Raw genomic sequence first — 57,671 nt, 5'->3', positions numbered from 1 at the left:
ATAAAAGGTTCGCCAGTGGATCGCATCTAATTTCTGTCAAAACAGCGCTAAAATGCAAGTGGTTGGAGCACTTTCACTCGATAGCTTGAGTTTGCGCAAAAAATAAAGGCACCTGAGTCGGTGCCTTGAACTGTTCAACACGTTTTGCAGCTTACGCGGCGCTGTTCAACTTAGCTTTACGCTTTTTTTTATCATGAGTAAGAACTTCACTGAAGTCATGACTAAAGTGGTCAACTTGAATGGCTTTGTAGCGCAATTGGTCTGCCGCAACAATTGTGTCGACTTCTTCTTGAGTCAATACATCCGCCTCAAGTGCTTGGGCTAATCGGTCTGCAAGTAGACCTTTACGAGCGATTTTACCCTCTTTTGCTGCGCGTATTAGTTTTCGCTCTAGGGTCTTAACGCTATACATCGCAAGGAAAGCGTTTTCCATCAGGCCAACACTGTCATCATCACCTTTACCGACATAACAGAGATGAGTTAAGCGATCACGATGCGCACCTGGCGTCATTAAGCTATCCGCCAGTTTGACCGTTAGATCATCACTCGGTTTGGTGTAACGATTACCAAGAGGGAAGATCAACACCTTCAACAAGCGACCTACCGCTTTTTGTGGGTAATTGTTAAACGCCTGCTCTAGTGATTGCGCCGCATTATATAAGCAGTATTGAACCGCGTAATGAACGTAATCTAAGTCTTGTTGCTGACGCCCTTCATCTTCGTATTTCTTAAGCGCTGCAGATGACATGTATAAGTAAGCCAACACATCACCTAAGCGTGCCGAGATCATCTCTTTACGTTTAAGATCGCCACCGAGCGTTGCCATTGCGATATCAGCGCTAACCGCCAAAGAACGGCTTAGTCGGGTCATCTCTTTATAGTAATGTTGAGTAGGACCGCTCATCTCCGCTTTAATAAAACGCGAGCCAGTTAGCGCTGCACCAAACGCGCCAAACGTATTGCCCATCGCATGTTTGATGTGCTTAAAGAGCAGTTCATCGAACTCTTTCGCTCCTTGTTTTTCATCTGGATTGGCCGCCGCTTCCATCTCTTTTAAGACATAAGGGTGACAACGTGTTGCGCCTTGACCAAAAATCATCAAGTTACGGGTTAAAATGTTGGCACCTTCAACCGTAATGGCAACCGGAATACCTAAATAAGGCGCAGCTAGGTAATTCATTGGCCCATCTTGAATCGCACGTCCTGAATGAATATCCATTGAGTCATTGAGAATGGTTCGCGCCATTTCAGTCATGTGGTACTTAGCAATTGCTGTCACTATGCCTGGTTTTTCTTTCAAATCGAGCGAGGTCGTCGTCAGCGTACGTGTTGCTTCGAGTAGGTACGTTAACCCACCAATGCGGCCAAGCGCTTCGGCAACCCCTTCAAATTTACCAATCGACATACCGAACTGCTTACGAACATAAGCGTAGGCCCCCGTTGTGCGTGCTGTGAGATGACCCATCGCCGAGCCGAGTGCAGGCAGTGAAATACCGCGCCCCGCTGATAGACACTCCACCAGCATGCGCCAACCTTTGCCGGCGTAATCTTGGCCGCCAATCAGCCATTCCATCGGGATAAACACATCTTGGCCACGAGTCGGGCCGTTCATAAACGCAAGACCTAATGGATCATGGCGTTCACCAATCTCAACGCCTTTGTGATCCGCGGGGATCAGAGCACAGGTAATGCCGATATCTTTTTTATCACCCATTAGCCCTTCTGGGTCATACATCTTAAATGCCAGGCCTAGCACGGTCGCAACCGGCGCGAGGGTAATGTAGCGTTTGTTCCAATTCAGACGTACGCCTAGCACTTCTTTTCCGTCATGTTTGCCGTAACAAACAATCCCTTCATCAGGAATACCACCGGCATCTGAACCAGCTTCCGGCCCAGTCAGAGCGAAACACGGAATATCTGTGCCATCTGCTAGACGAGGCAACCAATAATCTTTTTGCTGTTGCGTACCATAATGAGACAACAACTCACCCGGACCTAATGAGTTCGGGACCATGACTGAAACAGCGGTACTAATACTGCGCGTGGCAATGCGTGAAACGATGGTTGAGTTGGCTAGTGCTGAAAACTCACGGCCACCATATTGTTTAGAAATAATTAGCGAGAAGAAACGCTCTTTGCGCAAGAAGTCCCACACCTCTTTCGGTAAGTCGCGATCTTTCTTAACAATTTTTTGGTCATCGAGCATATCGAGCAAAGTCTCAAGTTCGTTATCGATGAACGACTGCTCTTCATCACTCAGTGACGGGGTTGGGTATTGGTGAAGTTTGGTAAAGTCAGGTTTTCCTGAGAACAACTCTCCATCCCACCACACACTACCCGCTTCCATCGCCTCTTTTTCGGTGCTAGACAATGGCGGTAGTACTTTTTTAAACAGTTTAAAAGCTGGGTCGCTGACCCATTTTGTTCTTAGAGAGCCCATGATCAGATCCTTTTGTTCTGTGGTGGTTCAATGTTGTTATTTTTGTAGGTCGAGGTTTGTTATTTTGCAGCGACACCCGCTGCTAAAAATGGAATCAGTTGGTCAACAACAGATTTTGCATCCATCGCTTTGCCATAATCGTTTTCTGCTATTTCAAGTAGCGCCTGGCTTGATGCCATGGTGAAGACACACGTTCCAAGCGTAAAGTGCAAGCGCCAAAACAGCGCCTCTTGCGTCAGTTCAGGGTTGGCCTTTAGTACCGATTGAGTAAACAGGGCCAAGGTGTCGGCATAGCGTGTGGTAATGAACCAACGCAGATGGCCTTGTACATCAGTGTAGCCGCGACCGATAAGTAACATAAAGCGGCTAGTGCCGTTTGGTCTGACATCGTTGAGATTGCGTAGTGGTCCACGCAAAGACTCAAACACATCCGCCATTTGATAGCCTTCGTTGAGATTTAAGTTAATTAAAGCATCTTGAACAGGAGGCATAAACGCCTCTAAATAGCGGTTCAACACAGCTCTTACTAAGGTTTTCTTATCACCAAAATGATAGTTGACCGAGGCTAAATTCACGCCCGCTTTGCTGGTAATGGTGCGTAAAGAGGTATCTTTAAAGCCGTGCTCTGCAAACAAGGCCTCTGCAACATCTAAGATTTTCTCTTTGGTTGAATTTCTCGCCGACATTTCAATCACTCGTATTAAACAACTGTTTGAAATATACATTCGAAACACAAAGACAACAAGTTATTAACATCACATTTTTACGCATTGGTCCGACCAGAAAGGCCACAAACGCAATTAACTCGCTGAATTGGCGGAAAATAAATTTTTTTTGAAATTAATTGGAACTGTTTGCCAAACACTCGGTCTCAATAGGTGTAGTTAGCAGAGCATTCAAGGGGTTTAGACAACCCGTAAAGTTTACAGGCCGTCAAACTTACTTTCTGACTGAAGCTGCTGATTTTCAATGCTTTTTCTTATTAACTCCTATGTTTATTTGTATATGCCCAGGGCCAATTTGCTCTGGGCTTTTTTTATCTGCGTAATTCACCCCTTGCCACCATTTCGCAAAAGAAAACTTGATCTAAAGTGATGCGCGCACGATTTAGCAGGTTAAGATAGGCGCCCAATTCCGATTAGATTGATTGTATGAAGCTGTCAAATACGCCAATGACCCAGCACACATTCGCTGGTATGACATTTTTTGTTAAACGCGATGATCAGCTGCATAGCCATTTTTGTGGTAATAAAGCACGCAAGTTTATGGCGTTTTTACAGCAAGATTACCCCGAGGTTGACACCTTAATTAGCTATGGCAGCGCCCAAGCCAATTCACTCTATTCTCTTGCGGCTTTGGCTGCGATAAAAGGCTGGCAACTGGAGTTTTATGTCAACCATATTCCTAAATGGCTCAACGAAAAGCCATTGGGCAATTATCGTGGTGCATTAGAACTTGGCGCTAAGGTGATCGAAATCACATCGCACCCACTCGACTATATTGAACAAATACGTCAACCTGACCATCACTGCTTATTTATTGATGAAGGCGGTCGGTCTACAGCGGCTGAGGAAGGCGTGAAACAGTTAGCCAGCGAGATATTGTCTTGGACGCGCTTTGAATCAAACCAAACCTTTGTTGTAGCGCTGCCTGCAGGTACGGGGACTACCGCTTTATACTTACATAAGTATCTGCAACCACACGGAATTGAGGTACTCACCTGCCCCTGCGTTGGCGGCAAAGACTACTTATTGACCCAATTTAAACAGCTAGGCGAAAACGACTATCCACAGATTCTTGAGTTGGATTACAAACACCACTTTGGCAAACTTTATCAGCAGGACTTTCGCATCTGGCAACAGCTTCTACAGCAGACTGACGTTGAGTTCGACTTACTGTACGATCCTATGATGTGGCAGTGTCTACAATCATGGTATAAAGACAATCGAGACAAAACCATTATATACGTTCATCAAGGTGGGCTGCTTGGCAACGAAAGTATGTTGCCTCGCTACGAGCGGAAGTTTGGTTCAAACTTTGGAGAGAGCTGATGAAGTCGATATTTTTCGCGTTACTGAGTCTTATTGCTCAGCCATCAATGGCGAGTATTATTACCACACCAGCAAGGCCTGTGATCGGGATTAACGCCAGTGAGATAGGCAAACGCATCTGCTACTATCAAGATCAAGCCTACTCTGAAGGGGCCGTCATCCAAGCCGGCGATTACTTCATGGTGTGCGCCGCCGCAAAAGAGTTTGAAACTAATGGTGCACTGATGTGGCGTCAGCTTGATAAAGCCCAGCAAACACCAGAGCCCAACAAAGCGCCGAGCAAAAGTTATAAAACCCATTAATCCATTACCATTAATGATGTGAGAAAGTTTTGATTACCGCGATTGCCACCCGACTAACCAAAGGTGACGACCTTAAACAGACGATTCAACAGTTGGTCACTCAACATCACATTCACGCAGGTAGTATCGCCTCTTGTGTCGGTTGTTTTACCGAGCTCAACATTCGCTTAGCAGGAGCAACCGAAACACTGCAACTGTGCGAACCGCTTGAAATTGTCTCGATTATGGGCACGCTGACGGCAGAACATCAGCACATTCATCTGTCTGTTGCCAAACAAAATGGTGATGTCATTGGCGGGCATCTGCTTGAAGGGTCGCTTATTGATACCACCGCCGAGTTGATCATCCACCATTATGACAATCTCAAATTTCACCGTCAGTATGATACGAACACTGGATTTACAGAGCTTGTGGTTGGTGACGGTTGACTTAGGTATGCGATTATCACCGTGCAGACGCCGCTTTTCTAACGACTTAGCGACCAAAAAGTACCGACGTTCGCGACCTACTTGGTGGCGAACGTCACATAAGGGCATTACTCTCGCCAGGTCGTCCATTGACGATGCTGATAACGTTCAAAACCATCATCCGTAAAGCGGACTAAATAAAGCCACTGATTGTCGATAAGGTTTTTGACCACTGCATGTTGAGCAATAATCGACTCAATGCGCGCCTGTGGCGCATCAATCACGACCGTTAATCTCAGTGGTTGATGACGCCACTGGTTACCATCATGAATCGACTGCATAGCCAGACCACCACGCAAATCACCGCCATTACCCTCGAATAAACCGATTCTACCACCAACAACATTGTGCAGCGTCTTGTTGCCACTACCATATCTAAAATTGTCTACCGTTGAGGCAAAGTACTGCATGTTGATCCAATGAGTCACTAACATAGGAGCAGTCATTATTTTCTCGAGCAAGCTGCCTTGGTTATCTTGCTCTGGATGATACTCGTGCATGAACACACGCCCTTGTAAGTCGGTATGCTTGCTTCGCTGACGTGGCGCAATAATGAACGCCGCATTGTTAACAAGGCCCCATTCTGGGCGAGTTTGCGACCAATCATTGGCTCGCCGCTTAAATACTCGCTCTAGTTGATTATCGCTTAACTTGGCCTCATCGAGATCAATCGCTGCTGAACGCTCACGCCGCGCTTGGCAACTAGCGCTACGCATTTGTTTGAGAACATGAGTAACATCATCTTGATGCGATTTGGCAACCGTAGAAACATCGTACAACTCAAGTGCTTCTGTGGTTGTGTTGTGCAAACCTGCAATAAACAGCGTCTCTGGATTGAGCGTCACACCATAATCATGCAATTTTTCTCGCACTTCAGGCTCATTAAGTAAACCCGCCACCACTCGCGCATTGACCTCACCACTTTGTCCGCAACACGCCCCGCAATCTAAACCGGCTTTTTGAGGGTTATTATCGGTTTGCGATCCATGACCGACTAACAGCACCAAGCGAGCTTGCCTCTCGCCGAGCCCCATCCCAATCAATATATCCGCGGCTAATTGCGCTTTTTGCTGCAACGAAACCTCTCTGCCTACCCTAGGTTTTACGCCACTTTGCTTTGGCATCGCCAATTGTTCAACGCTGATTGGCTTTAACTGCGATGGTAAAGTACGTTTGACTAACTTCGCCAAGTAGCCGAGCCCCATCGACTCAACCAACGTGAAGCTCGCACCGGGTTGTTTGGTAAAAGGCTGCCAACTCAATTGTTTACTCAATGTGCTTTTGCGCCGCTTTTCCAGTTGAACATCTTTTTTCGCATCACCACAGCTGTCTGTCACTATCAACGACGGTGCCAACAATCCGGGTAGCTGAGGTCTTTCAACCTCAGTACCCAGTGGTGTGTAACTGGCCGGCAAACCGAAAAATCCGGCAAAACCCAAAGTTTCAATCGAGGATGACTGATCTTCTAGGTGGCGACGAATCACCTCCGAGCGGACATCAATACAAAAGACTGCCTGAACCTTTACCGCCGATCTCGCCACTGGCGCTGGTTTCTGCTGACGTAGCATCGACAATAGCTGATGTTGGTAACTTAACTCATGAGCTCGTTGCCAAACGTGCAATACATTAGTTTTGGCTTGTTGTTTATAATGTTGATGCCATTGCTGCTGCCATTGATGCCATATGGTGTTGATGCCGCGCTGCTGATCGTCAATTAGCCACTCCCAGCACAATCGTATCGCTAACAGATCCGACAGGTGGTTGGTGCGTTGACCTTGAAAGTTTGCTTGCCAATTAAGATACGCGCACCACGATGCCCAACCATTAATTCTTAACAGGCAAGCTTGCAGATAATCACGCTGAGCCGACTCCTCTGGCATCAATTTTGTCACAACCGATTGAACCGCGAGTTCTGCATCATAAGGTAACTGCTTTGCCCGCTGATTGATCAGTTGCGACTTCATTAATAATGTCACACTGTAGTCACGCTCTATTGCTTCACGCCATGTGGTAAACAGCCCCTTTTCTCTTTGAGCATGCCAATCAGACTGATTCTCATCAAAGTAAGCGGCGCAAAACTGCGAGATTTGATGCGTGATGGTATCGCACCAAGCCGGTTGATGAGAGAGATCGCGTTGGCCATCTAATGCATCGCATAATAGCGGAGGCGGCGTTAAAGGCAATGTAGGGTAAGACAACAACTCAACCAACTGCTCGACAGTGTACCCGCTTTCGAGATCAGTAGCGGCTTGCTCAAGGGCTGAGCGAGCGATCTCCCCTTGCTGCCAACCATTCAGATAATAGTCAGCGTCCATACTCATACGCGAGCCCGCATGTTGCTCAAGCTGCTTTGATACCTGCTCAAAATTGTGTTCAATTCGGTGCCAGTACGGACTGACCGCTATCATTTGATCAAGAGGCCAGTTTGGGGTGATGGTTTGGCAAACCTCGCCAATTAAATGCTCAATATTTCCGATGAGGTTTTGCTGCATCGGCTTCATACATACTCTCCCATTGATGATTTTTCGCGAATCACCCAAGTTTGCGCCTGACGTGGACTAAAGCGCGCCGGCCAATATTTAAAGGTAAAACGAGTGAAGGTTTCGTCGAGAAAAAAGCCGTGATAAGCCCAAGTGTAAAAACGTTGAATCTGGCGATTATTGACAAACAAGCTAATCACGATTTGCGCTAAGTAGAGCAGCATAAACACACCAATAACCCAACTGACTGCCCATAGCCCATGGCTCGGCTCGGTTCGAATTACTTGAGCAAAGAGCCAGTGCCACGCAAAGTACATCTGAGTCACCAGTACAACGCGCACCAAGCCTAGCATCGCTAACGAGGCACAAGTGTTTGACCACAGTAGCGGTGCGAGACCAAAGCTCAGTATAACCAACACGACTGGCGGTAACTCAAACCCCACGAATAGCCCCTGCCATATCAATAGCAATCCAAACACCACACCGCTTGAGACAAAGGGGGCCAAGATCATGATGATAAGAGTATGTTTATTATTGCCTCGCATTTGTTGAATCACGGTGTGCTCAACGACCTGGCCAGAACTTAAAAACGCATACGCTTTGTACAGTGAGTGAGCCACCAAATGCAGCAGCGCAAGCTCATACAAGCCAAGGCCTATCTCCATCAACATAAAACCCATTTGTGCGCAGGTAGACCACGCCAAACGCACTTTAATACTGATGCGTGTCATCATCACAACCCCAGCCAACAACGCAGTGACACTACCTATCGCGATTAGCAGCCACTGTGCCACTGGGGCTAAACCGATGAGGTCGGCGATACGAATTAAGACAAAGCCCCCCATATTGACGACACCGGCATGCAACAAGGCGGAAATCGGTGTAGGCGCTTCCATCACCTGAATCAACCAGCCATGCAGTGGCAACTGCGCAGTTTTTAGCACCGCCGTTATGGCAAACATCACGGCAGCAATAGACAGTTGTGTCGATAACGGCCCTTGCGATACCGTTTGGCTTAATGCCTCAAGCTGAAAACTGCCAACACTTTGGTAAATCAAAGTGACGCCAACCAACAGACATAAATCGGCGATACGACTCACGATAAACTTCTTATGTGCGACAATTTGTGCTGCTTTACGCTGAGGGTAGAACGTGAGGAGATAATGCAGGCCGACACTGGTTGCAGACCAGGCCAACGCAATCAAAGCAATATTATGACTAGTTACGAGTACCGCGACGCAAGCTAAGGTAAAAAACGTAGCGCGTACAAAGCGCGTTTGCCCTTGTTCACCATTTAAGTATTGCGCAGAAAAACGCACAATCACCCAACTGAGTAAGGACACCAACAACGCCATGATCACCGTTAGAGGATCTTGCACGACACCGACATGCCAATAACGATACATCGCGCTCAATGTCACGCCTAGCATAGAAAATAGACCCAGTGCACTCGCCGCTTTTGCCATCGGCCAAACACGGTTTATTGGCAGCAGCGAGCAAAGAAATGCCCCGATATAAATCATTGGCAACAGCCAGGGGGTAATAAAATCTGACACCTTGCGTTCCTCCTCGACAACGGCAAGTGGTTCTTTTTTGTTGAAGATATTGTGGTGCGTACTCATATATAATGTAAAATATATAATTATTAACAAATCATTCTATAAAAGAGAACAATGCCAATTCGCTCGCTCAATTTTCATCATTTACGTTACTTTTGGATGGTCGCCAAAGAAGGACACTTGACGCGTTCAGCGCAGCGGCTCAATGTCTCTCAGTCTGCCCTCTCATCACAAATACGTCAGCTTGAAGATCACTTAGGCCAGGCGCTATTTAGTCGCCAAGGGCGCAGTCTGCAACTGACCGATACTGGCCACTTAGTGCTTGAGTACGCCGATAGTATTTTCAACTTGAGCGGGGAGTTACTGTCGATACTGGAAGCGGGCGAAATGCAGCGAATTCAGCAGTTACGTATTGGCGCTGTCGCGACGCTATCACGTAATTTCCAAGAGAATTTTTTACGCCCCGTACTAGGAAAACAGTCTATCCGCTTAGTGCTGCATTCATCGAGCCAAGACGATTTGCTTGAGCAATTACAATTGCACAAACTCGACTTGGTATTATCCAACCAACCCGTCGCCAGTGACTCATCAAGACCTTGGCGATGCCGTTTGATCGATCAGCAAAAAGTCTGTTTAGTTGGGCCAAATCACCCTTCGCTAAATGCACTCTCGCTACCAAAAGACTTAGATAAAGTCCATGTTATTGTGCCGGGCCCAAGTAATGAAATTCGCCTGCAATTTGATATGTATTGCGAGCAACACGGCATTGACTTAGTCCCCTATGCTGAGGTTGATGATATGGCCATGCTGCGTTTACTTGCACGCGATGTTGAAGGTTTTGCTGTGGTTCCAGAGGTCGTAGTCCAAGATGAAATTGAATCAGGCTTACTAAAAAATTACCTGACGCTCGATAATGTCACCGAATGTTTTTATGCTATTACTGCCAAACGACATTTTAATATGTCGGTGATCAATAACCTGCTTAATTGCATCGGCCCAAGTGAGTGAGCGTGACACCCTAAAAACACCACACCCGTTTTCAGTTTGATTCAACTCACCTTATTATTTTGCAACAATATGTATATGAGTAATTTTTGACACCTATCATTAGAGAAAAAACCAAATTTGGTACAGTCAGAACCGCTTTTCAAATGATAAATAATTAGAATGAGTTAGATATGAAATTAAGTGATCTTTCTATTAAGTCTAAGCTAACGACAATTGTGGTGTTTTCCGTTGTACTGATCGCAATGGCGTGTGCTTATAACCTTGTTCAACAACGTAACTCTTCGCTGCAAGAACGCGAAGACAAACTCAGTGCCCAAGTTGAGGCGGTCATTAGTTTGGCTCAGCATTATTACGACCAACGCCAAGAACTAGGCGATGATACCGCCAAGCAGCAGGCGCTTGCAGCAATTCAGTCGTTAAGATACGACAGTAACAACTATTTCTGGATTCTAAACCAACAAACCGAAATTATACTTCACCCTATTAAGCCAGAACTCAATGGCAAAAACGCGCAAGACTTCAAAGACGGCGCGGGGAAATACCATTGGCGCGAGATGGTTGCCATCTCTAACACATCAATGCAAAAGGGGTTTCTCGACTACCAATGGAAAAGCCCACAGGGTGCATTAAAAGATAAGATATCGTACGTACAACTTTTTCCAGAATGGCACTGGATTGTGGGCACGGGTATTTTGGTCGCCGATATTCAAGAAGCCTTTTATGTGATGGCTATTAAAGAAGCCGTAGTGGCTCTATTACTATCAGCACTGCTTTTTGCCATGGGCTATGCGATTTCTAATAATATTCTTACGCCATTACACAGGTTGATTGAAAACACCCACAAAATTGCCGATGGCGATTTACGCGTTCGAATGAATATGTCACGTAAAGACGAACTCGGCGATATGAGCGTTCAAATTGACAAAATGCTAGATAAACTGCAATCAACCCTTCGCACAGCCAATGATTCGGCAACACAGTCTAGTACGATGGCTAACCAGATCGCACAAGCCAGTGAAGAAGCGGCAACCAGTGTTAATTCTCAGCACGCTCAGCTTGAACTGTTGTCGACCGCGATGACTGAAATGAGTGCAACCATTGCAGATGTCGCAACGAATGCTGAAAATACCGCCACCAGCACCAACACCGTCGTTGACCATGCCAATCGCAACGAAGAAACAATGAAACTAACGTCTCAATCTATCTCGCATGTTTCTGACAATATCTCGATGGCTAACGAGCTTGTGCGTGATTTGCAATCAGGCGTCAATGAAATAAGTAATGTGGTTAGCGTTATCCGTGAGGTATCCGAACAGACCAATCTACTGGCTCTCAATGCCGCGATAGAAGCCGCTCGAGCCGGAGAGCAAGGGCGTGGATTTGCGGTCGTCGCCGACGAGGTACGTAACCTAGCAAGCCGCACACAGAACTCGACCAATGAAGTTCAGCAGACAATTGAAAAGCTAACCCAACAAGCAGGCAAAACCTTTACCGCAATGCAAACCAGCAACGAAAGTGTAGAGCGAAGTGTTCAGGCCTCTGACAATACTCGCAAACAGCTAGATGTGATTGTTAATGAGATGCACAATGCCAACGATATGGTGGCTCAGATCGCTGCCGCATCTGAGCAACAAAGCGCAGTAGCAAGTGAAATGAATCAAAATGTAACGGGAATACACCTCGCTGCGAACGAAGTGCTTCAAGCGTCGCAGTCTCTTGCCGAAGACAGCCAAATGATGGCCAATACTGCAGAGTATCTCACCGCTCAGCTTAAGTATTTTAAGGTATAGCTTTAATCTTCAATCTTCAATCATAAAAAAAGTAAGGCGTAAAACGCCTTACTTGCAATTCTTCAACAGCATTTTGGCTCAAACGTTGCGCCGACTTTAAAACTGAGCGGTTAGACTTTAAAACTGAGCGGTTATAGCAAGCTTACTCGATATAAAAACGAGGGTTTGCAACTCCCCAAATCGTATAGAGCTCTGGGAAGATTAGCTGCGCATTGTCTTCCATTTCGCTGACGGTAATCTGACTTTGCTTTTGCTTACCAAATAAAATGACTTCTTGATTTTGCAGTACGCCTTTGACATCACTGACATCAACTAATGTGGTGTTCATAGACGTCACTCCTAACACTTTTGCCCGTTGACCATTGATTAAAACGTCACTTCGATTGCCCATTTTTCGTGGGTAACCATCAGAATATCCAACAGGAAGGTTCGCTAAAACACTGTCTCTGGTCACTTGGTATGTACTGTCATAACCAACCGTGCTTCCTTTGGGAAGGTAATGCAATGACGCGATACGTGTTTTAAAAGAGACAATGGAAGGGTATTCTGGGTTAGTCGGAAGGTCACCGTACAAAACGCCACCAGGTCGAACCATGTCTAGCTGTGCTTCTGGTACGTTGAGTGCGGTATAAGAATTAGCAACATGGAGCGTTAACTCATCACGCTTCAGGTTTGCCTCGTTAATTAACCAGGCAGAATGAGCATTAAAGTCGCCTAATTTACTGCGGATATCATCCGGATTGTAGTTCGGAAAATGGGTCATGATACCAACGATTTTGATGCCGTCTTGAGTCGCAATCGACAGCGCTTCTTGCTTCCCAGCTTCGGTTGACATGTCGATACCGTTACGTCCCATACCACCGTCATTTAATGCTAAGTGCACTTTTATCGTACTCCCGGTGCGTAAGCTCAGCGCTGCCAATTGTTCGGCTTGTGCTTGACTACCGATTAGCTCTTCGATATTCAATTCCACGCTCTGTGCAATTTCTTCAAAGCTTGCCGAACGCACACGCATTAACTGGCCTTTAAAACCACTTTCACGCACCGCTCTCGCTTCAGCATTGCTAGTAATGGCAATACAAGGGATCTCTTGAGCTAGAATGGTTGGCATTAAACCTCGAATGCCATTTCCGTACGCGTCAGCCTTCATCACTGCACAAATTTTTGTTTCGCTATTAATGTGGCTCTTAAACTGTTCAATATTTCGTTTAAATTGCCCGAGGTCGACTTCAAGCCAAGCATTCGTTTGCTGAATATCTTGTATTGAAGAGGTACTGTCATTAAGGCTTAAAGGGGCAGCAGACGCTAAAAAAGAGGGTAACACCATAGCCATAGACAGGGTGAGAAAAGACGCTTTGAAGTTCATCTCATATCCTTATTTAGTGGAAAAAAGAAAGCCCCATAAGGAGCTAACTGTATTGTAGTTGAGATAACCATAAATCAGTGAAGTTTGAAACGACCCATGGCATCTTGCAAAGTAACCGACAATTGGCTGAGCTCTCGGCATGCATGCGCCGTTTGTTCAGATCCTTCAGCAACTTCTTGTGAAGCCATCTGAATATTTTCAATGTTACGACTTAGCTCATCGGCCACTGAATCTTGTTCACTACACGCGCTGGCGATTTGTCTGCCCATATCTGAGATTTGAGCGACAGAATGCTCAATCGATACCATAATCTGTTGTGAATGATTACCTTGTACAACACAAGCATCAATACCGGCGCGTGAATGTTCAGTTGCCGCTTTTGCTTCACTGGCCATAGCCTGTAGCTTCTCAATAATGGTTGTGATTTCTCCTGTTGAGTCTTGTGTTCTGCCCGCCAAAGTACGTACTTCGTCAGCAACAACAGCAAAACCTCGACCAGATTCACCAGCTCGAGCCGCTTCAATGGCTGCATTAAGAGCCAATAAGTTTGTTTGTTCAGCAATATTGCGGATTACATCTAACACCACATTAATTTGCGTAGATTGCTGCTCTAAATTCGTTACGGTTTCACCCGCCTGACCAATAACGTCAGCCACCTGTTCAATTGAGCTAACCATAGCCACATTGTCTTTTGCCCCTTCTTGCGCTTTTTCATTGGCACTGCTTGCTTGTGACGCAGAATCTTCTGTATTACGTGCAACATCTGTTACGGCCGCCTTCATTTGCGTCATCGCCGTTGCGACTTGGGTAATCTGATGTTGCTGCTCTTTCATGCCTTGTGCAGAAGTCGTTGAGATGTGGCTCATTTCTTCTACAGCGCTGCTAAGTTGAGTCACCGCCGTAATGACCTCTTCAATTAACTGGCGTAAATTATTTTGCATCTTTTGCGATGCGTCGGCTAATTCGCCTAATTCGTCATTACCAATCGCTTCACGATCAATCGTTTTAGCCAAATTACCTTGTGCAATGGCATTAGACTGTTCAACCACTAATCGCAGCGGCCCACAAATAATTCGGGTTAAAAAGAGAGTGATCACAATCATTAAGCCAATGATCGCCACATTACTGGTCATCGAGGAAGTATTTAATGTATCGACGGCTTTTAAAATATAACTTTTATTGCCGTCCATTGCTTTTTGCAAAATACCAATCAACGCCTTAGTATCAGATTCAATATTGCGGAAATTATCCAACGATGTTTTCAGTATTTCGTGAGCACCGGCTTTGTCGTCTTGCTCCAACGCTTGATTGAACTGCCCTATCGTCGAGGTGTAGCGTTCCCAGTTTCTCATCAGTTGTTTAAAAGTGCGTTCTTCTTCACCCGGCCAAACCGTTGCGCCGTACTGTTTCAAGCCGGCATCGACTTCTTGCTGTAACTGGCGGCTTTCTTGTAGGCGCTGTCTCACTTCGTTCGGATCATTAGCCAGCAACGTCGCAAATTGTGTGCGTCGCCAATAAGACATCTTGTCTGCCATTGTGTCAACATGCTGAAGCGCCGGTAGCGTATCGTCGGCAAAGTTAACCAATTGCTTTTTAACTTCGGTCAGCTCACTGTACAAATACCAAGCAAAAATAATATTGATTAAAGCGATGAGGCTAAAAGAGCCTGCAATTTTTTGTTTAATCGAGAAATTTTTTAACAACATGAATGAGTTACCTTTGATTGTTTGTGTCAAAAGTCGCATAAGCGAACAACATCCATTTATTGACAGTGTGATATATATCCCAAATTTTTGCCGATATTATCATGTTATCTATAAATTGACGATAGCTTTAGTATTGACCAAATCTGAACAGTTACCAATAAATCGACGGGTTATTTACCACATCGGATGTTTCGATTCTTTAACTACATTACGGTTACCAACTCGTCTAACGCCGTTAGTTCGCTATTTTCTTTGCTTAAACAGCGATGACTTGTTTTGCATCAACAGCCAGTTCAACACACAAACGACGAATGTAGTCTAGGCTGACCAGGCTCAAAAGCCGAACATCGAGCCGGTATTAAGACCCGTTGGTTTTTATTTTCCGCCAGACTAATTTTTCTAATTCAATAATCATTAGCACGGCCGCACCATAAAGCAACATTATCGCCCAATAACCGGCTGAAATCGGGGCACTGTGGAAAAGATGATTCATCATCGGCAGATATAAAAAAGCCAATTGTGCGCTTATCATCGCAAACAACCCCACCGCTATCCATGGGTTCGAATGCAGTGGCATGGTAAAGATTGATCCATTTAAGCGACGGCAATTGATTAAGAAAAAACTTTGCACCACAACAAATAAAGTAACGGCAAGGCTTCGCGACTCTTCTAAGCTCGCCCCTTGATGAGCTGACCATTGGAATAAACCAAAAGCACCGAGTAACAATAAACTACTCACTGAAATAATCCGGCTGATGATTTCACGATGTAAGATCGGTTGTTTGAGGTGCCGAGGTTGACGCATCATTAACCCGTCTTCTTTCGGTTCAAAGGCCAACATTAAGCCTAAGAACACCGCCGTGGTCATATTAAGCCACAGCGCTTGCACCGGTAAAATAGGCAATGTTAAACCAAAGACAATAGCAAGCATAATGACAAGGCCTTGGCCCAAATTGGTTGGTAAGATCCAAGTAATAAACTTAGTCAGGTTATCAAAGACATTACGCCCTTCTTCTACCGCCGCCTCAATGGATGAAAAGTTATCATCCGTTAAGACCATATCTGAGGCTTCTTTGGCCACCTCTGTACCATTTATCCCCATCGCAATACCAATGTCGGCTTGCTTCAAGGCCGGTGCATCGTTGACGCCATCTCCCGTCATGGCGATGACCAAATCATGAGACTGCAATGCCATGACCAGTTGCAGCTTTTGTTCAGGCGCAACACGGGCAAAAATCGCCACCTCATGGCAAGCGTCTTTGAGTTCCTCATCACTGAGTTCACTTAACTGTTGCCCGGTCAACATAGGGCCAAAGCGGGAATTTGACTCGCTGAAAATGCCAATTTTCTCTGCGATTGCTTGCGCGGTTAAGCCATGGTCACCGGTGATCATTTTGACTTTGATTCCCGCTTGTTGACAAATTGACACGGCATGGATCGCTTCTTCTCTTGGCGGATCGATCATGGCTTGTAGACCGATGAATACCAACTTTTTTTCTGCTTCATGCTGGTTAAAGTGCTCTAGCGTCTGTTGATCTTTATCGATCCATTGCATCGCAAACGCTAAAACCCGTAAACCTTGACTGGCCCAATTGGTGACCTGTTGATTAACGTGTTCTGCATCCAATTCACTCAACTCACCGTTAGCGGTTAACTGGTGATTACAACGACGGATTATTTGCTCTACCGAGCCTTTGAGGTAGAGGATATTGTTGTCTGAATCGCCAGCATGCAGTGTTGCCATATATTGGCGGTCAGATTCGAAGGGAATAATATCAAGGCGTGGGTGAGTATGGTGACACTCATCATTGACCAAACCGGCTTTCAACGCAACAGTGATCAATGCCGCTTCGGTAGGATCACCTTCGGCCAACCAGCGCTGGTCTTTTTCTAATAAACGCGAATCATTATTGAGCAACCCCGCGATCAATAAATGCTCAAAAGCACGATTATCTTGCCATTGCCCCTGGAGTTCTCCTGAAGGCCGATAACCATTTCCGGTCACTGTAACAATTTCATTCGCCGCATACAGCCCTTGCACCGTCATCTGGTTCTCTGTCAACGTGCCCGTTTTATCAGAACATATGACGTTAGTTGAACCTAGTGTCTCGACCGCCGAGAGCTTACGAATAATGGCATGGCGTTTTGCCATGCGTCGAACACCGATGGCAAGCGTGATTGTTACCACCGCAGGCAGTCCTTCAGGAATAGCAGCCACAGCCAACGCCACGGCCGCCATGAAGGCGTCTGATAATGGGAGGCCATAACCTAAACCAATCATAAAAGTCACACCTGCCAATAGCAGAATGACCCACAATAATAAGCGGCTAAAAGCGTGAATTTTACGTGTGAGTGGCGTCTCGAGTGGTGTGGCCTGCGCGATCATAGTGGCAATTTGCCCAGTTTGAGTGTCATCGCCCGTTGCGACAACAATCCCTTGTGCCGTACCATACGTCACGAGCGTGCCGGCAAAGGCCATATTGTGTCGCTCTCCCAGCGCTGTCTCTATTTCGAACTCGCCTAATTGCTTTTCTACCGCCACAGATTCCCCTGTGAGTGTCGATTCATCGATTTGAAGATCTCGACACTGATAAAGCCGCGTATCAGCGGAAACTTTGTCACCAGAAGCAAATACCAACACATCACCACAGACCAAGTTCTGGGTGGGTATCGATTGTTTTTTACCCTCCCGAATCACTGTCGCATGGGACGAAAGCATTTTTTTCAATGAGTGGATGGCTTGTTCAGCTTTGGACTCTTGAATAAATCCAATAAAAGCATTAATTAACACCACTAATAAAATAACGCCGGCATCAATGTATTCACCCAATACCGTTGTTACTATTGTGGCCACCAATAAAATATAGATCAGCGGGTTATTAAATTGCAGCACGATGCGACGCCAAGTTGGCACCATCACTTGACCCGTGATCACATTCGGCCCATTGCGTTTCAGTCTTTGTTCGGCTTCATCTTCAGACAAGCCATGGCGACAGTGACTCTTTAATTGTTCAAACACCGCCTTATGATCAAGATGATGCCAATGATGGCGTTCCTTTTTATTAGGATGATCAGACGATTGCGTTGACATATATGCCCACCTAGTGATTGAATATTCATCGATTTGTTATAAGCGTAGTCGGGCTAATGAGGCAAAGAAGCCTCTTACTTTCGAATCTGTCTTACGCTTCAAATTTTTGCGCCTAATCACTCATAACATGCCGAACAACATGGTAAATAATGAGAATAAAATCACCACTAAAGATAAAGCCACGCCCTAACTCATACACGCTTTGCTTAAGGCTACGCGTCGTAACACCTTGCTTCTGGATAAATAAAGCCATCACAGCCATTCAGTCGCAATATCATTTGTAAAGAAAAGCAATGTCACTGTGCTTGGTCTGATCTTTTAGACAGCATACTTATCCCAAACCAAGAGTCGCTGGCCAACCACGCTGAATCTAAAGCGGCGCAAAGTTTCAAAAATACGGTTGCCGATACACTAAAATCTGGTAACATCATCGCAATTGAAAATCATTCTTATTTTGATTTAGATCAATTTTATGATTTGTGCTATATCGCTGATCGCGATGTATCTTCCTGACTGTGTTTTAAATAGCGCATAAATTCAGCATACTTTGGGAATTTTTTATGTTTCGTCATTTTTCATTTTCCGTCATTATTGGCGCATTATTACTCGTATTTTCGACATCCAGTGCTCTGGCTAAAACCTATCAACATAGCTTAGGTACTTTAGAAATCGACGGCACTCCCCAACGCGTTGTTGTGCTAGGTTACGGCAGTTTAGATTTCATCGATGCGCTCGGCATTACGCCCGTGGGTATGCCAAAAACACTGCTACCTACGTCTTTACAACACTATAAGGCCGATGCCTTTACCAATACTGGCAGTGTCAAAGAAGTGAATTTCGAAACTCTCTTTACCCTAAAGCCCGATCTGATCATTGCAGAAGCACGCATGGCAGACATCTACCAAGATTTGAACGATGTCGCCCCCACTTATATATTCAAAATTGACACTACGGATTACTGGAAAACGACTCAAGAGCATTGGCGAACGCTAGGTGCAATTTTTAACAAGCAAGCACAGGCCGAACAGTTAATTGCCGAGGTTCAAGATCAAATTAATCACTTACACAGCAAAGTCGCAGTGAATCCTCCTCGCGCACTGACCGTCTCAAGTAGCGGTAATACGCTTGCCATGTTTGGCCAGCATAGCCGTTTCTCATTCATTTATGATGAAGCCGGCTTCAAGACCAGTACATCGGCAAATGTTGACGCCGTTTCTGGATCTCACGGTAACTTGATCTCATTTGAATATATTGCTGATGCGCAACCGGAAGTGCTACTGGTTCTTGACAGAGAGCAAGCGATCGGTCAAAGCAACGGGAAAGCAAAACAACTGTTTAACAACGCGCTGATCAAATCGATTCCAGCGGCGAAAAATGATCGAGTGCTATTTATAGAGCCCGCAGCATGGTATCTGACTGCCGGGGGTTACCAGTCAACAAAAACCATGATCGCAGACCTCAACAAAGTGTTCAAAAGTTAACCAAAACTTCTCATTCTCATCGCTAAATGGCCTTTCCTACTCCAGGTTGTGAAAGGTCATTGTCGTTTTTTAAGATCGATCATAACACCATGAAACTTCATCATATTCTGGCATTTTTATTGCTAATCATCCTCGCCGCTTGCTCGTTATTAGTCGGTGTCGCCGATGTGTCAATTTCGCAGGTGCTTGCGGGTGATCACCACAGTTTAACGATAATCTTAGTCAGCCGCTTGCCACGGTTACTCGCGATCATATTGGCCGGAGCAGGGTTAAGTATCGCGGGCCTTATCATGCAACAGATTATGCAAAACCGCTTTGCTGCTCCGTCGACGACCGGCACCATTGACTGGGCGATGTTTGGTTATATTGTCGCTCTTATTTTCTTTGCTGATATGAGCACTTGGGTACACCTGGTTACGATCTTCGTCTTTTCGGTACTTGGTACGGTCATCTTTGTGCGCTTCTTGCAGCGCTTAAAATTCAAAAACACCATGTTGGTCCCCTTGATTGGCATCATGTATGGCAACGTGGTGTCATCCATGGCGACGTTCATCGCTTATAAATACGACTTAGTGCAAACGATGGGGTCTTGGGCCGTGGCGAACTTTGCCTCTGTACTGCAAGGAAACTATGAGTTTTTATACTTAGCGCTCCCGGTTTCGATATTAGCTTACGCCTATGCCAACCGTTTTAGTGCCGCCAGTGTTGGCGAAAGCTTTGCTAAAAACATCGGCTTAAACTATCAACGAATCATTCTAATTGGTGTTATTCTGGTGGCGGTGCTCTCTTCGTCCGTCGTCATGATCGTGGGTGTTATTCCTTTCCTTGGTTTGATTGTGCCTAACCTTGTCTCGCTCTTTATTGGCGATAATATGCGCCGTAACCTCCCATGGACAGCCTACACTGGGGTGATCCTCGTTCTGTCTTGCGATATATTAGGCCGTCTGATTATCTTCCCTTATGAAATTCCAATTTCTATGATCATCAGCATCTTAGGCGGTTCAATTTTCATTTTCCTTGTATTAAGAGACAAAGCGAATGCGTGATTCTGTTAAAGTGAGTCTGCTCGCGATCGTCGCAGTGTTGATCTGTGCGATCTTCATTGGCAAAGGCTTAACTGCCGATAATTATCAGTTTTTCTTATCTCGTCGTGTGCCAAAAGTGCTGGCAATAATGCTAGCGGCCATGGCGATTGCTTCCTCATCATTAGTTTTTCAAACCATCACCAACAACCGGATTTTGACACCATCCATTCTCGGATTTGATTCAATGTATGTCATGATCCAAGTTATGTTGGTGGTAATGTTTGGTGGTTTCAGTGCACTCGTTATCAACAGTAAGCTTAACTTTTTGCTTTCAACCGCCATTATGACTCTCTGTGCCATGACGCTGTTTCACTTTTACTTTCAAAGTCGGCAACGCAATATCTTTACTTTATTATTGATTGGTATTGTCTTAAGTAGCTTATTTAATAGCGTGACTGGTTTTTTCACCATGATCACCGACCCTGACGAATTTACCTTTATTCAAAATTCGATGTTCGCGAGCTTCAATAACATCAATAATGAACTGGTTTACTGGTGCTTAGTACCACTTCTGATAAGTGGTGGCTACCTAATGCGCATCGCACACAAACTCGACGTTATGTGGCTTGGCATTGACAACGCAAAAAGCCTAGGTGTCGATACCCATAAGCTGACCATGCAAGTCATGTTCATCATCACCTGCATGGTATCTATTTCGACAGCATTAATCGGACCAATCTTATTTTTTGGTTTAATTGTTGTGGCCTTAACCCGCCAGCTGTTTTCTGGTTATCAACATCGACTCTTGCTTTTAGCCAGTTCGGTCTTGTCCGTCGTGCTGTTATTAGGTGGTCAATGGGTGGTCGAAAACCTGTTTGATTTTGATACCACCATTAGCGTTATTATCAATTTCCTTGGCGGCGGATACTTCTTACTTCTGCTAATGAAAAACAAATTTGATTAAAGGTTTATGACATGATCCGTATTCAAGGTCTTAGTAAAAAGTACCATCAACAATTTGTGGTGAAAAATGCTGATGCTTTGTTCCCGCTAGGAAAAGTGACCAGTATTATCGGCCCCAATGGCGCAGGAAAAAGTACCTTACTTTCGATGGCAAGTCGCTTAACTGAGAGCGATGCCGGAACCGTGGTTATCGGCGACAAATCGCTTGAGCAATGGAGTAATGAAGAGTTAGCCAAACACCTCTCTGTTCTGCGCCAATCGAATAACATCAACATGCGCTTTACCGTTAGTGACTTAGTCGCTTTTGGCCGATTTCCTTACTCACAGGGGCGCTTGACTGAAAACGACCATCGAATCATCAAGGAATCGATGCAAGATCTTGATATTGAACATTTAAAAGATCGCTTCATCGATCAACTTTCTGGCGGTCAACGTCAAATGGCCTTCATTGCTATGGTTGTGGCACAAGATACCGACTATATCTTCCTAGATGAGCCTCTGAATAACCTCGATATTAAGCACTCTGTTGACATCATGAGTACACTGCGTCAGCTTGCCGAAAAGAAAAATAAAGCCGTGGTTATCGTTATCCATGACATTAACTTCGCCTCTTGCTATTCCGACCACATCATCGCAATGAAGCTTGGTGAAGTCATTAAGGCAGGAAGCATAGAGCAAGTGATTAATTCAGATGTCCTTAGCGAAATTTACGAAATCCCATTTATAGTTCAAGACATCGATGGTAAGCGTATTTCACTTTACTATCGCCGTTAACCACCTTTGCATATCGATAGGACAATTGCGACGCCGTGTTGTGGCCATTGCTCGGATACTCACGGCACGGCTCCTATTTATCTCGAACCTGGATCGCACCGATTTCACTCACTAAACACTGAATTACTTAAAGAAGTGTTGGAGCCTCGCAAGTCTCATTTATTTCCATTTACTTCAAGCTCTCTTCCTCACAAAGTGACAACGTGAGTCAACAAAAAGGCGAGTTATGGAAATTATCCACCACGGCGGTAAAGAGACAGTAACGGGTTCGTGCCATGAGTTCCGATCAAATGGCCAAGCGGTGTTGATTGATTGTGGCCTATTTCAAGGCGCTGATACCCGCCCCTTGGATATTGAGTTTGACACCAAAGCGCTCGGTGCCCTACTGTTTACCCACACTCATATTGATCACATTGGCCGCCTGCCATGGCTGCTGGCGAACGGTTTCAATAAGCCGATTTACTGCACTGCAGCGACCGCAGAGCTTATCCCTTTGATGCTCGAAGACAGTTTAAAGCTGCAGCTCGGATTAAAATACAAACAAGCGCAACGAGTGTTGAACCGCATCCGTAAGTTGTTGGTTGCCAAAGAATATAACCAATGGTTTCCGATTGATGTGCAGCAACCCGATGGCCTTTATGCTCGCTTTCAACCTGCGGGCCACATTCTGGGGTCGGCGTATATTGAACTGCAATTACCCAATCAAGAGGTGGTGGTTTTCTCTGGCGACTTAGGGCCAAGTAATACACCATTATTACCTGACCCAGTTTCCCCTGAACGAGCGGATTATCTATTGATTGAAACCACTTATGGTGACAACAAACACGAAGAGATCGCGTCTCGCGCGGCGCGGTTGAAAGCCATTATCGACCGTTCATTACAAGATGGCGGATCGATCCTCATCCCTGCGTTTAGCGTTGGTCGAACGCAAGAGCTACTGTTTGATATTGAACAACTGATTCATGACCACGACATCGACATTCGTCTACCGATTATTCTCGACTCGCCTATGGCGCAGAAGGTCACTCGATCTTATCGACGTTTTAAAAGCTTGTGGGGGCAAGAGGCCAAGCAACGTTTGCAAGCACACCGTCATCCGTTAGCCTTTGACCAATGCATCACGGTAGAAGATCACCGTACCCACCAGCGACTAGTGAACCGTTTAAAATCGACTGGCGAGCCTGCGCTCGTGGTAGCGGCTTCAGGGATGTGCCAAGGTGGGCGCATTATGGACTACCTGAAAGCACTGCTGCCAGATCAACGAACCGATGTGATATTAGCCGGCTATCAGGCTGAGGGAACGCTTGGCCGTGCGATTCAATCGGGTGACAAGCAGGTACGCATTGATGATGAATACGTCGAAGTTAACGCACATATTCATACCATGTCTGGCTATTCAGCCCATGCCGACAAAACCGATTTACTGCGCTTTGTCGAGGGAATAGATCCCAAACCTAAACAAGTGCATTTGATTCATGGCGAGCCACAAACCCAAGCGTATTTTGCTCAAGAACTGAAACAGCGTGGTTACTTGGTGAAATAATAACGGCCATGACACAACGAGAAGTAAGTTGGGGCGAGTATCAAAGTCTCAACTCTAGTCTTAGTGGCAACTTAGACTACTTGTACTCATTAGGTAGCGACTTTGAATATGACGTGGGTATTGAAATACATGAGTGAGCGTTTTAACTGGCAGTTCGGCCGATACTACACGTGACTGTATTACACAATCGATGTGCAACACGCGCCGAACCAGACCGATACCAGTACCAACTTTAGCGCTACCATTACCACCGGCAATTGCAGAACCTGCTGCACCAAATAGTGCACCTCTGGCCGTTGGACCAACAACACTCATTCATCGAAGTTTATCGCTTCAACACGACTACGCGCTATTGAATAAGAAGGATCATATCCTCACGCAGAATACCAACTGAGTCTAATTGGAAGATTTAACATACATCAAATGTACACCTGTAGGCGTAATCTTAGTTAAGTCACGGCTGTACACGTAACCGTATTTCTCTAGTAAATCAAGGCTGTGATACGTCCACCCGGCCGCGAATGCCACCCCTACTAATGCGAAATAAATGGTTATCTTATTCGCTAGTTGCATTGCTTTTGGAGAGTAAACCTTTCCAATTCCTTTCCCTTGATAAAGAGCCCTTGGAGACATCCAAAGTAGGCTAAGTACAGCCCCTAAACCACCAATGGGAACCCAAAGAGTAATAATTGACACTCTGACCTCTGCTTCTTTGTTTAACAATCCGACATAGTCACAATAAACAGCATAGGAAGGATAAATCCAACTTAGTAATGCGAATGTGAGAAGTAAGACTCCAGCTGAGCGTACCTTAACTTTCGATTGCATTTTCAAGCTCTTTCACTATTAATTTTGAGATTTGATACTCGCTCCAGAAAATTTCAACTAGTACATATGCAGCAAAGCAAACGGCCGCGCCTACAATGATAGGGGCACTATAAGTAGCAGTTAACCATAGAGCCCCCTCACCAGCACCAACCTGTACTAAAAACTTAAACATGTCAGAGCCAACGTTACCAAACCAGTCAACTAAGTGGTAATCACTTTTGAACACCAAATCACTGGTCGCAATACTTGCGGACACTACAAACGTTAATACACCCGCTCCTTTGAAGTTTGCTGCTCTTGCTTTCGGGCTAAATCCAGCTTGCATCGACTTAAAAGAGTTTAGTGGGTACTTTTTCCCATCCATGTTGATACGGGTACCATTTACAAACGCGTGCTTAAGCGCTTTACCATTCTGGTCTGTGCCATTGAATGCCACAAAAGTTTTACCTTTACTTTCGACAAGATCCGCTTTGATATTCATGTCACCAAATTGCTTGGCAATTGAAGCGGCATTGAACATTGGTTCAGTATGATTAAACCATGATTTAGCGGCGTTAATACTAGCAGCAATGACCGCAACGTTTTTTCCGGCCTCAAGCCAAACGTTATGCAAAATTTTATGGGCATCCTCAAGATCTACAATCATTACATGTTGATTGTTTTTTGCCATTTCCTGTTCAAGAGAGCACTGTAACCCCATTGAATCACCGAGTACTTGAGAAGCATTTCGTCTGGTTAACGTTTCTGCTCTTTGGGTTGCATATTGATCTTGGTTGGCTTGTACATAAGCCCAATCCTTCTCAGATTGAGCAATACGCTCAGCATGCTGTTTAGCTATTCGTTCTTTTGTGGATAAACGGGGAAGCTCAATGGAGGGAGGGGTATCACCCTCTAACCAGCGAGTATTGTCTCTAATCATAAATATGTATTCCTCTTACTGGCGAACATAATACATGACAAAATTACGAGGCAAAAACTTGCTCAAAGCGAGAGACAAAGGCAGCACTTTCAAGCTAAATTCTGACAGACCAAACTCTTTGTTCTCTTCAAACAGCAGGGATAAGTCCTCTTATGCGAGTTAGGTGATCTTTCTCCAGTAGCCAAACTGTAAAGGCCCAAAGTAATTTCCAGTTTTAAGCATATTTTTAAACTGAAAACTTCACGAAAAATATTACAGGCATAAAAAAAGACGTCCTAGGACGTCTTTTTTCAAGAATGTGGCAGGAGTGAGACAGCACACTTTGCGAGGTAAGCTATTGAAATTTAATCAAAAATAAATAAAACCCGAGACAAGTATTACCTTAGATATTACTACGTGCTAATCCTTGGCTTTAAGTACAACCAGCTATATATTCGGGCAGTGCTCTTGAATAACCTGCTCCCCTAACTGACCAAACACAGCTCGAACCGCTGAGTGAAATTTTCTTAGCTGATCACAAGTATAACCCAATTTCGCATCATGCCTTTGCGCCGGAGTTAGCTCGATTTCAGCCAATAACTCGATGGATTGAAGATCGCTACTGTCGATCAAAGGCTCCAAGCACTCTTCGATTTCCTCTAACCACTGCTTTCTTTCGGCTTTTAAAAAAGGAGCATTTAGATTTAACAAGTCTATCGTATATTGTGCTTTTTGTTGCTCACCTGCTGGCAGTGCTAGGTTAGGGCTAATTTCACCACTGCCTGATGAGTATATGAAATAATCTCGACAATTAGCCTGATGCGGAGAAACAAATAATCTAGCATCAAACTTGCTCCCCTTAAAATGGCCTCCAAACTGCTGTAGGCCCGGAAAATGTTTCAGATCTTCACTAGCTAATGAACATAGCAACAGATTGCCATAGTTAAACGTCTCCACAGGAAGGAAGCTCTTAGGCTTCTCATGCTCAATATGGCTTCCCATGTTCTGCTCAGTTGCAAAGTCTGTAAGGTTTAGCTCTGTGTAACAGCAAAGTCCGTATTGTTGCTGTAATAACTGGCGGCTAAGCTCAGTTTTACCATTAAAGTTTTTCCAGCGTCGGGTAGCCTCTTCACTTGTTGCTGGGTTCCCGTTCTCTATTTCCTGCTCAAGCTTTACGTTGGTTGCGTTATGAGGCTTATCTATATGTCTCATTTACCCAACAACTCCCTGCGCTTTAATACTCTATCAGCATGAACTAAGTCTTCATGCTCTTTACCCAGTAAACCATCTAATTGTGCACGCACCTTCGTTGCTTCGTTATCCCTTCCTAGTCCAGAGTTTATTAGCTGCATATACTCTTCAAAAAGCTCCACCTGACGAAGTGGAGGTCGAGCGTCGACATTAAGTGTTTGTGTTAAGACATAATTACTAGGCTTCCCTAACGTCTCTCCAATTGGAGGTAACGCTTCAGTCTCACCTGCTGCAACGTCAGGTAATACTCGAATTTGTTCTTGTTTCACGGTAGAGAGCACTTGAGGACTGTGTGTGGTCACAATGAACTGTATGTTAGGGAACGCTTCAGATAGGTTCTGAAGAACTAGCTGTTGCCACTGTGGGTGCAAGTGCATATCTACTTCATCAATAAGTACGATACCACTTGTGTCGTTCACCGCATTTTCAGCTAAGTGAGGGTTAAGCCTAACGGCTCTATAGGCAATATCAGCAACCATTCCTAGCATATTGCGCACGCCATCACTCAAGTATGAAACCGGCACATCGCCTTGATCTTTATGTGTAGCAATCACTTCTTTAGTTGTTGCGCTATATCGAATGTTTGACCATCCTGAAGGAGCTAATACAATATTTACAGCGTTAGTAATGGCTTTTAATAGCTTGCCTCTAATTGTAGAGCCATAGACAACAGCACCTTCAAGGCCATGCTCTTCAATTATTTGCATTTTTCTTTCATATTCTGCAATCGTTTCAACTCTCAACCATTGCGCAAATGCAGAATAAGTCGATTCAGGATCTAAACAATCCATATAACCATCTAGACGGCTATTTGTTTGATGGGCTGGGTTCTTCTTTTCAGTTAGTCTTTTCTCTTTCCAAAGCCGCCCAGTACCGTAATAGCTCAACAACGGTAATACTACTTTTCCATTGTTCTGCACTGACTTCTGCAAGTCTTGAGCAACAGCCTTGAGTTCTTTGACTTGGGTCGTCCGCCCCTTGAGAGTATTTCTAGAGCGCGACCAGCTACTTGGAAAATGATAGTCGTCCCCCTCGTGAACCGTCACTTGCACTTCCACAGGAAACTGACGCTCCATTGTAAACTTCTCAGCGCCTGAAAAAGAATCTCCCGCTTCAAGTTCACCAGCGCCGACAGTATGTTTAGCGATACGAATATCAGAGTTCAGGATGCCACGATCTTTACTAGTTTCAAATCCACCAGAAAATTGACCATAGCCAATAGCGATAGCATCAAGAACGGACGTTTTACCAAAACCATTTAGGCCGACCAGAACGTTAACACCAGTGCCAAACTGACACTCGAAATGCTTGAATGCCCTAAAGTTTTTTAGTTCTAATTTCTCTATTTTCATTATTTATCCATAAGCTGCTCTGGTCGATGCGCAGATTACACCAATCTGTTGTTTCATTGTATCACTAAAACCATGATTGCTTTTTGCACTCCATAAGCTTAAAAGGCAATATTTTGGGGTCACTGCTCTGTGTGCATTTAAGAGGCGCCAATTTGAAGCCTCTACTATTCCGAAATAGTTACCAAACGCCTAGCCGTTCATACTGCTGGCGTTTCTGGTTCAGCTTTTCATCAGACTTAACTAATCTAAGTAACGCACGCAAGTAGCCTGCAGACGTGTTGTAGTCTCTTAGCTGTTCACACACTTGCAGTAAACGAGTTAGTATTTTCTTTTGCATAGGGAACAGCTTATTCAGCTTTTCCAGCTCAGTTTTGGCTTCCTCGTACCTTGCATTCAGAACAATACGGGGTCAGGTCTTGCGTTTTGACACAATGCAGTTGCCCCGTGAATCACGCGATGTCACATGATATAACGTATTAGCAAATTCGCCCCTTAATCATCGGCTCATTTTCTCTCCCTGAAAACACCACACCAAATACCTAAATTAAACCTCCCGCCAACAAACCCAAAGGGCAAAAGGCAAGACCTGACCCCGTTAATTTTAATATCAACAACTATAGTCAAAATTGCTAAAATCCAAAATTAATTCGGAAAAGAATGGTTAGAATCGCATTAAAAATTACGACTCAGAAAATGCTGTGTGACATATTCGAAAGATTATAACCATTCATTGATTAGTAAGCGGCTTTTGACGCCTCTGATTTGCAAATTCATAGCCTCAAACACTTCTTCTAAATCACGGCATTGCGGCGAAACATTAGGCAAAGATAAACATGCCTCTTGGAAAAAGCGATCCTCACTCGCCGTTCCCAACCAAGCCATTGTCCACCACTCTACAATTCGAGTTTTCGAATCCTGCAAACGCTGTTGGCTCGGGACACGATTGCTTTTACTGTTGTTTTCTGACGCTGTCGAAGGCAATAAATTCCATCTATCGTTATTGGGCCAATATACAAAAGGCAAGCAGTGATCGATTTGATACGTCGACTGCAACTTTTTACCACTCCAAACGCTCTCGACTCTACCTTGTTGCTGGGTAATTTGATCTACACGTTTACGAACAACACGAGTATCATGATCTTTCTCTACCCAAACTAAATAATCATAGTAAGTCTGCAAAGAAATATTACGTGCTTGATTGCGGCTATACTTTTGCATCTCCATCACCCACTGGTTCACCACCAGAGGTTCAATCCACGAATGAAATAAACGCAAGCACTCCCATAAACTCTCATCAAGTATAAAATAACCATAGCTTTCAAAGAAGCTTCGGTCTAACACAATGTGCTTTTCCTTACGTTTTGTCTTACGAGTAACGGAAAATACACAATTCTGTTTATCGCCAATATAAGTAAATTTCACAGGGTTTTGGATTATAGTATCGAGCGTATCTTTCAACGTTTCTTGAAGCGCTTTCGCCTCATCCCCGACGAAAATAGAGCCTACTGCTAAATCGTCAACGCCAATATGTTTTATCTTGTGCCAACCATCTGGCTTTATGAAACCTAATCCCTTATTTGGATTGCTGTTTTGTTGGATATCACCAATATCGATTAAACGCTTAAATTGGCGTACCCAGTACAACGCCACGAGTCCCAATGGGATAGCCACTTTGCCATCAGTTCTGTCGACTACAGAACCTGAATGAGCATCGGCAATCCGCAACAGGGTACGGAGTAACGCGAGTTTGTAGGTTGCTGCTTTATTGTCATTAACCACAATATGTCGAATTTTCGTCAGATCGCCTGAGCCATCATCAGGTAAGCACATCACCACCGTTTGCCACGTTACATCATCTCGATTCAATGAGTCTGAATTCATTGATGACACATGGCGAACCACTAACGCAGAGTCTTTGGCCAATTGCTCTAGTTCTTCCGCACTAACGTCATACGATTGGCGTTTATCATTAAAATTACCATGCCTTAGTGAAATGACTAGCCGACCATTTGGTGCCAACAAATTCGATAGTTTTCGAAAAGCACGTTCACGATGAGAAGGCGCGACGTGCATCCAGACTGCGCTCACTAGAATAAGATCAAAGCGAACCCCTAAGTTAATCACTTTGTTCAGCGAAGGGAGTGAATCATCGATCCATGTAACGTTGGTCCCAGTATACTCTTGCCCTATCTTGCGCATTGCTTCTGCGGGCTCAACAGCAAATACATCGCAATGTTGCTCTGCCATCCAAAGCGCATCTCGGCCAATTCCAGCACCTACATCCAAGACTTTATCTTTCGACAACGGCCAGAATGATTTCCACGAACCATGCACAGACTCGAAATTCGTCGCAGTGTATTGCTCGAAGCACTGCTGCGCATTGTTTTCGTAAAAAGAGATTGTTATAGACATATATCCAACCAAGACAGAAACTTACCTCGATGATATATGGCTTGGTTGCATAGTGCGAGAAAGTATTGGATTTGAATGACCTTGTGAGAAGTGGGTCATGCTAAATGATAACTAATTTGATACGTTCAATTTGCTCTAGGCATAAAGCATACGCCTAAAAGGCTTTGTTTCCTAAATCATGGAACTAAATCTTCGACCCACGATCTGAACAGCTCAGTTTAACAAATGTGATCGAAGTTGAAGTGTTTCTAAATTTGCTTAGACAGACGCGCCGAAGAATCATGGGGATATCTGGCGATGGTGCTTATTATACAAGGTTGTGTTACGGAGCTATTAGCATCTCGTATCAAACACGCTGTCCCGATCATTCCGCTAAGGGAAAGCGCAGCCTTCTGGGAGTATGGTCATCTCAATGTTCCGTGTAAAAAACTGCTTGACGGTACATTAAGCTTAAGAAATTACAATAGCGTGAGCCATGATAAAACGCTAAACAAGATCACATTGCTAGGTATGCCAGAAGCAATAGTGATCGTCTAATATTAATCATGTGAAGAACGCTTTAACAGAATCTGAATTAGAAAACAAAGCCCTTGAAAGCCGCTCGTTTAGAGTCAGCACAAGGGCAAAATTTAATGCGGAGTATTGTATCGCGAATATATGGTTTTGCATTTGATAGAGAATCGGCTTTGCTTACCAAATTAATTTATGACATTGAGAGATCGCCAGAGTAGTCTACGTGGGGGGTAACCGAATCCGGAAATACTTCGGTACTGAATACCACCAGCTTTTGGCCCGCCCTCGTCATGGCAACATAGAGCTTACGCAACGATTCTTGCAGCGCTTCCTCGCGCTCTGATTCGCTGAAATCAATATGCTTAGCCTGATTAATGATATGCCCAGCTCCCAACACGAATGTTGTTGAAGCTTCCATGCCCGTACAACTATTCACCGTCATGATTTTGATTCTGCTGCCCACGGCGGTTTCGAGATCTTTTTTATCGTTGTAATTCACAACGGTGTTATAGCCTGTTCTACTTTCAATCTCTTTTTTCAAACTCCACGGGTTATAGTGACGGCTGCAAACCACCATAATTTGATGCAGTGGTACTTCTTGTGACTTCACTAAAGCTTCAATCTCATTTAAGAAGCGAGCATTCTCATCTTGCGGGCTTCTTGAATAGATAATATGGGGCTTACTTCCCCGCGCCATTTGGTCAAAATCGGGCTTAACGTAGTCTTCAGGGCTAACGTCCAACTCTTCCAAAAGTGCATTTGCTGCGGTCATAATTTCATAGGTCGTTCGGTATGAATGATTCAAACGCTTGGTTCTACCACGAACATTTAAGCCGATGCTTTTCCAGCTCAATCGTCTTTTTAGAAAACCTTGATTGGGGTCGGCACACATGAAAATGCTTCCACCAGGCACAAGTGATCTTTTAATCACCTCAAGCCAAGACGGTGCAAAAAATTGCGCTTCATCAATCATGAAATGGTCAAAACTAGGCAACGTTTTTGCCGATAGCGCGAGTTCTTTAATATAAATATGGGGAAGATAACCCTTAGGATCTGAGAGCTTTTCCACTAGAATTTCGTACAATTGCCAAACATGTTCCCTTTGGCTTTTCTGCAATGCGAATCCTCTACCTTGTCGGTCATATTCTAGATACTCATCCTTATCTTTGATCAGGTAGTCATTGATATACTCAAGTTCATCCCAAATTTGACTGTCTTTCAGCGACAATTCTGTATAGCAAGTATTGGCATCACTGAGAATTTTCTTCTTTGCGGCTTCAACATCTTGCTCTTTGAACAAGGCGCTTACATATCTAAATTTTGCTCTGTATTGCTGCCACGCGAAGGAGTGAAATGTCTGTATTTCAAGGTTGGCAGGCTCTCCGCCTAACCATGTTTTAAACTTCAGCTTAATATCTTCAACCACCGGGTTATTATGGATAATCAGCCGCACCTTTTTTTCAGGATATTTTTTGCAATAGAGGATTGCTCGATTAATTAGAATGAGCGTTTTACCACTTCCGGCAACACCATTAATCAAACGAACCGAGAACTCACCCTGCTGCTCTTCATCCTGATCTACCGACTCCATAATATCTAACCGAGTCGCTAATTCTTGGTCATAATCAAGGAAAAAAGGCAATAACCTTGCTGAGTTATCACTCACTAAATGCTGCTTACGCGTACTGCACTGTGTCGGGATAACAGACTCTGGGAATAGCTTCTTTTTTATGCTGGCAAAATGCTCAGCTGAAAGCTCTACCAGCTTGTCGATGATGATTTGTTCACCATTAGCATAAAAATCAGCTTGGCTAATAACTTGAACATAATCAGGCAAATGAGAGTGGTTCGAATCTAAATTTTCTACCACAGCGAGATATTGGACTGGAGCACAATCTCGCTCAACCAGCAACTCATTGAATCGACGCAATATTTGAACATCTACTAGGCTTGGCGCCTGCGAATGCGACCCGATAAAGAGCCAGCTATTACAAGGCCCTTCAACAATACAGGGCGCCACTTTTAAAGCATCGTCTAGAGGCTCACGAATAAAAAAATCATCGCCCAATTGAGCAAATACTTTTTTGAAATGGCGTCTTACCTTGCGATCAAGACCTGTAATTGTCTCTATATGTGCCATGACTAAACCTCCACTCTACAGCTGTGTTTTATTAAAGAGCGATACTCCAGAGCACTCTTTCGAGCTCTCTCTTCCTCAATACCCAAGGCAAATGATTCTGATATTTCGGGACCAATGAGAATCAACTTGGTTTGTGGGCGAGTAATGGCAACATTGAGACGTTCGGACTGAAAAAAGAAATCAGCGATCGCTGTAATATATTGGGGGTCTGATGAGCACATTGAGATGATAATCATCTCTCTTTCTTGCCCCTGCATCCTTTCAACCGTATCAGTAACAATCGACTTCGATGAAAAAATTCCGAGCTTGTCAGACAAACAACTTTTTATCGCTTTAGCATGGGCACGGTACGGCGTCACAATGCCAATTTCTTCTGCATCTAATCCTGATTCAACCGCGCTATAAGCAATATCTGCAACTAACTCTGCTTCGTCTCTATTTGAGCTTCGTTTGTTGATACCCGGCGTGCGAATAAAGACAAAAGGCTCTTCACTCGAAAGAATTTGGCTGTATTTGAGTGGAACGTTGGGAAGTCTAAACGTTGATTTGTCTGCCGAGCGTTTAGAAACAAGATCACCTTTGTAATACGTTTTACTTGGCCAGTCGGTAAGTGCTGGTGACATTCGGTAAGTGAAATCCAACATAATGGAAAATTCATTATTAGCAGCAATAAATTCAGAAAAGGCAGACCCTTCAGCTAAAACAGATTGAGACAAAATAACTGGCGGTAATTGCTTGTGATCACCAACAAACACATATCGTTTTCCTTTGCGCATCGCCATTAAGGCAAGCGGTAATGTTATTTGGCTTGCTTCATCAAAAATGACAGTATCGAATTCAAATCTCTCTAGGCGCTCAGTACACGTAGCAAATGGCGTTGCACCAATAACGTACCCACCTTCAGGTATCTCTTGCCATTTATCACCTGACTCGTAAGATTTTACTTTTGAATTTAGACCTTTATTCCCACCATGGGCGCATACCTTAATAACAGGTACGTTTTCATCCACTATTTTATTAAGAGCATTATTAATTGCCATGTGAGTATGAGAGGTGAGCAAAACGCGCTCACCCGCTTCTACAAGTAACTTGGCGATTAAACTGATAACCTTGGTTTTCCCGGTGCCTGGGGGCCCTTGAATACATGCTAGATAACGTGATGCCACCCCATAGGCCGCCGCTTCACATTGTTTGTCATTTAAACCACACTCTTGCGCGTAATCTGCCGCATCATCAAACCGATCTTCATCAACAAGATCAGTATTTAAACTATGCGCTAGTAGGGGCAATAGCGTATTTCGACCGATAGCCGAGGTCGCGACATCCTCCAAGGCTTTATCGTAAAACGATGTTAAGTCCATTCCATCAGGATCAGCAAAGCAATCACTCTGCAATTTCGTTATTTTTGTTTGATCAAATTTAGCTCGAAGTAGCCATTTACCATCATCTTCAGCCTCAATTGTTGCTTGTGATATGACCCGTTCGATATGAGCTTCACCCAAATGGAGGCATACCATGTCTCCTTCACGAAATTTCGATTCATTCTTACCAAGAGTGACTTCTAGTTGACCATTACCAAGGGACTTAACAGAATTAATCTGCTGAGTTTCACCTTTGTATAATTTATCTTTGAGCGGTTTTTCCCAAATTTCTAAAAGCTTCTCCATACCCGCCCGATGTTCGGCATACACAAAGGCTTTTAATTTTTCCAATACTGGGGAGAGTTCCATTAAGATCATCCTAAAAACATGCTAAGTCTATGATACTCATCAACATGAATAAGAGAACCATAATATCCTGACAGGGATCACATTAAATAGAACTATATGAACATAATAATTACAGTGTATTTGCCAGGACTCACTAAAACGCTGTTATGGTGAGCTGAGTGGATACTGTCTAGCCTATTTCAGAAAGTTAGATAATTGAATTATACGACTAATAACACAACTTTAAATAAGAAGTTGGATCGAATATTCGACATATTCAGCTTTTGGTCAAGCATAAATGATACCCACTTAGTCGTATGCAAAATAATGAACGAACTTGGACATCTTTGGACGATAATCCATTGATTTCAAAATATTACAGGCATAAAAAAAGACGTCCTAGGACGTCTTTCTTCAAGAATGTGGCGGTGAGTGAGAGATTCGAACTCTCGATACGTTGCCGTATACACACTTTCCAGGCGTGCTCCTTCAGCCACTCGGACAACTCACCGAATCAAATTTTGGTTGGTATTGCTAACCAACGAGGCGCTAATTTAATGATTCTACTCAATTAGGTCAAGCCAAATAGTGAAAAAAAGACGGCTTAAAGCACTGTTTGGTTACTAACTAACTCATTTGATCGTCAATGCATCAAATTAAGCTTGTTGATAGTAGCCAGGGACACGAAACCATTTACGGCAGATGTCGAGAAAGTAGCCGTACAACACCCCCATCGCACATGATACAAGCGCATTTGAGCTGACGGCGGTGATAATTTGCTCGGGTGCTGCGCCAACCGCAAATAAAATCGCAGCGTACACCGGAGACTGGAACAAAACGTACGCGACTAAGTCTGAAACATTCTTCATCTTACTGGTTGCCGATATACGTGAGCCTTGCTTCAGTACAAAATCACGGAACAGACCATATGGCCAAGCAATGGCAATGTTAACCGGAATCGAGAGCATTCTCGAGGCAAGCGACTGTTCAAATGACATACCAGAAACAAAGACTTCAATCAGCATTCCAGATATAAAGCAAAACACCACCATTGCAAAGGTATCCGCTGCTGCATTGCGAATACAAAAAGGCCCACGCGACTTCATCTTCACCTCAAAACATAAAACCAATCAAAAGACAATTAAAAGAACCATTAACTGGACAAAGACCAATAGTGCAGTTAATGACGCTATTAAAACATCAAATATGTAGTTTTAGATTTCAAATTAAATTATGAGATGTGGATAAATGACCAAATTGTGTAATTAAGTTAGATTAAAGCACTGGTTTTGATGGAAACGTTCAAAGAACAACCAAAAACAAGAAAGTTAGTCACAATAATCTTTAACCAAGACCGTCAATACATCCAATTGAGTTGCATTTGGCATTTTACCTTGCTGCAAACGAAAATTGATGTCTTGAAGGCATTTTTGTAATGGTGGCGTAGAAATAGATTCAAGGGCCTGAGTAATCATCTCGTAGCGATTGATAGCATAAGGCAGATCTTGGTTCTCAATCGCCATATAGAACAGCGCTAACGCTTCTTCAAAGTCAGTCCCACGGCCTTGAGCTTCAACTAGCGAATGTTGGCGATATTGATAGAGTTTGTCTGAATAGGTCATTAACGCATCATCAAGCTCTATCTCATCAATAGGCTTAGAGATAATGAAATCGACACCAACGCCCATCATTCGCTCTCGCGTCTCTTTAAAGACATCAGCGGTACAACCAAAGATCAATACATTTGCTTTAGCACTATTGAGGTTGCGTATTGCAGTGGTGGCATCAACTCCATCCATGACTGGCATATGGTTGTCCATCAGCACTAAGTCGTAGTTATCGTTGACGACAGCATGAACACTGAGCTCGCCATTTTCTACCGTGTCACAAGAGAAACCTTTATTGGTCATGAAAGTGGTTAAGATAATGGCGTTGGTGCGGTTATCTTCCACAATCAATGCCCTTAGGCCGTGGTAATCTAATTTCTTGTTTTCGCTATAATCTGTATAAACAGGCTCGCAGTGCTGCACTTTTAAACGGACTTCAAAGCTCGACCCAATCCCTACTTCACTGGTAAGTTGAATGTCACCTTCCATTAAATCACACAGCTGTTTGACGATCGCTAAGCCAAGGCCTGTTCCACCATATCGCCTTGTTGTCGAAGACTCGGCTTGCTCAAATGGCTTAAAGACTTTTTGCTGCGCTTCTTTCGCAATACCGATACCCGTATCACGTACACGGATAAGTAAGTAGTCACTACCCTGGCGCTGCTCTTCTTTGAAATACACCTCAACATAACCACGAGAAGTGAACTTGAGAGCGTTATTGAGTAGATTAAATAATATTTGCCGCACTCGAGCTTTGTCGCACATATACCAACGATCACTTGCGACCTCTGAGTAAACTTTGAACTGTAAACCTTTCTCACTGCAAAGGGTGTAATAAATACTGTTGATACTACCTATAATCGACTCAAGCGGGAATGGCGCGCGCTCTAGTTCTAAATGCCCTTGCTCTACTTTAGAAAAATCGAGAATTTCATTGAGTAAGGTCATCATGTGCTCACCAGACTCGTACAGCGTCTTAAGGTGTTTGCGCTGCTCGCCCGTCAGATCTGTTTTTAATAAGATTTGCGCCGTGCCCAATACCCCATTCATTGGGGTACGGATCTCGTGTGATAAGGTCGCTAAAAAGGCACTCTTGGCTTTAGTCGACGCCTGCGCTTTGACTTTTTCGCGCTCTAAATAGATGGTTTTATGATTGAAGGTATCGATTAAATACTTAATTTCATCTTGGCTATCATAGTGAGTTTCAATAATGCCTCCTTCCTTTGAAGCATCCACACTACGCGCGATGGCAATGATCGGAGAAATCAAAAAACGATCGATAAGGAAGTAACCAAACATCACACACACGAGCATTATCGGTATGATACCCGCTTCTACTTTCGATACCACATCATAAACTTGATCAGCAACTAACTGGCTGGCATTAACCACTTCAACGCTCCAGCCAAGCCCATCAAACTGGTTACGACCGATATAGATATTCTGTGTGAACTCAAAATTAAATTCTGTAATCGTCTCGCCATAGCCATCACGTAACAGCACCCCCAGACCATACTTTTCCGCATGCACTCGTATGAAATCGACAAGCGTCTCAAGCGAGATATCCACCGTTGCTACCCCAGCGAATCGACCATCAACGTAATAAGGTGAAGAGGCGGTTATCATCTGGACATGGGTATAGGGGTCGATATAAACCGGAGACCATGACACCATTCCTTGCGGCTTATCAACCACCGACAAATACCACGACTCGTTCTCGTAACCACCCAATGCCGGGTTGTTCCATGAGTGTATTTGATCAATCAGCCCGTCACTGGAACGAGTAAAAAACAGGCTAGTATAAGGTGTATTGGCTGAGATTGAGTGAGGCACTGGCCATATGCCGCCACTTACCGTGACACCATCAATGATGGTAAACAGCTGATTAAGTTGCTCGGTTTGGTGCAGCGGGGCGTCAGCGTTACTGCCAATACTGACGATGGCCTTTAAGATACCTAAAGAGATATTCACCGGTTGTTTGATTTGTTCTGATATCAGCTCAGTACGCAAGTCGAGGTTTTGCTTGATCTGCTCACGCGTTGGAGGTTCAACCACAAGGTAGCTGATCGTCCCTATAACGGCGATCACAAGCGTAAGGTAGATAGCGAGCGCAACAATACTTTTCCTTTTAAGCGATGAACGTATATCCATAAATCTTTGAATTTTGTGTATTTATAAGAAAATTATAGCGAATATATCACCACAGCAACCTTTTTATCTCACTGTTTGACTGTGATACCATCATGTCATTACTATTCTAGCTCGATATAGGATGTCTGTTTTGACACTACAACAACTACTTGCCCTGCCTGAACTTGAGGGAAGATTAATCAATGAAGCCAAGACCCAAGGCTTTGTCACGGCTATGGCAGCGGCGCCAAACATACTGCCTCCTAACGAGTGGCTGCCATTTTTGTGGGGTGGCGAGGAAGTCGCACCATTTAGTGACGGTGAGCAGTTAGAAGCTTATATAGAACATATTATTGCGATGTGGAACGATTATCGACCGGCATTACTTGAAAACCGTTGGCAATGGCCACAAGGTTGTGCTTTAGATGATGAAGAGATCGTCACTGAATGTACGCGCGAGTTTTGCGAAGGCGTATTGCAAGGCTGGCAACTTACTCGTGATGATTGGGAAACCGTGATGCCAGAAGAGAGCGAAGATAATGCGCTACTTGGCGGCGTGCTACTGTCATTGAGTATGCTTTATGATCCAGAAACCTCGATTGCGACATTGGCAGAACAAGGTATTCAAGGACTAGAGCAATTTGAAGAGATTTTTAACGCAATGCCAACCATGCTTAGCGGTCTAACAATGCGCGCGAGCATACTCGTAGAACAAGCGTAAATCAGACTAATAACAATTAAAAACGCAGCCAGAACGCTGCGTTTTGTTGTTTTTATCGCGCTGATATTATCACGTTGTAATCGAGCGCCAGTTTAAGTGCTCGATACGTTCATCAGCGCTATATACGCCAAAAGCATAATCAAAAGATTTCGACTACTTAAACTAAATAAGTGAGAATGCAGCCACTTTCTGACCACCAACCAAACTGTCATAACGCTCCTTGTAGAATTTGCTAGCGTAAAAACCAGCCGACAGGCTGGCTTTCATCGCGATAGACATCTAATTTTTATGCGTTGCCTTTGACTTGCATATTTAACTGCTCTGCGAAATCGAGCATACGGTTGAGCGGAATTAATGATTTCACACGCGTTGCCTCATCGACAAATATTTCGTGCCCTTTTCCACCATCGCGCAAGGCAGATTCAATCGCTTTCAGGCCATTCATCGCCATCCAAGGACAATGAGCACAGCTACGGCACGTTGCTCCAGCCCCTGCTGTTGGTGCTTCAATTAACTCTTTTTCTGGCACCAATTGTTGCATCTTAAAGAAGATGCCTTTGTCGGTGGCAACGATCATTTTTTGCTGAGGCAGCGCTTTCGCCGCTTTGATCAATTGGCTGGTAGAGCCGACCGCATCGGCCAATTCGACCACGCTCGCTGGTGATTCAGGGTGAACAAGGATGGCCGCATCTGGGTAGACATTTTTCATTTTACGTAGTGCATCAGCAGAAAATTCATCGTGTACCACACACTCGCCTTGCCACAGCAACATATCTGCACCCGTTTTATTGGCAATATATGAACCTAGATGGCGATCGGGACCCCAAATAATCGACTTGCCTTCAGCATCAAGGTGTTCCACTATTTCCAATGCAATACTTGAGGTCACCACCCAATCGGCGCGCGCTTTCACGGCCGCCGAGGTGTTGGCGTACACCACAACCGTATGATCAGGATGAGCATCACAAAACTGTGCAAACTTGTCGGCAGGGCAACCCAAATCAAGAGAACATTCGGCTTTAAGCGTCGGCATTAAGATACGTTTTTCAGGCGTCAGGATTTTTGCTGACTCCCCCATAAAACGTACACCTGCGATAATGAGCGTACTGGCCGGGTGACGATTGCCAAACTTGGCCATCTCTAACGAGTCACCCACAAAGCCGCCTGTTTCTTCTGCCAGTGCTTGGATCTCTGGGTCGGTATAGTAATGGGCAATCAATACCGCCTCTTTTTCTTTCAGCAGCGTTTTGATGCTCTCAATATGCGCTTGCTGCTGCTCTTTGGTAAGCGGTGCAGGTTTTGCTGGAAATGGGTAAACGGTCTCTATTTTGTCTAATATGTGGCTCATTGCTCTTGCTCTACGCAACTTCCTATAATCCGGCTATTGTAACCTTAACGCTGGCGTAGATGCCAGTTTCGCTCAATAGCAGAATTAAAAAAAGGAGCGACTGGCGCTCCTTTTTGACTGTTGGGTAAGACTACAAATGCTCTTGCGCCAATTTAGCCGAGGCACTATTGGGATACTCTGCAACGACTTGCTGATAGTACTTAGTCGCTTGCTGTTGGTTATTATTGCGCTGGGCGAGATCACCCAACTTAACCAACGCATCAGCACGCTTATTAGACTCTTTGTACGCCACTACCGCGGCAAAACTTTTCGCGGCTTCTGTATCTTGCTTTTTGGCAAAATAAAGCTGGCCTAACCAGTAATGTGAGTTAGGCGTAAAGCTAGATTCCGGATAATCGTTTTGGAACTGCTTGAACGCAGTAATCGCCCCCGTGTAATCACGCTTTTTCAGAATTAGGTCGACCGCATTTTGATACGCGGTTTGTTCGTCAACGTCAGAGCTGAAAGTGCCCGTCTTTTCTGGTTGACTGTCACTCAGTTGCGGTGTTTCTGCAGGGTTTGTGACTTGTGAGCGCAGTTTATCTAATTCGATAAACAGTTCACGTTGACGCTGCAACATTTGTTGCATGTCGTAAGTACTTTTTTCGAGCTGACCACGAAGGTTGCTGATTTCAAGTGACATGTCATCAAGCTGCTGCTGCATTTGCAACTGAACTCGATTACGATTTTCCAATAGGCGCTCTAAGCGCTGGACATCGGTTTCATTAGAAGCCGAAGACGTGGTGTTGACAGTGTTGCTGCCGCCTAGATCGGATACTGGAGCTGGTGCAGCGAACGAATGGCTCGCTGCACTTGCCAGTAACGTAAGCGTAACAACGCGCTTAAGGTTACTGAACATCAGGTATTTCCTTTATTAATACACTAGAACTGCGCGGCGGTTCTTAGCGTATACATCTTCTGATTGGCCTAGAAGAAGTGGTTTCTCTTCACCGTAGCTTACGATAGAGATCTGGTCAGCCTGAACGCCTAAAGCTTGTAGGTACTTAGATACCGCGCTTGCACGACGTTCGCCTAGTGCGATGTTGTACTCTGGAGTACCACGCTCATCGGCATGACCTTCAACCGTTACGTTTAGTGCTGGGTTTTTGCTTAGGTATGCTGCGTGTGCTGCTAGCATCTCTTCGTAGTCGCCAGCAATCGTCGCGTTGTCAAAAGCAAAGTAGATGGTTTGAGTTTCGCGTAGCGCTTGCTCTTTTAGCTCTTGCTCTGACAGTTGACCGTTTGCATCCAGTGGAGATACAGCGGTGTTATCAACAGTTTGAGTTTGATTAGTCTGAGTAGAGCCAGATGCATTGGCCGCGTCATCGCTTGAGCTACATGCAGTAACTGCAAGTACTGGTAGCGCAATTAGAAGCCCTTTAAGAACTTTGTTAAGTTGCATTATTATCGTTTCCTTTGTTATTGATACTTACTTGCTATAAAAACGGTGACCATGCAGGAGCACGAACTCGACCATTTGTTGCCGGTAATCTTGCTTTAAAGCGTCCATCAATAGAGACCATTGATAGTACATTTTTCTGGTTGTAGATCGAGCTATAAATGACCATACCACCGTTTGGTGAAATACTCGGAGACTCATCTAGCAATGTTTTGGTTAATATTTCCATCGCCCCAGTTTCCAAATCAAGCTTGGCGAGATTAAAGCCCGTGTTGCTGCGATTAACCATCACTAAGAAGCGACCATCTGGGGTAATTTGACCACCTAAGTTTTGGCTACCCTGCCAAGTTAAACGATTTGCTGAACCATCTGCCAAATTTACTTTATAAATCTGAGGTTTTCCACCCCGATCGGAGGTAAAGATAAGAGATTTACCATCTGGATGCCAATATGGCTCGGTATTATTAGATCGACCACGAGTTATTTGAGTCAGTTTTTTTGTGGTCAGGTCAAGCGTATACACTTGCAAGCTGCCCGTTTTGGACAAGACTAAAGCAAGCTGACTGCCATCAGGTGAGAATCTTGGCGCACCATTATGACGCGGGTATGACGTCACTTTCTCACGTTCACCGGTGTAGATGTTCATGATAAAGATCTCAGCTTGACCATTTTGGAAACTGACATAAGCCAGCTTCTGACCATCTGGTGACCAAGCCGGAGACATCAAGGGTTGCTTCGAACGTAATACTAAACGTTCGTTGTAGCCATCATAATCCGCCACGCGTAGTTGATAAGGAAAACTGTCACTATCGTTGACCACCACATAAGCAATGCGCGTTAAGAAAGCGCCCTTTTCACCCGTTAAAGCTTCATACACCAAATCAGAAATGCGGTGTGCATACTCACGCATGCGCTTACCGGGCACAGTGGCACGTTTGTTAAATAGCACATGATCTTTTGACAGTACTAACTGGCCATCCTTGCTTAACGCTTTGCTCTGGCCTTGCGTTAACTGACCACGCACCACGTCAACCAATTGATAATTGATCACGTAATTGCCTTCAGCATTTTGTGTAATCGAACCTGTGACTAACGCATCAACCCCAAGCCCGGTCCAAGCATTGAAGTCGACTTCGGCTTCGCTGTACGGTGTTTGTGGCATCTTACTCGTCGCAACTGGGCTAAACTTACCGCTGCGTTGTAAATCGGAGGCAATAACAGACGAAACGTCTTGAGGCAATTTACCTGGGCCATCCCATTGAAATGGCACAATAGCGATGGGACGCGCCGAGTCGATACCATCAGTTATGACCAACTCTAACGCGGCATTTGCCGTTTGAACTACGCTCAACAACGTGAGCACACATCCTATTACTAGTCGCTTTAACACAAGCTATTCCTTATCACTCAGGTACTACGGTTAAATTGATATTCTTCACTTTGTTGACAATATCTGGGTCTTTCGGTAATGGAAAACTGTTTACACGAGACACGGCTCGCTTGGTTGCCGCACATAAACGGCTGTCGCCCTCTAGAACCGAGAGATTGCCCAAAATTGCATCTGCTCCGGTTGGGATCAGACGTAAGTTAACTCGGCAAGACTTTCCCCGAAAGCTGTCCTCCAACAATAAGTTTTGTTGGATCAGCTGCGTATAAATCGCACCATAACGCTGTGCTTCATTGGCAACAAACTTAGAACGCGCTGAGGAGTTGAGCTCGGCTTCCGACTCAAGACCAGAAAAAATGTCATTCAGTGCGGCTTCTTGCTCTTTACGCTCTCGCTCAATACGTTCTAAACGCTGCTTTTCTTTACGGGCTTTTTCCGCCGCTTCTTTTGCGGCCTTTTCTTGCGCTATACGTTGTTGTTCCGCTTTGGCGGCGGCTTCACGTTCGCGACGGGCTTTTTCTTCAGCCTCTTTCGCCGCTTTTTCGCGTGCCACTCGCTCTTGCTCTGCTTTCGCAATGGCGGCCTCTTTGGCTAAACGTTCTTGTTCCGCTTTTTTGACTGCTTGCTCTTTCGCTTTACGTTCTTGCTCGAGCTTAACCGCGCGCTGCTTTTCTTCTTGAGCACGTTTTTCTTCAGCTTGACGCTGTTTTTCTTTTTCTGCGCGACGCTTTTCTGCCTCACGGGTCGCTTTAGCTTCTTTAACTTGCTGCTCTTTGAGCTTGCGGATACGTTCTTCTTCTATCTTACGATTTTTTTCGAGCTGCTCGCTTTCCCGACGCAGTTTATCCAGGCGATCTTGCTCTTTTTTCGCCGCCGCTTCACGCTGACTACGAATTTGCTGCGCCTGTTGCTTAACCAGTGCCGGATCTATCACCACCGCCTGAACCATTCTGCCGCTCGGCTCTGGCTTGGACATGGTAAAGTCCGTGCCCCAGATAAGGGCGATAATCAATAACCCATGCAAAGCGGCCGAGATTAGAATCGGCTTTTTGTAGTCGCTACTTTTTTTAATTTGCTTCTCTTTCATGAATCGCGAACGTTATTCCTTTATGTCCGTCAGCAACCCGACTTTCGGGATACCAGCGCGACTCAATTCGTCTAAAACCAAAACCACATCAGCGTATGGCGTGGCTGCATCTCCACCCACCGCAACCGGTGAATTGGGTTTAAGTGATAACTCAGCTTTGACTCGGACAATCACATCTTGCAACGAAATACCGCGCGTGACTTCTTCATCATTGACGCTAAGCCCCAAATTACCCTCTTTGTCGATTTCAACAATGATAAAGCTAGCATCACTGTCACCTGCAAGATCGGAAGCCGGTTTAGCCGTGGCGGTTTTTGGCAATTCAACATCGACCCCTTGAGTAACAAAGGGAGAGGTAACCATGAAAATGATCAGCAGCACCAACATCACGTCGATGTAAGGAACCACATTGATTTCAGCCGTCAGTTTTCGCTTTTTCGTTTGGTAACCAGCCATTACCATTAATCCTTATGCACTGTGTCTCGCCCAGCCATGGCTTGACGGTGCAAAATACTGTGGAACTCTTCAGAAAACGTCGCATAGTTATGCTCAAGCTTACCCACTTGGTTGCTGAGGCGGTTATAGGCCATAACAGCAGGAATCGCGGCAAATAAGCCCATCGCGGTTGCAACCAAGGCTTCCGCGATACCCGGAGCCACCATGGCTAATGTTGCTTGCTTAACTTCACCTAATGCGATGAACGCATGCATGATGCCCCATACCGTACCAAACAAGCCGATATAAGGACTGATAGAGCCGACTGTTGCTAAGAAAGGCAAATGGCTCTCTAACTCGTCTACTTCACGCGCAACCGCAACACGCATGGTACGCCCAGTGCCTTCCATAATGTAATCTGGTGAGCCAGAGTTAGATTTACGTAAACGCGCAAATTCGGTAAAACCTGAATAGAAGATCTCTTCAGTGCCGGTTAATTCATCTTTACGTTTTTTAGCATTTTGATAAAGGATCGATAGGTCAGTCCCCGACCAAAACTGGTCTTCGAATTTTTCGGTATCTTTCGCGGCTTGGGACAATACTTTGCTACGTTTGATGATCATCGCCCAAGAAAGGATCGACATACCTAAAAGAATCAGCATTACCATTTTTACAAGCAGGCTAGCCTGCAAAAACAGATCGAGCATCGAGATATCAGCGGTCACTATAAGTTAACTCCATCACTATTGATTTAGGCATCGCTTTCGGCCTCATTTTTTTATTATCGATACATGCTACCTTAACCATTGCTTTACACAATGTTTTGCCATCACGATTAACGATCTCCTGACAGAAGACCAATGAGGCTTTTTTCAGGTCAGCAATTTTGGTCGTCACTGTCAGGTGGTCATCGAGACGCGCGCCTTGTAAGAAATCAATGTCCATGTGTCGGACTACAAATCCTAAGTTTTGTTCCAACAGCACCTGTTGCGACACACCAATTGTGCGAAGCAGTTCTGTTCTTGCCCGCTCAAAGAATTTGAGATAGTTCGAATGATATACAACGCCACCGGCATCAGTATCTTCGTAATACACCGTTACCGGCCATTCAAAAGTCGCAGCTTGCTGTTGCACCTTACTCCCCACCAGTGAATTATCACCAATTACTTTTCTGACTCGATACTATAACGCAACTCGTCACCCACAATGCAAGGGTAAATCGATGAATTCAAAACTTGAAACAAAAAAAAGCGCTCACTCTTCAATGAGTCGCGCTTTTTTTATACAACCGGTTTGTCATTAAGCTCAAAACGAGGTTAAACGTAGTACCGATAAATACATTAAGATGGTCAAACTGCAATAAGGGCTAAACAACAACTGCCAGTACCAATTGCGTGGTTTAAAACCCAGCCCAAATACCATACTTGAGCACACCGCCCAAATCAGCATCGGTGAAATCAGGCCGTTAAAACCGCCAATCGATGCTGCATAGAGTTCTGGATTCCACATTACCATTGCGACATGATAAAAACCAAGAACCAGAGATAAGGCTCTCAAAAGAGCCTTATCAACAGGGGCATGAAGTTTCGCCACCTGCTCAGAGAGATTACTCACTGTCTTTGTCCATCATTTCAGAGTGCTCTAACCAAAGAGCGTTGATGATGCCAAATGCACAAGCCAATAGTACACCTAGAATCCATGCAAAATACCACATAGTCAATGCTCCTTAGTAAGCTGAAACGTCGTTGTCTTCAATGTGCTTGTTATCTAAGCGACCGAACATTTTGTAATAAGTCCAAGTCGTGTAGCCAAGAATCACAGGAACCATTACCGCAGCAATCGCCGTCATTAGACCTAGCGTCAACTCACTTGCTGTTGAGTCCCACATGGTTAAGCTGTGGTTAGGCACAAGGCTTGACGGCATGACAAACGGGAACATCGCAAAACCGGCGGTTAAAATCACACCAGCGTTGGCCAAGCTAGAGAATAGGAAGGCAAAGCCACCACGCTCTAAACGAGAAGCGACCACGGCAAGTAGCGGCATAAATACCCCTAAGATCGGTGCCGCCCACATCGCTGGATAGGTTGCGAAGTTTGTCATCCAGGCACCTGCTTGAGTCACCACTTCTTTGTTCAATGGGTTTGAATCGGCGAAGGTATCTAGAGTACTGTTAATGACATAACCTTCAATAGACTGAACCCAAAAGCCACCTATTACAAACAGTGTAACGACAATCAGACCTGCAATCTGCGCGGTATTACGAGCACGCACATGCAGCGCTTGAGTGGTTTTCATCTGTAACCAAGTTGAACCCTGAAGAACAAACAACATCAGGCTTAATACACCACATAGCAAAGCAAATGGATTAAGCAGAGCAAAGAAGGTGCCTTTGTACTGAGACATCAGTAAGTCATTGAGCTCAAATGGAACGCCTTGTAGCAAATTACCAAAAGCGACACCGAAGATAACTGGAGGCACTGCACCACTGAAACAGATAGCGCCATCCCACACATTACGCCACTGTGGGTTTTCAATCTTAGAACGGTAGTCTAGGCCCAAAGGACGTAGCCACAGCGCCGCAAGGGTAATATACATAGCCAGGTAAAAACCTGAGAATGACGTTGCATATACAAGTGGCCATGCTGCAAACAAAGCGCCACCAGCGGTGATTAACCAGACTTGGTTGCCATCCCAGTGCGGTGCGATGGTGTTGATCATCACACGGCGCTCTGTGTCAGTTTTACCAATCACGGGCACAAGCGCGCCCACACCCATATCGAAACCATCAGTCACAGCAAAACCAACCAGTAGCACACCAATCAGTACCCACCAGATGAATCGCAAGATTTCATAATCAAACATTGTTCTCTCCTTGCCTTATGCTTCTACTTGACGGCTAACTTTATCTTCAACAGTGTCGATATTCTGTTCGAAGTGGTAGCGCCCTGTTTTCAGGCTACTTGGTCCTTTGCGCGAAAACTTCACCATGAGGTAAACTTCTGCAATCAAGAACACGGTATACAGCGCTAGAATGGCAAATAGTGACGTCCACAGCTCAGTGATAGTCAGTGCAGAAGCAGCCACATGGGTTGGTAAGATTTCACCAACAGCCCAAGGTTGACGACCAAATTCTGCAACGAACCAACCAGCTTCAATCGCAATCCAAGGCAATGGAATGCTAAATAGTGCCGCTTTAAGAATCCAACGTTTTTGTTCGATCTTTTGGCGACATGTTTGAATAAACGCGGCGCCGAAAACAAACAGCATGATGAAACCACAAGCCACCATAATACGGAACGAGAAGAACAGTGGCCACACGGTTGGAATTGAATCATCCGCGGCGGCTTGGATTTGTTCTTCCGTCGCATCGACGACTTGTTCGGTGTAACGTTTAAGCAGCAGTCCGTAACCTAAATCACCTTTTACTTCATCAAACGCCGCTTGGTTTTCTGCTGATTTGTCACCAGCACGCAGTTTTTCGAGCAGTTCATAAGCGTATATACCGGTACGAATACGCTCTACGTGTTCGTCACGTAAGTCATGAAGGCCTGTGACTTGCTTGTCAAATGAACGCGTTGCAATAATACCCATAACGTAAGGGATCTTGATCGCGAAATCTGTGTGCATCTCATCTTGGTTTGGAACACCAAACAGTGTGAAGGCAGCAGGCGCAGGCTCGGTGTGCCATTCGGCTTCTACTGCCGCAAGTTTGACTTTTTGAACGTCACCTAGCTCGTAACCAGACTCATCACCTAGCACGATAACCGATAAAATGGCAGCCATACCAAACGAGGCAGCAATAGCAAATGAACGACGAGCGAAAGCAACATCACGGCCTTTGAGTAGGTAGTAAGAGCTGATGCCAAGAATAAACATCGCGCCAGTGGTGTAGCCGGAAGCTACTGTATGAACAAACTTAACCTGAGCAACTGGGTTAAGTACAACTTCAGAAAAGCTGACCATTTCCATACGCATGGTTTCAAAGTTGAATTCTGCCCCTACAGGGTTTTGCATCCAACCGTTAGCAACAAGAATCCAAAGTGCAGAGAAGTTAGAACCTAATGCGACTAACCAAGTGACAACTAAGTGTTGACGTTTTGATAAGCGATCCCAGCCAAAGAAGAATAAACCGACAAAAGTGGATTCTAAAAAGAATGCGACCAGTGCTTCAATCGCCAGTGGTGCACCAAAAATATCACCAACATAGTGTGAATAATAGGACCAGTTAGTACCAAACTGGAATTCCATGGTAAGGCCCGTGGCCACACCTAATGCGAAGTTAATACCAAAAAGCTTACCCCAGAACTTGGTCATGTCCTTGTAGATTTGCTTGTCCGTCATTACGTACAAAGATTCCATGATGGCAAGTAGGAATGCCATACCTAGAGTCAAAGGTACGAAGAGGAAGTGATACATCGCTGTCAGTGCAAATTGCAACCGCGACAGATCAACTACGTCTACGTCAATCATGTTTACTCCTATGTGTCGGCTGAAGACACTTTCCACATTATTGCATTGTGAGTCAGAGTTAATCAAACTCGAACACTGTTACCAAACATCGGCTTCTTGTTGCAAAAATGTACTGTGATGGTTAGTTAATTGTTAAGCGATAGCTAATACAGCTAGCCCTAATACTACTGCTAAAAAATGATTGTTTCAAAAGGTTTATAGCCTGATTGCGCTTTGATTTAAATCAAATTCCGTGCGCCAAACCTGGCCATAAAACCATCATATTGATCTGCATCAATGGATTGCATTATATTTTGTTGCAAACCGGTTATTGCAAAGATGATAATCACTATTTATGCAAAACAAGCGGTTAACAACTCATTCAATTGTGCTACGTATCTACTGCCAAGGAAGTTTTATTAATGTGAACATGATCACTAAATTGAAAAGCCAGCATGTGACTGCTGGCTAGTGGAAACTTATTTTTCAATTCCGAAATGAAGATAGGCACGGTCAGTTGCAACTCGTCCTCTTGGCGTTCTTTGCAAATACCCTTGTTGAATAAGATAAGGTTCGAGTACATCCTCTATGGTGTCTTTCTCCTCACCGATCGCCGCTGCCATGTTATCAAGCCCTACGGGACCACCTCCAAACTTCTCCATAATCGCTAACAAAAGCTTTCTATCCATGTAATCGAAACCTTTGGCATCAACATCAAGCATGTTAAGCGCTTTGTCAGCCATATCGAGACATATATGCCCGTTACCTTTCACTTCAGCGTAGTCACGAACTCGACGTAATAATCGGTTCGCAATACGTGGAGTGCCACGAGCACGTCGTGCCACCTCTAAGGCCCCTTCTGCTTCCATCGACAACCCTAAACAATCAGCGCTGCGTTGCACAATGTTTTGCAAGTCAGGGATATTGTAATACTCAAGACGCTGAGTAATACCAAAACGGTCACGCAATGGTGAAGTTAACGAGCCCGCTCTTGTTGTCGCACCAATCAGTGTAAACGGAGGTAAGTCGATTTTAATTGAGCGAGCAGCGGGCCCTTCCCCGATCATAATATCCAATTGATAGTCTTCCATCGCAGGATAAAGTACTTCTTCAACCACTGGACTCAGGCGGTGAATCTCATCAATAAATAGCACATCGTTTTCTTCGAGATTGGTCAACAGCGCAGCAAGATCGCCCGCTTTTTCTAATACCGGCCCTGATGTAGTGCGGATATTCACTTCCATTTCGTTGGCGACGATGTTGGCTAATGTGGTTTTTCCCAAACCCGGTGGGCCAAAAATGAGTAAATGATCCAATGCTTCACTTCTTAGTTGCGCAGCCTTGATAAAGATTTCCATTTGGCTGCGTACATGATCTTGCCCTTTATAGTCTTCAAGTTTTTTCGGCCGTATGGCTCTATCAATAATGTCTTCTTCTCGGTAGACACTATTGTCAGGTGCGATCAGGCGATCCGCTTCAATCATAGTTTATGCCTCTATACCATCGACTTAAGCGCTTCTCGGATAAGCTGCTCACTGCTCATATTCGCTTTCATTACCTGAGAGACAACTTTAGATGCTTGTGTCGGCTTGTAGCCTAATGCCAGTAGTGCACTTACCGCTTCTTCCTCAGCACTTGACTGAGCTAATTGAGGCGAACTGTCCGTCTCAGCGGCATCAGTAAACGGTGTAAACAGATCGCCAGCCCCCCAACCTTTGAGACGGTCTTTCATCTCCACCACTAACCGTTCGGCGGTCTTTTTACCAACGCCAGGTAATTTGACTAAAGTCGACACATCTTCACGCTCTACTGAAGCCACAAACTGGCTGGCCGTCATGCCCGATAGAATGCCTAAGCCCAATTTAGGGCCAACGCCATTAGCTTTAATCACTTCGCGAAACAACGCACGCTCTTTAACATGGTTAAAACCATACAACAATTGAGCATCCTCTCGAACAACAAAATGAGTATAGATGATCGCTTCTTCACCGACATTTGGCAGTTCATAAAAGCAGCTCATCGGCATCTGGACTTCATAGCCAATACCATTCACTTCAATAAGCAGTTGGGGAGGTTGTTTTTCAATTAGAATGCCGCGTAGACGTCCAATCACGGTGATTACTCTTGGAAAAATGGATTTGCGACAGGATAATAAAGAACTGGATAGACATCCAGTTCTTTATTAAGCGAGGATCAAAAAGGCGTGAGCGAATCGCACAAGGCGACAACTATGCTGACACAAGGGGACAACTATGCTGACACAAGGGGAAACTAGCGATATCGACCGCGACGCGCTTTGGTCGCTTTACCTGCAAGTGCAACGAGAGTTTTGTTGGTATTGGCGTGGCAAATTGCAACGCCCAACGCATCCGCGGCATCTGCTTGCGGTTTAGCGGGTAACTTGAGCATATTTTGCACCATGTGTTGGACCTGATCTTTATCAGCGCCACCGTTACCGACCACCGCTTGTTTAACGAGCCTTGCCGCATATTCGTAAACGGGTAAGTCAGCATTGACCGCCGCTACGATAGCACTGCCTCGTGCTTGACCTAATTTCAAGGCAGAGTCTGCATTACGCGCCATAAAAACTTGTTCAATAGCGAAGGCATCAGGCTGAAACTGAGTAATGATTTCAGACACTCCTGCGTAGATTTGCTTAAGTCGGCCTGGCAGCTCTTTTTCTGAAGTACGAATACAGCCACTGCCAAGATAAAGCAGATGGCGACCCGTTTGTCGAATCACACCATAGCCTGTGATGCGTGAACCTGGGTCGATACCTAAGATGATGGACATGAGATTGTTAATTATCGCTAAAACGGCCAGTGATCTTAATCTAGCTCGACCACTATAGCGAGGTAATTATTGCACGGCTGGACAAACCGGCCTCAAGTGCCACTTCTAGCACTGGCGTCGGATCGGCCAACATCAATGGGGTTATGCCAGGTCGCGATTGTTCACCGTAACCCACTGCTCGTTGGATAAACGATAATTTTGCGACATATGACACTCTTTAGTATGCGTTTTGGTCAATTAGAGCATTACCCCTTGGTATTGTCTATTTGCTCAACAAAAACGAACACTACCGAGTTCACATTTATGATACCAGTATTAAAGGTGGCACAAATACCGTGGCCACCGTTTATTATGGATTCCGACTATGGACAGAGCATCGCTTATGATGTCATCAGTCACAAAATAGTTATGCCTCTTCGATTGGACCACCAAATGCGGTCACTGGTGGTACCTTACCGGTGAATTTCTCAAAGTTGACGATACAGGTATTGGCAGAGGTTGCCTGTGCAAGCTCTGACGTGCCGATATCTAACGTTAGCGTATTTGGATCGCCGTAGGTACAAATCGCCCCTTCTTTCTCGTTGAGTGGGCCATACCAAGCCCCCTCTTCAATCCGAATGACGCCACGTGGGTAGCTGTCGTTCAGTACTGCACCCGCAAGCAATTGGCCACGGTCGTTGTAAACACGCACTAAATCGCCCTCTTTGATGCCCTTATCTTTGGCATCAAGTGGGTTGATGTAAACCGGTTCTCGACCTTGTACTGCGTAGGTCGCACGGAACGCTTCAGCTTCACACATTTGCGAGTGAAGACGCTTGTCTGGGTGACATGACTGTAACCAGAACGGATGCTTCTCTGAACCTGGGCCACCGTGTGAACGCTCGGTTTTTTCAAACCACATTGGGTGCTCTTGACAGTGTTCATAGCCGTAACGGCCAATTTTACGTGAAGTAATTTCGATAAAGCCAGAAGGAGTGCCCAGTGGGTTAATTTCTGGATCTTGACGGAAGTCAGCGTGGCGAACCCAAGGTTTACCTTCACCGAAATCAAGCACGCTCTTGTCCCAGAACTCATCAAACTCTGGCATATCGAACTTACCGCTATTCGCTTTACGACAATCGTTATAGAGGCTTTCGATCCACTCCATTTCACTCATACCGCGCGTGTATTCATCACGACGGCCAAAGCGCTGAGTCAACTCACTCATGATTTGGAAATCCGGCTTCGATTGGAACAGTGGATCAACCAAGCGATGCATGGCGACCAAGCCTTTACTTGAGTAGGAACCGTAAACGTCGATATCGTTACGCTCCCACTGAGTACAAGCTGGTAGCACGATGTCTGAGAAGCGACAGGATGCCGTCCACGCAAACTCAATCGTCACTACGGTTTGCAGTTTTTTGAACGCTTGCTTCATACGGTTGCGGTCTTGGTGGTGGTGCCAAGGGTTGTTACCTGAAATCACCATCATTTTGAAGTCTGGAAGCTTCACTTTACCGCCATTGTAACGGATCTCTTTGCCCGGCTCTAACAGGCAGTCAATCCAGCGCGCGACCGGAATCGTGCGGCTATAACCGTTGAAATCGTTGTTGTCCCATTTCGGCTTCATCCCCGTGTCTAGGTTACGTGGGAAGCCACCAGGCCCGACAAAACCGGTCGATGGCACACCAATACTTGAATAGTGGTGACCGTATGAAATGCCACCACCAGGCAGACCAATTTGACCCACCATCGCAGCGACAACCGCAGCGGCCCAGTATGGCTGCTCACCATGCTCTTGACGCTGAATACACCATCCCATCAAGATTTGAGTGCGGCCGTTAACCAGCATTCGAGCAAATTGACGAATCTTATCAGCTTTTACGCCACAAATTTCCGCTGCCCACTCTGGAGTTTTCGCGACTTTATCTTTGGTTTCACCCTGAACATATTGGATGAACTCGTTAAAGCCTAGGCAGTAAGTATCGATAAATTGCTTATCGTATAAGTCTTCGTTGTAGAGTACATGAGCCACCGCCAATATAAATGCCACATCGGTTTGTGGGTTAATGTAAAGGTGGTCATTGTCGAGATAGCGCTGGGTTTTATTTTTAACAGGATCAATCGATAAGACATTGATTTCACCTTTAGCGACTTTTTCTTTTAACTGCTCAAGGTAAGCAAACGACTCATGGGTTTCACAGTTCCACCCCACTTGGAGGTTTTTAACCGGATCGTTGGCCCACATCACGATATTGTCTGAATGTTTCAAGATTTCAGACCATGAGGTGCCTTGCGCATACACTTCGGTAGAACCAAGCACATATGGCAAAATGGTTTGGCCTGCGCCGGTTGAGTAGTCACCCACTTTAGTAATAAAGTTGCCATGCATACCGACAGCGCGCTGCATGTGCGCCGTACAGTTGTTAAATGAGCCAGTTTGGTTCCAACCAGTTTGTCCAGCGTGCAGTGCCCAAGGGCCGTAATCTTTTTGTACTCGCTCGAGTTCACGATAAAACAGATCTAACGCTTCATCCCAAGTGACGCGAATGAAACGGTTATTACCGCGTGTTTCTGCGCTGTATTTGTGTTTTTTGAGCCAATCTAAGCGCACCATAGGGTAACGAACACGTGATGGGCTGTAGATAATACCTTTGATGCCGTTAAGCATCTCGGTCGGGTTTTTATCTAATTCTAACGGTTTGATCTCTTGAACTTTACCTGCGTAAATATGAGCACGGAACGCCCCCCAGTGAGAACCAGATACCTTCCAAGTTCCAGTGCTCTCTACCGCATGGGCAGAAGTAGACACTAATAAGCTCGGACCAATGACCGACGCTGCACTTGTTGTTGCAACGCCTTTGAGAAAACTTCTTCGTGTAATAGCCATTTAAATTACTCCATCCGACGCTTATTAGTGATGACCTTCAACATAATCTGAAGAGTGTTTTTGCAAATACTTCAAGATAAGTGCTTCACTGTCTGTATCTAGGTTAACGAAGGCAAGCATACCGTCGAACATACCTGGCCAAGTATTGGCATCAAAGTGCTCTTCTGCTGGCTGGGTATGACAAACCGAACAGTTGGTTTTGTAGGCTTCTTTGGATTTTTCCCACACTGGCGTGATGTCGTTTAGCATCGACTCTTTCTTAAGCCAAACGTTAGCTGAAACTTTCTCCCAAGGCAGGCCTGTCAGTTCATCGACTTTTTTCTCGCCCGTTTTGACCACCTTGGCGTCCATTGAAGCTTCTTTAAGCAAAGAGGCCACCGCGATGTTCATACCAAAGTCTTCTTGGATAACGCGACCAAAGCCTTTGGCCTTTCGCCAACCATCAATTTCGATCGCGACATAATCGCCTTTATCTTCAATCACTTTTACCGTCGATGCAGGGTTAAGCAAGCCCGCTTCTGTCGTACCTTGCCCATCAAAGTAAATCGGCAGGTGACGTACACTAACCAATGATTGACCAACCGAATAATTAGTATTCGAGGCAAGCGCTTCTAAGTCGCCAACAATGCCACCGATGCTATCCATACCTGCGGGCAGTTTGTGTGCGATGCCTTTGTGACAATCAACACAACTTTGATCTTTCTCTGCCGCTTGCTTCATTTGAATGCGCGCTGTCGGAGACATAAGTTCAAAGTCCATTGAATCGTAATTGTGACAGTTTTTACACTCTAACGACTTATTAGCAGAGAAACGATCCCATTCATGTTTGGCCAATTCGATACGACGCTCTTCAAATACTCCGGGTTCGTCATAATTGCCAAACACCTGAGCAAACACTTCTTTGGAAGCCTGCATCTTACGTGCAATCTTGTCGGTCCAATTGTGTGGTACGTGGCAATCAGGACAGGTCGCACGAACCCCTGAATGGTTTTTCCAGTGAACCGTTTCTTGTAGTTCAACGTAAACATTGTCACGCATGGTGTGACAACTAATACAAAATTCTTCTGTATTGGTCGCTTCTAGTGCGGTGTTAAAACCACCCCAGAAGATAACCCCAGCAATAAAGCCGCCCATGGTCAGCACACCTAGGCTGATGTGGACAGCTGGACGCCGCATTGTGCGCCACAGTTTAACAATCATTGATTTCATGGTTTGCTCTCTTCAAATCTTTTTAAAAATGTAGTGTTGAGCTCACGGACTTTTACATGCCGTGCGCGCCCGGAGGTCCCATTACAAACATTTGGAGCATCCACACCAAGAATCCGTAACCGCCGACGAACGCCACACTTAAAACCGGAAAAAGAACAACCGCGATGAAGAAGAATGACTTCCACTCTAGAGAGCGTTTTTCATTACTCTCAGTTTTGTTAACATCACTCATACATTTGCCTATTTTGTATTTAGTGTTATTGGTTAGCTCAATTAGATGAGCTGAATTTTTTACAATCTCTAGTGAACAGATTAGACCATACTAAGAGTAAGGTTCAATTAATTCATCGCTTATGAAGCTTGTTATTCCACACTTTTTTGAGCTCAACCAGAGATGTGTTTAATCGTGCTGCAATATGTCAACATGCCATTATTTATGAACAAATATGAACAGGGTTTAGAGCGATAAAAAGCCTAAAAACACCCAAAAACTGGCCCTATTTCCGACACGAATACCAGGGTGAGATCGTGAACATTTTTTAATCAAAATAACGATCGATTTGACGATCACATTTAGCTGTGATCATATACTCCCTTTTTCGGGAGAGCACCATGCACATTGACCACTTTAAAGAACATTTTCAAACGATTACTGACCAACGCCAAAGTGCAAAAGTGACTTATTGCCTGTTTGAAGTCCTCTTTGGCTCATTATGTGCGGTGATAGCGGGCGCAAAAGGTTGGTTTGATATCCGTGAATACATTCTCGGACACCATGATTGGTTCAAGCGTAATGGCCTCTTTGTGAACGGCATTCCTGTTGATGACACGATTGCTCGCATAATATCGACGATTGAACCAGAGTCTTTTCATGAGTGCTTCATCAACTGGATGTCGTCAATACATACTCTTACCCAAGGTCAAGTTATTGCAATTGATGGCAAAACACTTCGAGGCTCCTACACTCGTGAAGACAGAGCGAGCACCATTCACATGATCAGTGCTTATGCATCATCAAACAAACTTGTGTTGGGACAGTTAAAAACTG

48 protein-coding genes, 1 tRNA gene and 1 pseudogene are annotated in these 57,671 nt (G+C 44.8%); 13 read left to right on the top strand and 37 right to left on the bottom strand.

The annotated features are described in order from the left end of the window. Positions 1–151: 151 nt before the first annotated feature. Together CDZ87_RS07660 and psrA are read right to left on the bottom strand one after the other, a co-directional pair. On the bottom strand, positions 152–2,440 hold the full coding sequence (locus CDZ87_RS07660; protein ID WP_100753001.1) for an acyl-CoA dehydrogenase: 2,289 nt from the start codon (positions 2,438–2,440) through the stop codon (positions 152–154). A gap of 59 nt (positions 2,441–2,499) precedes the next feature. After that, on the bottom strand, positions 2,500–3,135 hold the full coding sequence (gene psrA, locus CDZ87_RS07655; protein ID WP_216639380.1) for a TetR family transcriptional repressor PsrA: 636 nt from the start codon (positions 3,133–3,135) through the stop codon (positions 2,500–2,502). A 456-nt stretch (positions 3,136–3,591) separates the two neighbouring features. Here psrA and CDZ87_RS07650 point away from each other — a divergent pair, with 456 nt between their 5' ends. From CDZ87_RS07650 to CDZ87_RS07640, 3 genes are read left to right on the top strand one after another with little or no spacing between them, the layout of a single operon-like run. Continuing rightward, entirely contained in the window at positions 3,592–4,491 is a 900-nt protein-coding gene (locus tag CDZ87_RS07650) for a 1-aminocyclopropane-1-carboxylate deaminase/D-cysteine desulfhydrase (protein WP_100752999.1), read from the top strand. Next, positions 4,491–4,793 (top strand): DUF1496 domain-containing protein, encoded by a 303-nt coding sequence (locus CDZ87_RS07645; RefSeq protein WP_100752998.1) that lies wholly within the window; start codon positions 4,491–4,493, stop codon positions 4,791–4,793. The genes CDZ87_RS07650 and CDZ87_RS07645 overlap by 1 nt, the downstream gene beginning before the upstream one ends. A gap of 29 nt (positions 4,794–4,822) precedes the next feature. Continuing rightward, the gene (locus tag CDZ87_RS07640; protein WP_100752997.1) at positions 4,823–5,221 is read left to right on the top strand and encodes a PPC domain-containing DNA-binding protein; all 399 of its coding nucleotides are present in this window, start codon (positions 4,823–4,825) and stop codon (positions 5,219–5,221) included. A gap of 107 nt (positions 5,222–5,328) precedes the next feature. Here CDZ87_RS07640 and CDZ87_RS07635 read toward each other — a convergent pair whose 3' ends face one another. Both CDZ87_RS07635 and CDZ87_RS07630 read right to left on the bottom strand, forming a co-directional pair. Further along, the gene (locus tag CDZ87_RS07635; RefSeq protein ID WP_100752996.1) at positions 5,329–7,761 is read right to left on the bottom strand and encodes a YbcC family protein; all 2,433 of its coding nucleotides are present in this window, start codon (positions 7,759–7,761) and stop codon (positions 5,329–5,331) included. Continuing rightward, positions 7,758–9,296 carry an NADH-quinone oxidoreductase subunit L gene (locus CDZ87_RS07630; protein ID WP_245834671.1) on the bottom strand — a complete coding sequence of 513 codons (1,539 nt, stop codon included), beginning with the start codon at positions 9,294–9,296 and terminating at the stop codon, positions 7,758–7,760. The genes CDZ87_RS07635 and CDZ87_RS07630 overlap by 4 nt, the downstream gene beginning before the upstream one ends. A 123-nt stretch (positions 9,297–9,419) precedes the next feature. Between CDZ87_RS07630 and CDZ87_RS07625 the strand changes: the two genes are divergently transcribed. Continuing rightward, positions 9,420–10,307, top strand: a complete 888-nt coding sequence (locus CDZ87_RS07625) for a LysR family transcriptional regulator (RefSeq protein WP_100753090.1) — start codon at positions 9,420–9,422, stop codon at positions 10,305–10,307. 170 nt (positions 10,308–10,477) lie between these two features. Continuing rightward, positions 10,478–12,097, top strand: a complete 1,620-nt coding sequence (locus CDZ87_RS07620) for a methyl-accepting chemotaxis protein (protein WP_100752994.1) — start codon at positions 10,478–10,480, stop codon at positions 12,095–12,097. A 142-nt stretch (positions 12,098–12,239) separates the two neighbouring features. On the opposite strand, the gene alr is transcribed toward CDZ87_RS07620, so the two are convergent. From alr to CDZ87_RS07605, 3 genes are all read right to left on the bottom strand, one after another. Then, a complete protein-coding gene (gene alr / locus CDZ87_RS07615) occupies positions 12,240–13,463 on the bottom strand; it encodes an alanine racemase (protein ID WP_100752993.1) in 1,224 nt (407 codons plus the stop codon). 74 nt (positions 13,464–13,537) lie between these two features. Further along, entirely contained in the window at positions 13,538–15,169 is a 1,632-nt protein-coding gene (locus CDZ87_RS07610) for a methyl-accepting chemotaxis protein (protein ID WP_172953561.1), read from the bottom strand. Between the two features lie 358 nt (positions 15,170–15,527). After that, positions 15,528–18,260: a cation-translocating P-type ATPase gene (locus tag CDZ87_RS07605; RefSeq protein ID WP_100752991.1), complete on the bottom strand. Its 2,733-nt coding sequence runs from the start codon at positions 18,258–18,260 to the stop codon at positions 15,528–15,530. A gap of 560 nt (positions 18,261–18,820) precedes the next feature. On the opposite strand from CDZ87_RS07605, the gene CDZ87_RS07600 reads away from it, so the two are divergent. From CDZ87_RS07600 to CDZ87_RS07580, 5 genes are all read left to right on the top strand, one after another. Further along, on the top strand, positions 18,821–19,741 hold the full coding sequence (locus CDZ87_RS07600; protein ID WP_100752990.1) for a siderophore ABC transporter substrate-binding protein: 921 nt from the start codon (positions 18,821–18,823) through the stop codon (positions 19,739–19,741). A gap of 89 nt (positions 19,742–19,830) precedes the next feature. Beyond that, entirely contained in the window at positions 19,831–20,787 is a 957-nt protein-coding gene (locus CDZ87_RS07595; RefSeq protein ID WP_100752989.1) for an ABC transporter permease, read from the top strand. Then, the gene (locus CDZ87_RS07590; RefSeq protein ID WP_100752987.1) at positions 20,780–21,730 is read left to right on the top strand and encodes an iron chelate uptake ABC transporter family permease subunit; all 951 of its coding nucleotides are present in this window, start codon (positions 20,780–20,782) and stop codon (positions 21,728–21,730) included. The genes CDZ87_RS07595 and CDZ87_RS07590 overlap by 8 nt, the downstream gene beginning before the upstream one ends. 11 nt (positions 21,731–21,741) lie before the next feature. Next, a complete protein-coding gene (locus CDZ87_RS07585; RefSeq protein ID WP_100752986.1) occupies positions 21,742–22,503 on the top strand; it encodes an iron ABC transporter ATP-binding protein in 762 nt (253 codons plus the stop codon). Between the two features lie 226 nt (positions 22,504–22,729). Then, on the top strand, positions 22,730–24,046 hold the full coding sequence (locus tag CDZ87_RS07580; protein WP_100752984.1) for an MBL fold metallo-hydrolase RNA specificity domain-containing protein: 1,317 nt from the start codon (positions 22,730–22,732) through the stop codon (positions 24,044–24,046). Between the two features lie 60 nt (positions 24,047–24,106). On the opposite strand, the gene CDZ87_RS07575 is transcribed toward CDZ87_RS07580, so the two are convergent. The 7 genes from CDZ87_RS07575 to CDZ87_RS07545 form a co-directional block, all read right to left on the bottom strand. Beyond that, positions 24,107–24,361 carry a hypothetical protein gene (locus CDZ87_RS07575; RefSeq protein WP_100752983.1) on the bottom strand — a complete coding sequence of 85 codons (255 nt, stop codon included), beginning with the start codon at positions 24,359–24,361 and terminating at the stop codon, positions 24,107–24,109. Positions 24,362–24,442: 81 nt separating this feature from the next. Further along, entirely contained in the window at positions 24,443–24,874 is a 432-nt protein-coding gene (locus CDZ87_RS07570; protein ID WP_100752982.1) for a hypothetical protein, read from the bottom strand. Further along, positions 24,858–25,793, bottom strand: coding sequence for a hypothetical protein (locus CDZ87_RS07565; protein WP_100752980.1), 936 nt, complete (start codon positions 25,791–25,793; stop codon positions 24,858–24,860). Before CDZ87_RS07565 ends, CDZ87_RS07570 begins: the two co-directional genes overlap by 17 nt. Before the next feature lie 426 nt (positions 25,794–26,219). Beyond that, positions 26,220–26,984, bottom strand: a complete 765-nt coding sequence (locus tag CDZ87_RS07560; protein WP_100752978.1) for a retron system putative HNH endonuclease — start codon at positions 26,982–26,984, stop codon at positions 26,220–26,222. Then, the gene (locus tag CDZ87_RS07555) at positions 26,981–28,375 is read right to left on the bottom strand and encodes an AAA family ATPase (RefSeq protein ID WP_100752976.1); all 1,395 of its coding nucleotides are present in this window, start codon (positions 28,373–28,375) and stop codon (positions 26,981–26,983) included. The genes CDZ87_RS07560 and CDZ87_RS07555 overlap by 4 nt, the downstream gene beginning before the upstream one ends. A gap of 178 nt (positions 28,376–28,553) precedes the next feature. Next, entirely contained in the window at positions 28,554–28,712 is a 159-nt protein-coding gene (locus CDZ87_RS07550; protein WP_216639379.1) for a hypothetical protein, read from the bottom strand. A gap of 380 nt (positions 28,713–29,092) precedes the next feature. Next, positions 29,093–30,787, bottom strand: coding sequence for a class I SAM-dependent methyltransferase (locus tag CDZ87_RS07545; RefSeq protein WP_100752975.1), 1,695 nt, complete (start codon positions 30,785–30,787; stop codon positions 29,093–29,095). 209 nt (positions 30,788–30,996) lie between these two features. On the opposite strand from CDZ87_RS07545, the pseudogene CDZ87_RS07540 reads away from it, so the two are divergent. After that, a pseudogene (locus CDZ87_RS07540) lies at positions 30,997–31,324 on the top strand (IS5/IS1182 family transposase); the annotation flags it as partial. A 166-nt stretch (positions 31,325–31,490) separates the two neighbouring features. Here the strand turns inward: CDZ87_RS07540 and CDZ87_RS07535 are convergent. From CDZ87_RS07535 to CDZ87_RS07515, 5 genes are all read right to left on the bottom strand, one after another. Next, on the bottom strand, positions 31,491–33,440 hold the full coding sequence (locus tag CDZ87_RS07535) for a 3'-5' exonuclease (RefSeq protein ID WP_100752972.1): 1,950 nt from the start codon (positions 33,438–33,440) through the stop codon (positions 31,491–31,493). Positions 33,441–33,442: 2 nt separating this feature from the next. Next, a complete protein-coding gene (locus CDZ87_RS07530) occupies positions 33,443–35,170 on the bottom strand; it encodes a DEAD/DEAH box helicase (RefSeq protein ID WP_100752971.1) in 1,728 nt (575 codons plus the stop codon). Positions 35,171–35,572: 402 nt separating this feature from the next. Beyond that, positions 35,573–35,660: transfer RNA gene (locus CDZ87_RS07525), tRNA-Ser, on the bottom strand. Between the two features lie 145 nt (positions 35,661–35,805). Next, positions 35,806–36,255: an L-alanine exporter AlaE gene (locus tag CDZ87_RS07520; RefSeq protein WP_100752969.1), complete on the bottom strand. Its 450-nt coding sequence runs from the start codon at positions 36,253–36,255 to the stop codon at positions 35,806–35,808. 222 nt (positions 36,256–36,477) lie between these two features. Beyond that, on the bottom strand, positions 36,478–38,907 hold the full coding sequence (locus CDZ87_RS07515) for a hybrid sensor histidine kinase/response regulator (protein WP_100752967.1): 2,430 nt from the start codon (positions 38,905–38,907) through the stop codon (positions 36,478–36,480). Between the two features lie 130 nt (positions 38,908–39,037). On the opposite strand from CDZ87_RS07515, the gene CDZ87_RS07510 reads away from it, so the two are divergent. Then, on the top strand, positions 39,038–39,607 hold the full coding sequence (locus tag CDZ87_RS07510) for a UPF0149 family protein (protein ID WP_100752966.1): 570 nt from the start codon (positions 39,038–39,040) through the stop codon (positions 39,605–39,607). Positions 39,608–39,893: 286 nt separating this feature from the next. Here CDZ87_RS07510 and nadA read toward each other — a convergent pair whose 3' ends face one another. The 18 genes from nadA to torE all read right to left on the bottom strand — a co-directional run bounded on the left by nadA (position 39,894) and on the right by torE (position 56,855). After that, the gene (gene nadA / locus CDZ87_RS07505) at positions 39,894–40,955 is read right to left on the bottom strand and encodes a quinolinate synthase NadA (RefSeq protein ID WP_100752964.1); all 1,062 of its coding nucleotides are present in this window, start codon (positions 40,953–40,955) and stop codon (positions 39,894–39,896) included. Between the two features lie 130 nt (positions 40,956–41,085). After that, on the bottom strand, positions 41,086–41,853 hold the full coding sequence (gene ybgF / locus CDZ87_RS07500; protein ID WP_100752963.1) for a tol-pal system protein YbgF: 768 nt from the start codon (positions 41,851–41,853) through the stop codon (positions 41,086–41,088). Positions 41,854–41,868: 15 nt separating this feature from the next. Continuing rightward, positions 41,869–42,396 (bottom strand): peptidoglycan-associated lipoprotein Pal, encoded by a 528-nt coding sequence (pal, locus tag CDZ87_RS07495; protein ID WP_038176855.1) that lies wholly within the window; start codon positions 42,394–42,396, stop codon positions 41,869–41,871. A 34-nt stretch (positions 42,397–42,430) separates the two neighbouring features. Further along, entirely contained in the window at positions 42,431–43,783 is a 1,353-nt protein-coding gene (gene tolB, locus CDZ87_RS07490) for a Tol-Pal system beta propeller repeat protein TolB (protein WP_100752961.1), read from the bottom strand. A gap of 13 nt (positions 43,784–43,796) precedes the next feature. Continuing rightward, a complete protein-coding gene (gene tolA / locus CDZ87_RS07485) occupies positions 43,797–44,867 on the bottom strand; it encodes a cell envelope integrity protein TolA (RefSeq protein ID WP_100752959.1) in 1,071 nt (356 codons plus the stop codon). Positions 44,868–44,879: 12 nt separating this feature from the next. Further along, a complete protein-coding gene (locus CDZ87_RS07480) occupies positions 44,880–45,323 on the bottom strand; it encodes an ExbD/TolR family protein (RefSeq protein WP_038176860.1) in 444 nt (147 codons plus the stop codon). Positions 45,324–45,328: 5 nt separating this feature from the next. Then, positions 45,329–46,027 carry a protein TolQ gene (gene tolQ / locus CDZ87_RS07475; RefSeq protein WP_038176861.1) on the bottom strand — a complete coding sequence of 233 codons (699 nt, stop codon included), beginning with the start codon at positions 46,025–46,027 and terminating at the stop codon, positions 45,329–45,331. Next, positions 46,017–46,436: a tol-pal system-associated acyl-CoA thioesterase gene (gene ybgC / locus CDZ87_RS07470; RefSeq protein WP_100752957.1), complete on the bottom strand. Its 420-nt coding sequence runs from the start codon at positions 46,434–46,436 to the stop codon at positions 46,017–46,019. Before ybgC ends, tolQ begins: the two co-directional genes overlap by 11 nt. A gap of 171 nt (positions 46,437–46,607) precedes the next feature. Then, on the bottom strand, positions 46,608–46,916 hold the full coding sequence (gene ybgE, locus CDZ87_RS07465; RefSeq protein WP_100752956.1) for a cyd operon protein YbgE: 309 nt from the start codon (positions 46,914–46,916) through the stop codon (positions 46,608–46,610). Continuing rightward, on the bottom strand, positions 46,909–47,016 hold the full coding sequence (gene cydX / locus CDZ87_RS07460) for a cytochrome bd-I oxidase subunit CydX (RefSeq protein ID WP_000270284.1): 108 nt from the start codon (positions 47,014–47,016) through the stop codon (positions 46,909–46,911). Before cydX ends, ybgE begins: the two co-directional genes overlap by 8 nt. Positions 47,017–47,028: 12 nt before the next feature. Then, positions 47,029–48,165: a cytochrome d ubiquinol oxidase subunit II gene (cydB, locus tag CDZ87_RS07455; RefSeq protein ID WP_100752954.1), complete on the bottom strand. Its 1,137-nt coding sequence runs from the start codon at positions 48,163–48,165 to the stop codon at positions 47,029–47,031. Positions 48,166–48,180: 15 nt separating this feature from the next. Continuing rightward, the gene (gene cydA / locus CDZ87_RS07450) at positions 48,181–49,773 is read right to left on the bottom strand and encodes a cytochrome ubiquinol oxidase subunit I (RefSeq protein WP_100752953.1); all 1,593 of its coding nucleotides are present in this window, start codon (positions 49,771–49,773) and stop codon (positions 48,181–48,183) included. 458 nt (positions 49,774–50,231) lie between these two features. Continuing rightward, positions 50,232–51,236: a Holliday junction branch migration DNA helicase RuvB gene (gene ruvB / locus CDZ87_RS07445; RefSeq protein WP_100752951.1), complete on the bottom strand. Its 1,005-nt coding sequence runs from the start codon at positions 51,234–51,236 to the stop codon at positions 50,232–50,234. Between the two features lie 11 nt (positions 51,237–51,247). Continuing rightward, positions 51,248–51,865, bottom strand: a complete 618-nt coding sequence (gene ruvA, locus CDZ87_RS07440; protein WP_100752950.1) for a Holliday junction branch migration protein RuvA — start codon at positions 51,863–51,865, stop codon at positions 51,248–51,250. Positions 51,866–52,023: 158 nt separating this feature from the next. Beyond that, a complete protein-coding gene (gene ruvC, locus CDZ87_RS07435) occupies positions 52,024–52,545 on the bottom strand; it encodes a crossover junction endodeoxyribonuclease RuvC (protein ID WP_100752949.1) in 522 nt (173 codons plus the stop codon). 406 nt (positions 52,546–52,951) lie between these two features. Further along, on the bottom strand, positions 52,952–55,414 hold the full coding sequence (torA, locus tag CDZ87_RS07430) for a trimethylamine-N-oxide reductase TorA (protein WP_100752948.1): 2,463 nt from the start codon (positions 55,412–55,414) through the stop codon (positions 52,952–52,954). Positions 55,415–55,438: 24 nt separating this feature from the next. Then, entirely contained in the window at positions 55,439–56,623 is a 1,185-nt protein-coding gene (torC, locus tag CDZ87_RS07425) for a pentaheme c-type cytochrome TorC (RefSeq protein WP_100752946.1), read from the bottom strand. 52 nt (positions 56,624–56,675) lie between these two features. Continuing rightward, positions 56,676–56,855 carry a trimethylamine N-oxide reductase system protein TorE gene (torE, locus tag CDZ87_RS07420; protein WP_100752944.1) on the bottom strand — a complete coding sequence of 60 codons (180 nt, stop codon included), beginning with the start codon at positions 56,853–56,855 and terminating at the stop codon, positions 56,676–56,678. 380 nt (positions 56,856–57,235) lie between these two features. Between torE and CDZ87_RS07415 the strand changes: the two genes are divergently transcribed. Continuing rightward, positions 57,236–57,671, top strand: a 436-nt coding sequence (locus CDZ87_RS07415) for an ISAs1 family transposase (protein WP_157806457.1), incomplete at its 3' end; no start/stop codon positions are given.

Source organism: Vibrio salilacus (assembly GCF_002811245.1).
Lineage (GTDB): Bacteria > Pseudomonadota > Gammaproteobacteria > Enterobacterales > Vibrionaceae > Vibrio > Vibrio salilacus.
The sequence above is the reverse complement of the archived record's forward strand: the minus strand, read 5'-3'. Positions and strand labels throughout refer to the sequence as shown.

What these genes read in the sequence shown, in the direction of transcription:
- CDZ87_RS07660 (WP_100753001.1), bottom strand. Translation starts at nt 2,440, where the DNA reads ATGGGCTCTCTAAGAACAAAATGGGTCAGCGACCCAGCTTTTAAACTG.
- CDZ87_RS07585 (WP_100752986.1), top strand. Translation starts at nt 21,742, where the DNA reads ATGATCCGTATTCAAGGTCTTAGTAAAAAGTACCATCAACAATTTGTG.
- CDZ87_RS07645 (WP_100752998.1), top strand. Translation starts at nt 4,491, where the DNA reads ATGAAGTCGATATTTTTCGCGTTACTGAGTCTTATTGCTCAGCCATCA.
- CDZ87_RS07580 (WP_100752984.1), top strand. Translation starts at nt 22,730, where the DNA reads ATGGAAATTATCCACCACGGCGGTAAAGAGACAGTAACGGGTTCGTGC.
- tolA (WP_100752959.1), bottom strand. Translation starts at nt 44,867, where the DNA reads ATGAAAGAGAAGCAAATTAAAAAAAGTAGCGACTACAAAAAGCCGATT.
- ruvC (WP_100752949.1), bottom strand. Translation starts at nt 52,545, where the DNA reads ATGTCCATCATCTTAGGTATCGACCCAGGTTCACGCATCACAGGCTAT.
- CDZ87_RS07620 (WP_100752994.1), top strand. Translation starts at nt 10,478, where the DNA reads ATGAAATTAAGTGATCTTTCTATTAAGTCTAAGCTAACGACAATTGTG.
- CDZ87_RS07605 (WP_100752991.1), bottom strand. Translation starts at nt 18,260, where the DNA reads ATGTCAACGCAATCGTCTGATCATCCTAATAAAAAGGAACGCCATCAT.
- torA (WP_100752948.1), bottom strand. Translation starts at nt 55,414, where the DNA reads ATGGCTATTACACGAAGAAGTTTTCTCAAAGGCGTTGCAACAACAAGT.
- CDZ87_RS07635 (WP_100752996.1), bottom strand. Translation starts at nt 7,761, where the DNA reads ATGAAGCCGATGCAGCAAAACCTCATCGGAAATATTGAGCATTTAATT.
- CDZ87_RS07550 (WP_216639379.1), bottom strand. Translation starts at nt 28,712, where the DNA reads ATGCAAAAGAAAATACTAACTCGTTTACTGCAAGTGTGTGAACAGCTA.
- CDZ87_RS07520 (WP_100752969.1), bottom strand. Translation starts at nt 36,255, where the DNA reads ATGAAGTCGCGTGGGCCTTTTTGTATTCGCAATGCAGCAGCGGATACC.
- torE (WP_100752944.1), bottom strand. Translation starts at nt 56,855, where the DNA reads ATGAGTGATGTTAACAAAACTGAGAGTAATGAAAAACGCTCTCTAGAG.
- CDZ87_RS07610 (WP_172953561.1), bottom strand. Translation starts at nt 15,169, where the DNA reads ATGTTGTTAAAAAATTTCTCGATTAAACAAAAAATTGCAGGCTCTTTT.
- CDZ87_RS07530 (WP_100752971.1), bottom strand. Translation starts at nt 35,170, where the DNA reads ATGGAACTCTCCCCAGTATTGGAAAAATTAAAAGCCTTTGTGTATGCC.
- CDZ87_RS07565 (WP_100752980.1), bottom strand. Translation starts at nt 25,793, where the DNA reads ATGATTAGAGACAATACTCGCTGGTTAGAGGGTGATACCCCTCCCTCC.
- ruvB (WP_100752951.1), bottom strand. Translation starts at nt 51,236, where the DNA reads ATGATTGAAGCGGATCGCCTGATCGCACCTGACAATAGTGTCTACCGA.
- CDZ87_RS07545 (WP_100752975.1), bottom strand. Translation starts at nt 30,787, where the DNA reads ATGTCTATAACAATCTCTTTTTACGAAAACAATGCGCAGCAGTGCTTC.
- pal (WP_038176855.1), bottom strand. Translation starts at nt 42,396, where the DNA reads ATGCAACTTAACAAAGTTCTTAAAGGGCTTCTAATTGCGCTACCAGTA.
- cydX (WP_000270284.1), bottom strand. Translation starts at nt 47,016, where the DNA reads ATGTGGTATTTTGCATGGATTCTAGGTGTACTATTGGCTTGTGCATTT.
- CDZ87_RS07600 (WP_100752990.1), top strand. Translation starts at nt 18,821, where the DNA reads ATGTTTCGTCATTTTTCATTTTCCGTCATTATTGGCGCATTATTACTC.
- CDZ87_RS07575 (WP_100752983.1), bottom strand. Translation starts at nt 24,361, where the DNA reads ATGAGTGTTGTTGGTCCAACGGCCAGAGGTGCACTATTTGGTGCAGCA.
- CDZ87_RS07570 (WP_100752982.1), bottom strand. Translation starts at nt 24,874, where the DNA reads ATGCAATCGAAAGTTAAGGTACGCTCAGCTGGAGTCTTACTTCTCACA.
- cydB (WP_100752954.1), bottom strand. Translation starts at nt 48,165, where the DNA reads ATGTTTGATTATGAAATCTTGCGATTCATCTGGTGGGTACTGATTGGT.
- cydA (WP_100752953.1), bottom strand. Translation starts at nt 49,773, where the DNA reads ATGATTGACGTAGACGTAGTTGATCTGTCGCGGTTGCAATTTGCACTG.
- CDZ87_RS07555 (WP_100752976.1), bottom strand. Translation starts at nt 28,375, where the DNA reads ATGAAAATAGAGAAATTAGAACTAAAAAACTTTAGGGCATTCAAGCAT.
- CDZ87_RS07535 (WP_100752972.1), bottom strand. Translation starts at nt 33,440, where the DNA reads ATGGCACATATAGAGACAATTACAGGTCTTGATCGCAAGGTAAGACGC.
- CDZ87_RS07595 (WP_100752989.1), top strand. Translation starts at nt 19,831, where the DNA reads ATGAAACTTCATCATATTCTGGCATTTTTATTGCTAATCATCCTCGCC.
- CDZ87_RS07515 (WP_100752967.1), bottom strand. Translation starts at nt 38,907, where the DNA reads ATGGATATACGTTCATCGCTTAAAAGGAAAAGTATTGTTGCGCTCGCT.
- CDZ87_RS07480 (WP_038176860.1), bottom strand. Translation starts at nt 45,323, where the DNA reads ATGGCTGGTTACCAAACGAAAAAGCGAAAACTGACGGCTGAAATCAAT.
- torC (WP_100752946.1), bottom strand. Translation starts at nt 56,623, where the DNA reads ATGAAATCAATGATTGTTAAACTGTGGCGCACAATGCGGCGTCCAGCT.
- nadA (WP_100752964.1), bottom strand. Translation starts at nt 40,955, where the DNA reads ATGAGCCACATATTAGACAAAATAGAGACCGTTTACCCATTTCCAGCA.
- CDZ87_RS07590 (WP_100752987.1), top strand. Translation starts at nt 20,780, where the DNA reads ATGCGTGATTCTGTTAAAGTGAGTCTGCTCGCGATCGTCGCAGTGTTG.
- alr (WP_100752993.1), bottom strand. Translation starts at nt 13,463, where the DNA reads ATGAACTTCAAAGCGTCTTTTCTCACCCTGTCTATGGCTATGGTGTTA.
- CDZ87_RS07650 (WP_100752999.1), top strand. Translation starts at nt 3,592, where the DNA reads ATGAAGCTGTCAAATACGCCAATGACCCAGCACACATTCGCTGGTATG.
- CDZ87_RS07560 (WP_100752978.1), bottom strand. Translation starts at nt 26,984, where the DNA reads ATGAGACATATAGATAAGCCTCATAACGCAACCAACGTAAAGCTTGAG.
- ybgF (WP_100752963.1), bottom strand. Translation starts at nt 41,853, where the DNA reads ATGTTCAGTAACCTTAAGCGCGTTGTTACGCTTACGTTACTGGCAAGT.